The 56892-nt window shown below is 61.4% G+C and carries 57 protein-coding genes (1 of these 57 only partly in view); 16 read left to right on the forward strand and 41 right to left on the reverse strand.

What is annotated here, in order from left to right; all coding sequences use genetic code 11:
• Positions 1-178: 178 nt before the first annotated feature.
• Positions 179-2800 carry a TonB-dependent siderophore receptor gene (locus B7Y43_RS15545; protein WP_374132587.1) on the reverse strand — a complete coding sequence of 874 codons (2622 nt, stop codon included), beginning with the start codon at positions 2798-2800 and terminating at the stop codon, positions 179-181.
• Between the two features lie 314 nt (positions 2801-3114).
• Here B7Y43_RS15545 and rplU point away from each other — a divergent pair, with 314 nt between their 5' ends.
• From rplU to B7Y43_RS15560, 3 genes are all read left to right on the forward strand, one after another.
• Positions 3115-3483: a bL21 family ribosomal protein gene (gene rplU / locus B7Y43_RS15550; RefSeq protein ID WP_374132588.1), complete on the forward strand. Its 369-nt coding sequence runs from the start codon at positions 3115-3117 to the stop codon at positions 3481-3483.
• 26 nt (positions 3484-3509) lie between these two features.
• Positions 3510-3785, forward strand: coding sequence for a bL27 family ribosomal protein (rpmA, locus tag B7Y43_RS15555; RefSeq protein WP_374132589.1), 276 nt, complete (start codon positions 3510-3512; stop codon positions 3783-3785).
• Positions 3786-3961: 176 nt separating this feature from the next.
• A complete protein-coding gene (locus tag B7Y43_RS15560; RefSeq protein ID WP_374132590.1) occupies positions 3962-4510 on the forward strand; it encodes a GNAT family N-acetyltransferase in 549 nt (182 codons plus the stop codon).
• A gap of 65 nt (positions 4511-4575) precedes the next feature.
• Here the strand turns inward: B7Y43_RS15560 and B7Y43_RS15565 are convergent, their stop codons facing one another.
• On the reverse strand, positions 4576-5445 hold the full coding sequence (locus B7Y43_RS15565; RefSeq protein ID WP_374132591.1) for a metal-dependent hydrolase: 870 nt from the start codon (positions 5443-5445) through the stop codon (positions 4576-4578).
• 69 nt (positions 5446-5514) lie between these two features.
• On the opposite strand from B7Y43_RS15565, the gene B7Y43_RS15570 reads away from it, so the two are divergent.
• Positions 5515-6114, forward strand: coding sequence for a TetR/AcrR family transcriptional regulator (locus tag B7Y43_RS15570; protein WP_374132592.1), 600 nt, complete (start codon positions 5515-5517; stop codon positions 6112-6114).
• Positions 6115-6304: 190 nt separating this feature from the next.
• Here the strand turns inward: B7Y43_RS15570 and B7Y43_RS15575 are convergent, their stop codons facing one another.
• The 6 genes from B7Y43_RS15575 to B7Y43_RS15600 form a co-directional block, all read right to left on the reverse strand.
• Positions 6305-6730, reverse strand: a complete 426-nt coding sequence (locus tag B7Y43_RS15575; protein ID WP_374132593.1) for a hypothetical protein — start codon at positions 6728-6730, stop codon at positions 6305-6307.
• A 7-nt stretch (positions 6731-6737) separates the two neighbouring features.
• A complete protein-coding gene (locus tag B7Y43_RS15580) occupies positions 6738-7400 on the reverse strand; it encodes a hypothetical protein (protein ID WP_374132594.1) in 663 nt (220 codons plus the stop codon).
• Positions 7401-7542: 142 nt separating this feature from the next.
• Positions 7543-8019 carry a hypothetical protein gene (locus tag B7Y43_RS15585; RefSeq protein WP_374132595.1) on the reverse strand — a complete coding sequence of 159 codons (477 nt, stop codon included), beginning with the start codon at positions 8017-8019 and terminating at the stop codon, positions 7543-7545.
• A gap of 141 nt (positions 8020-8160) precedes the next feature.
• Positions 8161-8640, reverse strand: a complete 480-nt coding sequence (locus tag B7Y43_RS15590) for a hypothetical protein (RefSeq protein ID WP_374132596.1) — start codon at positions 8638-8640, stop codon at positions 8161-8163.
• Entirely contained in the window at positions 8637-9056 is a 420-nt protein-coding gene (locus B7Y43_RS15595; protein WP_374132597.1) for a hypothetical protein, read from the reverse strand. The genes B7Y43_RS15590 and B7Y43_RS15595 overlap by 4 nt, the downstream gene beginning before the upstream one ends.
• A gap of 30 nt (positions 9057-9086) precedes the next feature.
• Positions 9087-9302 (reverse strand): hypothetical protein, encoded by a 216-nt coding sequence (locus B7Y43_RS15600; RefSeq protein WP_374132598.1) that lies wholly within the window; start codon positions 9300-9302, stop codon positions 9087-9089.
• Positions 9303-9469: 167 nt separating this feature from the next.
• Here B7Y43_RS15600 and obgE point away from each other — a divergent pair, with 167 nt between their 5' ends.
• The 8 genes from obgE (at position 9470) to lptG (ending at position 17270) form a co-directional block, all read left to right on the forward strand.
• The gene (gene obgE / locus B7Y43_RS15605; protein ID WP_374132599.1) at positions 9470-10513 is read left to right on the forward strand and encodes a GTPase Obg; all 1044 of its coding nucleotides are present in this window, start codon (positions 9470-9472) and stop codon (positions 10511-10513) included.
• Between the two features lie 46 nt (positions 10514-10559).
• Entirely contained in the window at positions 10560-11123 is a 564-nt protein-coding gene (locus B7Y43_RS15610) for a Uma2 family endonuclease (RefSeq protein ID WP_374132600.1), read from the forward strand.
• Positions 11124-11177: 54 nt separating this feature from the next.
• Entirely contained in the window at positions 11178-12296 is a 1119-nt protein-coding gene (gene proB / locus B7Y43_RS15615) for a glutamate 5-kinase (protein ID WP_374132601.1), read from the forward strand.
• The gene (locus tag B7Y43_RS15620) at positions 12293-13198 is read left to right on the forward strand and encodes an SDR family oxidoreductase (protein WP_374132602.1); all 906 of its coding nucleotides are present in this window, start codon (positions 12293-12295) and stop codon (positions 13196-13198) included. Before proB ends, B7Y43_RS15620 begins: the two co-directional genes overlap by 4 nt.
• Before the next feature lie 65 nt (positions 13199-13263).
• Complete coding sequence (locus tag B7Y43_RS15625; protein WP_374132603.1) at positions 13264-13506, forward strand: acyl carrier protein; 243 nt, start codon at positions 13264-13266, stop codon at positions 13504-13506.
• A 4-nt stretch (positions 13507-13510) separates the two neighbouring features.
• On the forward strand, positions 13511-14779 hold the full coding sequence (locus B7Y43_RS15630) for an aminotransferase class I/II-fold pyridoxal phosphate-dependent enzyme (RefSeq protein WP_374132604.1): 1269 nt from the start codon (positions 13511-13513) through the stop codon (positions 14777-14779).
• Positions 14780-15000: 221 nt separating this feature from the next.
• Positions 15001-16176: an LptF/LptG family permease gene (locus B7Y43_RS15635; protein ID WP_374132605.1), complete on the forward strand. Its 1176-nt coding sequence runs from the start codon at positions 15001-15003 to the stop codon at positions 16174-16176.
• Complete coding sequence (gene lptG / locus B7Y43_RS15640; protein ID WP_374132606.1) at positions 16176-17270, forward strand: LPS export ABC transporter permease LptG; 1095 nt, start codon at positions 16176-16178, stop codon at positions 17268-17270. Before B7Y43_RS15635 ends, lptG begins: the two co-directional genes overlap by 1 nt.
• Positions 17271-17273: 3 nt before the next feature.
• Here the strand turns inward: lptG and B7Y43_RS15645 are convergent, their stop codons facing one another.
• Positions 17274-18383 carry a fatty acid desaturase gene (locus tag B7Y43_RS15645; protein WP_374132607.1) on the reverse strand — a complete coding sequence of 370 codons (1110 nt, stop codon included), beginning with the start codon at positions 18381-18383 and terminating at the stop codon, positions 17274-17276.
• A 125-nt stretch (positions 18384-18508) separates the two neighbouring features.
• Between B7Y43_RS15645 and B7Y43_RS15650 the strand changes: the two genes are divergently transcribed.
• On the forward strand, positions 18509-19666 hold the full coding sequence (locus B7Y43_RS15650) for an N-acetyltransferase (protein WP_374132608.1): 1158 nt from the start codon (positions 18509-18511) through the stop codon (positions 19664-19666).
• A gap of 57 nt (positions 19667-19723) precedes the next feature.
• Here B7Y43_RS15650 and B7Y43_RS15655 read toward each other — a convergent pair whose 3' ends face one another.
• The 8 genes from B7Y43_RS15655 to B7Y43_RS15690 all read right to left on the reverse strand — a co-directional run bounded on the left by B7Y43_RS15655 (position 19724) and on the right by B7Y43_RS15690 (position 28309).
• Entirely contained in the window at positions 19724-20023 is a 300-nt protein-coding gene (locus B7Y43_RS15655) for a hypothetical protein (RefSeq protein ID WP_374132609.1), read from the reverse strand.
• A 251-nt stretch (positions 20024-20274) separates the two neighbouring features.
• The gene (gene xth / locus B7Y43_RS15660; RefSeq protein WP_374132610.1) at positions 20275-21051 is read right to left on the reverse strand and encodes an exodeoxyribonuclease III; all 777 of its coding nucleotides are present in this window, start codon (positions 21049-21051) and stop codon (positions 20275-20277) included.
• Between the two features lie 22 nt (positions 21052-21073).
• The gene (gene erpA / locus B7Y43_RS15665; RefSeq protein WP_374132611.1) at positions 21074-21421 is read right to left on the reverse strand and encodes an iron-sulfur cluster assembly accessory protein; all 348 of its coding nucleotides are present in this window, start codon (positions 21419-21421) and stop codon (positions 21074-21076) included.
• A gap of 71 nt (positions 21422-21492) precedes the next feature.
• On the reverse strand, positions 21493-22680 hold the full coding sequence (locus B7Y43_RS15670; protein WP_374132612.1) for a M23 family metallopeptidase: 1188 nt from the start codon (positions 22678-22680) through the stop codon (positions 21493-21495).
• 281 nt (positions 22681-22961) lie between these two features.
• A complete protein-coding gene (locus B7Y43_RS15675; protein ID WP_374132613.1) occupies positions 22962-23435 on the reverse strand; it encodes a peroxiredoxin in 474 nt (157 codons plus the stop codon).
• A complete protein-coding gene (locus B7Y43_RS15680; protein WP_374132614.1) occupies positions 23416-26160 on the reverse strand; it encodes a glutamine-synthetase adenylyltransferase in 2745 nt (914 codons plus the stop codon). The genes B7Y43_RS15675 and B7Y43_RS15680 overlap by 20 nt, the downstream gene beginning before the upstream one ends.
• 398 nt (positions 26161-26558) lie before the next feature.
• The gene (locus tag B7Y43_RS15685; protein WP_374132615.1) at positions 26559-27206 is read right to left on the reverse strand and encodes a sigma-70 family RNA polymerase sigma factor; all 648 of its coding nucleotides are present in this window, start codon (positions 27204-27206) and stop codon (positions 26559-26561) included.
• 299 nt (positions 27207-27505) lie between these two features.
• Positions 27506-28309, reverse strand: coding sequence for a response regulator (locus B7Y43_RS15690; protein WP_374132616.1), 804 nt, complete (start codon positions 28307-28309; stop codon positions 27506-27508).
• 233 nt (positions 28310-28542) lie between these two features.
• On the opposite strand from B7Y43_RS15690, the gene B7Y43_RS15695 reads away from it, so the two are divergent.
• Both B7Y43_RS15695 and B7Y43_RS15700 read left to right on the forward strand, forming a co-directional pair.
• A complete protein-coding gene (locus tag B7Y43_RS15695) occupies positions 28543-28707 on the forward strand; it encodes a NepR family anti-sigma factor (RefSeq protein ID WP_374132617.1) in 165 nt (54 codons plus the stop codon).
• Between the two features lie 42 nt (positions 28708-28749).
• A complete protein-coding gene (locus B7Y43_RS15700) occupies positions 28750-30333 on the forward strand; it encodes a sensor histidine kinase (protein WP_374132618.1) in 1584 nt (527 codons plus the stop codon).
• 364 nt (positions 30334-30697) lie between these two features.
• On the opposite strand, the gene tatC is transcribed toward B7Y43_RS15700, so the two are convergent.
• From tatC to argS, 10 genes are all read right to left on the reverse strand, one after another.
• The gene (gene tatC / locus B7Y43_RS15705) at positions 30698-31471 is read right to left on the reverse strand and encodes a twin-arginine translocase subunit TatC (protein WP_374132619.1); all 774 of its coding nucleotides are present in this window, start codon (positions 31469-31471) and stop codon (positions 30698-30700) included.
• A complete protein-coding gene (gene tatB / locus B7Y43_RS15710; protein WP_374132620.1) occupies positions 31468-31878 on the reverse strand; it encodes a Sec-independent protein translocase protein TatB in 411 nt (136 codons plus the stop codon). The genes tatC and tatB overlap by 4 nt, the downstream gene beginning before the upstream one ends.
• Before the next feature lie 46 nt (positions 31879-31924).
• Entirely contained in the window at positions 31925-32164 is a 240-nt protein-coding gene (locus B7Y43_RS15715; protein WP_374132621.1) for a Sec-independent protein translocase subunit TatA, read from the reverse strand.
• A 29-nt stretch (positions 32165-32193) separates the two neighbouring features.
• Positions 32194-32769, reverse strand: coding sequence for an SMC-Scp complex subunit ScpB (gene scpB / locus B7Y43_RS15720; protein ID WP_374132622.1), 576 nt, complete (start codon positions 32767-32769; stop codon positions 32194-32196).
• Positions 32766-33539, reverse strand: a complete 774-nt coding sequence (locus B7Y43_RS15725) for a ScpA family protein (RefSeq protein ID WP_374132623.1) — start codon at positions 33537-33539, stop codon at positions 32766-32768. The genes scpB and B7Y43_RS15725 overlap by 4 nt, the downstream gene beginning before the upstream one ends.
• A gap of 120 nt (positions 33540-33659) precedes the next feature.
• A complete protein-coding gene (locus tag B7Y43_RS15730) occupies positions 33660-33956 on the reverse strand; it encodes a hypothetical protein (protein ID WP_374132624.1) in 297 nt (98 codons plus the stop codon).
• Positions 33957-34079: 123 nt separating this feature from the next.
• Positions 34080-34946 carry a hypothetical protein gene (locus B7Y43_RS15735; RefSeq protein ID WP_374132625.1) on the reverse strand — a complete coding sequence of 289 codons (867 nt, stop codon included), beginning with the start codon at positions 34944-34946 and terminating at the stop codon, positions 34080-34082.
• 83 nt (positions 34947-35029) lie between these two features.
• The gene (locus B7Y43_RS15740; RefSeq protein ID WP_374132626.1) at positions 35030-36037 is read right to left on the reverse strand and encodes a glycoside hydrolase family 3 N-terminal domain-containing protein; all 1008 of its coding nucleotides are present in this window, start codon (positions 36035-36037) and stop codon (positions 35030-35032) included.
• A gap of 16 nt (positions 36038-36053) precedes the next feature.
• Positions 36054-36782, reverse strand: a complete 729-nt coding sequence (locus tag B7Y43_RS15745) for an SPOR domain-containing protein (protein WP_374132627.1) — start codon at positions 36780-36782, stop codon at positions 36054-36056.
• Positions 36782-38509: an arginine--tRNA ligase gene (gene argS, locus B7Y43_RS15750; protein ID WP_374132628.1), complete on the reverse strand. Its 1728-nt coding sequence runs from the start codon at positions 38507-38509 to the stop codon at positions 36782-36784. Before argS ends, B7Y43_RS15745 begins: the two co-directional genes overlap by 1 nt.
• A gap of 267 nt (positions 38510-38776) precedes the next feature.
• Between argS and B7Y43_RS15755 the strand changes: the two genes are divergently transcribed.
• Complete coding sequence (locus tag B7Y43_RS15755; RefSeq protein WP_374132629.1) at positions 38777-40021, forward strand: glutamate carboxypeptidase; 1245 nt, start codon at positions 38777-38779, stop codon at positions 40019-40021.
• A 1-nt stretch (position 40022) separates the two neighbouring features.
• On the opposite strand, the gene B7Y43_RS15760 is transcribed toward B7Y43_RS15755, so the two are convergent.
• From B7Y43_RS15760 to B7Y43_RS15825, 14 genes are all read right to left on the reverse strand, one after another.
• A complete protein-coding gene (locus B7Y43_RS15760; RefSeq protein WP_374132630.1) occupies positions 40023-41201 on the reverse strand; it encodes a deoxyguanosinetriphosphate triphosphohydrolase in 1179 nt (392 codons plus the stop codon).
• The gene (locus B7Y43_RS15765; RefSeq protein WP_374132631.1) at positions 41198-43213 is read right to left on the reverse strand and encodes an SPOR domain-containing protein; all 2016 of its coding nucleotides are present in this window, start codon (positions 43211-43213) and stop codon (positions 41198-41200) included. Before B7Y43_RS15765 ends, B7Y43_RS15760 begins: the two co-directional genes overlap by 4 nt.
• A gap of 102 nt (positions 43214-43315) precedes the next feature.
• On the reverse strand, positions 43316-44776 hold the full coding sequence (gene ftsZ, locus B7Y43_RS15770) for a cell division protein FtsZ (protein WP_374132632.1): 1461 nt from the start codon (positions 44774-44776) through the stop codon (positions 43316-43318).
• 113 nt (positions 44777-44889) lie between these two features.
• The gene (gene ftsA / locus B7Y43_RS15775) at positions 44890-46152 is read right to left on the reverse strand and encodes a cell division protein FtsA (protein WP_374132633.1); all 1263 of its coding nucleotides are present in this window, start codon (positions 46150-46152) and stop codon (positions 44890-44892) included.
• Positions 46153-46156: 4 nt separating this feature from the next.
• Entirely contained in the window at positions 46157-47104 is a 948-nt protein-coding gene (locus B7Y43_RS15780) for a cell division protein FtsQ/DivIB (protein WP_374132634.1), read from the reverse strand.
• The gene (locus B7Y43_RS15785; protein WP_374132635.1) at positions 47101-48021 is read right to left on the reverse strand and encodes a D-alanine--D-alanine ligase; all 921 of its coding nucleotides are present in this window, start codon (positions 48019-48021) and stop codon (positions 47101-47103) included. Before B7Y43_RS15785 ends, B7Y43_RS15780 begins: the two co-directional genes overlap by 4 nt.
• Positions 48022-48163: 142 nt before the next feature.
• Positions 48164-49048, reverse strand: a complete 885-nt coding sequence (murB, locus tag B7Y43_RS15790; protein WP_374132667.1) for a UDP-N-acetylmuramate dehydrogenase — start codon at positions 49046-49048, stop codon at positions 48164-48166.
• 14 nt (positions 49049-49062) lie between these two features.
• The gene (murC, locus tag B7Y43_RS15795; RefSeq protein ID WP_374132636.1) at positions 49063-50481 is read right to left on the reverse strand and encodes a UDP-N-acetylmuramate--L-alanine ligase; all 1419 of its coding nucleotides are present in this window, start codon (positions 50479-50481) and stop codon (positions 49063-49065) included.
• Positions 50482-50505: 24 nt separating this feature from the next.
• Complete coding sequence (murG, locus tag B7Y43_RS15800) at positions 50506-51666, reverse strand: UDP-N-acetylglucosamine--N-acetylmuramyl-(pentapeptide) pyrophosphoryl-undecaprenol N-acetylglucosamine transferase (protein ID WP_374132637.1); 1161 nt, start codon at positions 51664-51666, stop codon at positions 50506-50508.
• Positions 51663-52901 carry an FtsW/RodA/SpoVE family cell cycle protein gene (locus tag B7Y43_RS15805; protein ID WP_374132638.1) on the reverse strand — a complete coding sequence of 413 codons (1239 nt, stop codon included), beginning with the start codon at positions 52899-52901 and terminating at the stop codon, positions 51663-51665. Before B7Y43_RS15805 ends, murG begins: the two co-directional genes overlap by 4 nt.
• Positions 52898-54283 (reverse strand): UDP-N-acetylmuramoyl-L-alanine--D-glutamate ligase, encoded by a 1386-nt coding sequence (gene murD / locus B7Y43_RS15810; RefSeq protein WP_374132639.1) that lies wholly within the window; start codon positions 54281-54283, stop codon positions 52898-52900. Before murD ends, B7Y43_RS15805 begins: the two co-directional genes overlap by 4 nt.
• Positions 54280-55350 (reverse strand): phospho-N-acetylmuramoyl-pentapeptide-transferase, encoded by a 1071-nt coding sequence (mraY, locus tag B7Y43_RS15815; protein ID WP_374132640.1) that lies wholly within the window; start codon positions 55348-55350, stop codon positions 54280-54282. Before mraY ends, murD begins: the two co-directional genes overlap by 4 nt.
• The gene (gene murF, locus B7Y43_RS15820; protein WP_374132641.1) at positions 55350-56732 is read right to left on the reverse strand and encodes a UDP-N-acetylmuramoyl-tripeptide--D-alanyl-D-alanine ligase; all 1383 of its coding nucleotides are present in this window, start codon (positions 56730-56732) and stop codon (positions 55350-55352) included. Before murF ends, mraY begins: the two co-directional genes overlap by 1 nt.
• On the reverse strand, positions 56729-56892 hold the final stretch of the coding sequence (locus B7Y43_RS15825; protein WP_374132642.1) for a UDP-N-acetylmuramoyl-L-alanyl-D-glutamate--2,6-diaminopimelate ligase. The gene runs 1252 nt beyond the window's last position; the window shows 164 of its 1416 coding nt (coding positions 1253-1416); its start codon lies off the right edge, out of view; it ends in the stop codon at positions 56729-56731. The genes murF and B7Y43_RS15825 overlap by 4 nt, the downstream gene beginning before the upstream one ends.

Raw genomic sequence — 56892 nt, forward strand, 5'->3', positions numbered from 1 at the left:
GGGTTAACCCCCAACCCGGTTGCCATCACGCCCACGCAAGGGCATCAACAGGGCCTCCGGCTCTACTCATAGGTGGAGGATCGTCGGGGCTCAGACCACATGCCACCGCACGACCAAAAAAAGCGCAAAAAAAGGGGGCCTTTCAGCCCCCTTTTTCAGTGGTTCATACCATTGGTGCTTAGAAGCTGGCAGAAATGCGTCCGTACAGGAAACGCCCGTTGAACCCGAACGGTGACAGGTTTGAATAGGGCAGAAAGAAGCCATTGACGCCGAACACGCCGCCAGCGGGCACGCGATCCGGATAGGTGTCGAACACGTTATCGGCGCCCACCGCGAGTTCGATGCCCTGATAAATCTTGGCGCGCACTTCAACGTCGCTCACCCATTTCGGCGACAGGGTGAAATCGGCTGGTCCTGCGCCCTGCGCGACGGCGAGGTTGGTTGAGGTACCAGCGACAAAGACCGAACCAAAGCGATTGGTGCGGAACGTGGCCGAGAAGCGATCAAGGCTCCAGTCCACCGACAGGTTCAGCTTGTCTTGTGGCTGACCGTCGGTGAGGCGGAACGATTCTTGGCGACCAAACAGAGTGAGGCCCGGCAACGAAGGCAGGACTGCCCTGCGCGTGATGGTGGTTTCATTATAGTTATACCCGGCGGTCAAACGGAAATCGCCCAGCCCGAATTCCGGGACCCTATAGGTGGCGACGATATCGACGCCCTGGGTTTTGGTATTGACGCCGTTGACGAAAAAGCGCGCCGACGTCACGTTATTGATGCCAGCTGCAGTCAGGATGCCAACCACCGCGGCACCCTGAAGATTCTCGGTCAGCACCACGCGATCACGGATGCGGATATTGTAATAATCGGCGGTGAGCGAAAACCCGTCGAACGGGCTAATGGCAATACCACCACCAAAGTTGGTCGCCTTTTCGGCCTGAAGCTGGCGGGAACCAAGCGCGCGGGCAACGGGATCGGAAACAGGGAAAGTACCGATCTCAATCAGCGTACCGTTGACGTTGTTGGTGGATGTGGTTTCGAAGAACTGCTGCGCAAGGCTTGGCGCGCGGAAACCGGTCGAGACCGATCCGCGGATCGCATAGCCGGGCAGGAATTCCCAACGACCGGCGATCTTGCCGTTTACCGTGCTGCCAAAATCAGAATAGCGTTCGTAGCGGCCGGCAACCTGCACCGTCAGCGTCTTGGTGATGCTGGTGTCGATTTCGCCATAGAAAGCAAAGCTGTTACGCGACACATCAACGGCATTATTCGGGCGGAAACCCGGAAACACCTGCGCGCCACCAGCACCGTTGAACGGTGCGGCGGAGAATGGACCGTTGATGAAGCTCGCTGTTTCGCCGGGGCGAATTTTGAAGTTTTCGTCACGGAATTCGCCGCCCACTGCGATGCCGAAGCTTTCGACAAAGCCGACGTCGAACCGCTTGCTAAGATCGAGGTTGACCACCGTTTGTCCAGCGGCGAGGCCACCCGCATCGAACACCCGCGGGCTGTTAATCCCGCCCAACGAAACGTTGAAGCTGTTCGACACCACGTAATCGAGCTGGTTAGATCCATAGACGACCGAAAGATCGGCCAAAATCCCGCTGCCAATGTCACCCTTCAGCCCGATTGCCCCAGCCACATCTTCAATCTCAGAATTGATCAGTGGCAAGAAACCATTGGCATAAAAAGGAACGAAGGTGGTTGTCGATGCGGCGAAATCGCGGTTGCGGGCGTCATTAGGCCGACGGAAAAAGCCAGCGCCGTTGCCATCGCGAATGCCGTAGCTACCAAAAGCATAAAGCTCGATACCAGGCATCACATCATAGCCAGCATTGACGAAGAAGTTGAAATCTTCGACCTGGCCATCGCCATAACGGTGGTTGAACCGGTTGATGGTCAGCTCGCGCGGGTCGCCGATTGTGGGATACTGGCGACGCGGATCGGCAGCCGATCGGTTGGTCGGGTCGCGATCTCGAAACTGGCCCGATAACACCACATAGCCGCTATCACCGACCGGCAGACCCACGCGTGCGGCCAGCGTCACAGTATTACCGTCGCCAATCGACTTGTTCCTGCCGGTATCCGTCAGCGCCAGCAGGTCATTGGTGCCGCCGCCTGCTGTAGTGACCACCGGCAGGCCGTTCGCCCCGGTCAAAACGCCTGTCACGTCAGGGACGCCGGCCAGCGTTGTGCTATAGCGGCCATAGGTAACGAGCGTCTGAACGCCCGGCTTTTTGTTCAGCTGAATGTTGATGACGCCAGCGATCGCGTCCGATCCATATTGCGAGGATGCGCCATCGCGTAGCACTTCAATGCGTTCAATTGCGACGGCGGGAATTTGGTTGAGATCGACAGCAGATGAACCGCGCCCGACCGACCCGTTGAGGTTCAGCAAAGCTGCTGTGTGGCGACGCTTGCCGTTAATCAGCACCAGCGTCTGGTCAGGCGCCAGGCCACGCAGCGTTGCGGGGCGCAGCGAATCGGTGCCATCGGTCAGCGATGGCTGAGGGAAGTTGAACGAGGGGACAAGCTGGCTGAGCAATTTGTTGGTTTCCGTCGCGCCACCACGGGTGAGCTGTTCAGCGGCAATGACGTCGATTGGCACGGTGCTGTCCGCTGCGGTGCGCCCCGCAAAACGGCTGCCGGTGACGATGATCGCCGGATCAGTGGAGGAATCGTCCGTGGCTTCTTCCTCTGCCGCCGCAGCAGCTTGGGCGGTCTGGGCATAAGCGGGCGCGGCAAACGTTATCGCAAGCGCCGACGCCGTGAAGGCCAGGCGGGTAAACATCTTGATGCGCATTTTATTCCCCTTGAAAAGAACATCCCGGTGGGCATTGGTTCCTAAAAAATAACATAACCCAGCGCTCTGACGTAACAATAGTGCGCGAACCAGAGTCTCGCGATTGTCATCGTGCTGTTGCTGCAGAGCAACAATCTGATCGCCCCTGAATGGCCAGTGCCTTTTGGAGGCATGTCGCTGTCATCCGGGTGCTCATTCTATGGCAAAGGCCCGCGTAGCGTAGTTGACAGGAAGCGCAGCTTGGCATAGTTCGCCCCTCTTTCCGCGCCGGTTCGTCCGAGCGTGGGGTGATCTATTGGAAAGTGATTTTAGCCATGTTCGCAGTCGTGCGCACGGGCGGCAAGCAATACCGCGTTGCCGCTGGAGACAAGATTGTCGTCGAAAAGCTCGACGGTGAAGCCGGAGCGTCCATCACGCTTGGTGACGTCCTGCTCGCGGGCGAAGGCGCCGAGCTGAAGTCGGTCGAGGGCCTGACGGTTGCCGCCGAGATCATCGCACAGGCGAAGGGCGAGAAGGTCATCGTCTTCAAGAAGCGTCGCCGCCACAATTATCGCCGTCGCAACGGCCATCGCCAGCAGCACACGATCCTGAAGATCCTGAGCATCGGTGCCGTCGAAGCAAAGAAGCCCGCCAAGGCCAAGAAGGCAGCGCCCGAAGGCGACGCCCAGAGCGCCGAAGCGTAAGACTGAAAATCTGAGGAAGACAGACAATGGCACATAAGAAAGCAGGCGGCTCTTCGCGTAACGGTCGCGATTCGGCAGGCCGTCGCCTTGGCGTGAAGAAGTTCGGCGGGCAGGAAGTCGTCCCCGGCAACATCCTCGTGCGTCAGCGCGGGACGAAGTTCTACCCGGGCCGCAATGTCGGCATCGGCAAGGATCACACCCTGTTCGCGCTCGTTGAGGGCCGCGTGGAATTCCACGCGGGCAAACTCGGCCGAACCTTCTGCTCGGTAGCACCAGCAGAGATGGCGATTGCCGCCGAATAACATCGGGTAACCAGCCGGGTTGCCCACCAGGGTGATCCGGGGTTCCTTCACAGGAACCAACCAAACAAGGGAGGCGGGTCACCCCGGCTCCCTTTTTTCTTGCTCCCTCAACAGCTTTGTCGCGAATACGTCATGGGGGCGTGCGAGCGGCAAGCCGACCGACGAGGAGAGTAAGCATGTTCGCTCGGACTCAAAGACTGACGCTGCGCCCCGGCTGGCCCGAGGATGCCCCTGCGCTGACGAACGCAATCGCGCACGAAGCGGTAGCGTTCAAGCTCGCGCGCCTGCCATGGCCCTATACGGTCGATCACGCGGCGGACTGGCTTTCGCAAACATCCCGCCCGGGCGAGGTCAGCCGCGTCATTCTGGCGCATGAGGGCGGTCATGTGCGGTTGGTCGGCGGAATCGGCATTCATCCCGACGGCGACGCGCATGAAATCGGCTATTGGCTAACCCCCGATGCCTGGGGTCGCGGCTATGGCACTGAGGCCGGCCACGCGATGCTGGGTATTGCGCGGCACGCGATGGGGCTGAAGCGGCTGACATCGGGCCATTTCATCGACAATCCCGGGTCCGGGCGTGTGCTCGCCAAGCTCGGCTTTCGCAACACGGGCGTGGTGATGCGGCATTGTCTGGCGCTCGGCATCGACAAGCCCTGCGCGACGCTGGAACTCGACCTGTCGGACGCGGGATCGTGTGAAGACCCGGAGCGCATGGCGGCGTGACATAAAAAAACCGTCCGGGCGGGGCCATGCCCTGCCCGGACGGACAAACAGCAACGCCTGAGGGGTCAGGCTGCCGCTAATTCTCTTTCCGCACGCGGCAGTACCGCCGCCTCGTAATCGCTCTCAGCGAGTGCGATCAGCTTGCGGTCGTCATGGTTCCACGGGTGGAAGCCGGGGAGGAAGAACGAAAACCACGCCCCCATCACCTTGCGGCCCATGCCGGGGGTGCCGAACACATACCAGGCAAGCTTCGCCCAGACGACCGGCCCGGACAGCCCGTCCTGCCGGAGAAGTTCCAGCATGCCCTTGCGACGGCCCTCAAAAAATTTGAAGGTCGTCAGCAACATCACGATTGCCTTAACGCGCCACCGCGTGAAGCGTGGCCAGTCGCGCGTGGCATGCAGCCAGGTGTCATAAGCGACGCCCTTATGCTCGATCTCTTCCGCCGCATGCCAGCGCCACAGCGCGGCAGGCTGTTGCTCACCGCCTGCCAGATGCGCCGGCGTCGCGATCAGCTCGTGCGCGATGATCGCGGTGAAATGCTCCAGCGCCATTGTCGCGGCCAGATTGGCGATGGCCGGCCGCCCTTTGGTCAGCGCCAACGCCTCATCGACATGCTGTTCGAGCAACGTCACGTCATAGCCCTGATCAGTGACGTGGCGATTGAAGGCGACATGTTCGCGAGTGTGGACGACTTCCTGCTTGATGAAGGCGTTGATTTCCGCCGTCAGCTTGGGCGAGGTGCCGTCGCGAAACTGGCGGACGCTATCGATGAAATAGCCCTCCCCCTTGGGGAAGGTGACCGACAGCGCGTTGAAAAAAGCGGTGGCATAGGGATCATTGTTCAACCACCAGCGCCCCATTTTCTGGCCACGGCCAAAGCGCAGATCGCGCGGCGTGATCGTCAAATCAGCAGGACTGGTTGCTTTCGCCACAAAAACCTCCGAACAGAATGATTCAGCAATAGTTGCTTACATCACTGTCAGTAGGTCGTACTTACACTCGTGTCAATAGTCCGTCGTCGCCTCTCCCCCGAAGAATCGCGCGATAATGCGCTTGAAGCGGCGCGCGCGCTGCTGCTCGAAGCCGGGCCGCAAGCGGTGACGCTGAAGGCCGTCGCCGCGCGGATCGGGCGAACCCATGCCAATCTCCTCCATCATTTCGGCTCGGCAGCCGGGCTGCAAAAGGCGCTGATCGCGGCGATGGCCGAATCGATCGTCGGCACGATCGCCGCCGCCGTCATGCGCGCCCGCACCGGCGATCATGATCCGCGCGAGGTTGTAGACCTGACCTTTGACGCCTTTGGCAAGGATGGCGCGGGGGCGCTGGCCAGCTGGATGATCCTGTCAGGCAATGTCGATGCGCTCGATCCGATCCTGGAAGCGATTCACGGCCTGGTCGATCAGCTGGCCGAGGACAAGGACATGCACGGCCCTGCCCTGCACGAAGAAACATTGTCGCTGGTGCTGATGGCGCTGGGCGATGCACTGCTCGGCGGCCCAATGGCAAGCGCACTTGGCCTGCCACGCGGCAGCGCGCGGGAACTAGCGGTGCGGCAGCTAACGGCGTCACGGCTTGCGGCGGGGCTGCCTGTCAAGACGTGACGGAGAAGGCGCTGGTGGCCACTTTTTGCCGTACATATCGCTTCGGGGCTGAGCGAGCTGGGCGATGCACTACGCGGGGGGCGAATGGCGAACGCGCTGGGCGTGCCGTGCATCGCCGCGCGGGCGCTGGCGTTGCGACAGCAGGCGGTGCGACACCTAGCGGCTGCACAACTTAAAATTGCGGGAGCGGTTACTTAAATGACTTTAAAACGGGATTTATAATGGGATTGTCCGATATGAAACGCAACTTCCATTTCCCTGATTCAAGGCCAAGGTCAATCACGACAGGCACTGTTTTATATGAAACGACTGAAAATATTCTCACGCCGATTGATCTATTTTTTATAGGGTAACTACATCTGGTTATTGCTGCGCCGCTTATTTCACGATCTTTTATGTAATTCTTAATTTTAGAAATACTTTTTTCGTCGATCCTTTTTTTGTCTATTGATATTGATATTCTGTTAATTCTGCGATCCTTGTCATATAACACATGCATTTCGACATCATCGCCATTGCATTTGGCTTTGATGATTTCCTGACTAGGAATTGCCGGTCTTTCATCGACGATATAGGCGACCGAACCCTCTTGAATTTGAAGATATATATACATCATTCCAGTCTCACGACTGTGGTTGGCAATTTCTTGTCGTGATCTGCGGGGGTAAAAGTTCACCCCGACGCATGTTGGGCGCCTTCAATGATTGGAAACTGGCCTTGTCCGCATAGTTGAATTCCCGCACGGCGCCGACCGAATCGACAATAAAGAGAGATACTGAGGCAGGAACACCTCGTTCAGTTACCACGCGCTCAGCTTCCGTCCAATCATCGACGCTTGGATATCGACCTTCAAGGTCCAGCGTTGGATCAAAGCCGTATGTGGGGTGATTATGAACCCACCCAACGACATTTGACGTTTCAGCCCCAGTAGGAAGAAACAGGACAGACTTGCCTTTATCGCCTAACGAAACCAAATTGTCCTTGTAAAGAGATACTCGACCGCTCTGCTGCCTAACAATCCCAGCACCGAATTCAACAGGCGGCAGCGAATTGCCGCCCGGGCCCAAATATCTCAGTTCATCTGCAACCGTCCTTGCCAACCCCGCTGCACTATCACAGTCAACCGCAAGCGGCGCAGTAATCAGAGGCGACGGCTCCCCGCCCCCACCTTCACCGGCCGGAAATAGCATAGGCGAATCAGAAAAATCCGCACGCTGCTCAAGCGGATAGGCCCAGAAAGCGCCATCGGAACGCCGAATCGCAGTAACGACAATATCATCGACCACGAGCGAGCTCCTCAACCAGAGATTCTCTAAGTCGATACTGCCAAAAAAATCTGATTAATCAATATATTACGGCTATGTCACCAGCGCGAAATCTGCCCCAAGGTACTGCGCGCGGGAATTAGCGGTGCGGCAGCTAACGGCGTCACGGCTTGCGGCGGGGCTGCCGGTCAAGACGTGACGGCGAAGGCGCGCGTGGCCAATCATCGGCGCGAATATCGGTGATCGGCTGGATAAATTGTGCCGTGAGCGCGCCGTTCTTGCGCAAAAGCCAAATCGGTACGCGGCTATATTGGCCGACTTCATACGTAAAGAAGTCAATGCTGACGCTCAATGGCGCGCTCCGAATGAAGCAATCGTTGACCCGCATACCGACAACCGGCAACGTCTTGAGCTTGTCGATGATCGCTGATTTGCTGGCATCAAGTAGGTAGAACTTTCCAACACGGATGCTGATGTTGGTTACATTACTGTGTTGATCATATTTAGTTGAAACGACCATTTCATCGCGATCACATTTTGCGCGTATGATCTGCGCGGCCGACGGTGTTGCCCTATCGTCAAAAACGATTGTTACGTCTTTGTGGGGCTGAACGGTGTCCACCTGATCAATGAATATCATAATTTACACCAATGCTGATGGCGTTGGGCGACACGCTCCACGACAGCCCTATGGCCAACGCGCTCGGGCAGCTAAATGACATGGCGGGTAAACCGGCCGTTCGGCAGCTGTTGATATCCCGCTGGGCGGCTGATTTTCCGGTCAAGGTTTAGGGGCAGACTTCCACCAGGGTTTATCGACTTCGATGTCAGCTCGAGGTTGCGCAAACTTAACAATAATCTCACCATTCTCTCGTTGAAACCACATCCGCTGCACACCGAAACTTTTCGGATCCTCATCATTTCCGAAAGTAAAAATATCGATGTTCACACTCAGCGGAGCGCCCCTTAGGAAGCAGTTATTAATCTTCACCCCGGACACTGAATGATTCTTCAACCGTTCAATGATTTCTATCTTTGCACCAGCACTCAGACGCAAATTATCTGAATAAATCATAAAATCGGAAATTCTACTTAACCAACCATAAGCAATATCAATTCTCATTCCGATTTCAGAATTTCGACAGTTAGATTGTACTATTTCAGATCGATTAGGCGCCCGCCGGTCGTCCAAGATGACATAACTATATTTTTCTCGATCCTGATTTTGGTGTACAGGTTCGCCTATGAAAAAGCTGATCATTGCTTTGCCATGCAGTCGCTGGTTGTTATTTGACCAGGTAGGTTATCACCCCTAACAAATCCTGCTTCTTGAAATGGGCCGTATAGTTGCTTGTCGCTATACTTAAATTCTCTCACTATACCGCGTGAGTCGGCCAAAAAGAGAGAATAGGCCGCAGCCGATGCACCTTGAGCAACCGCCAAATCAGCACTAGCCCAATCTTTTCTTGATGGATACCTCCCAACCAAATCTTTATTTTGTTCCCCATAACTAGGATGGTTGTGAATCAAACCCACTATACGAGACCTATCTGACGCATTTGATGGTCGTCGAGCAATAGAAAATTCATCGCTGTCATAGGTAAAGAGCTGATCCAAATAAAGCTCAAATCTGTCGCCTACTTTGATGATGTTTCCGGCATACGCCACCGCCGGCATAGTGTTGCCGTCAGCGCTATAGCTAACCAATTATTGTTGAACACGCTTGGCCAGCCGGGCTGCTGTGGAGCAACTTATGACCAACGGCACGCTTCGTTCGACAAAGGTCTCTCCGCCCTCGCCTTCGCCTACTGGCAGCAGCATGGGAGAATCAAAAAGCCCCGGCCCTTCAGACGAAAGTTCACGAACGAAAAACGCGCCCGTACTTCTGTTCAAATATCCTGTCACGACGATATCCGGATCCATGCGAAAGGCTCCTTTAGGGGGGATGCCACCACAGCATGGTACTAGAAAATAAGCACTTTTTTAACCCGAACTTGGATATTTGTTGCAAATGGTGATCGGTTGGCCGGTCGTTCGACCACTACCGCCCCCACACTGGATAAAATGCTGCTTTGCGCTAGAGGTGCGCGATGCATTTTCTCGATCAAGCCAAGATTTTCGTCCGTTCGGGCGCCGGTGGCCCCGGCGCTGTATCGTTTCGCCGTGAAAAGTTCATCGAATATGGCGGCCCCAATGGCGGCAATGGCGGCAAGGGCGGCGACATCATCTTTGAAGCCGTCGCTGGCCTGAACACGCTGATCGACTTTCGCTACACCCAGCATTTCCGTGCGCCGCGCGGCAAGGGTGGCGCCGGACAGAACCGCACCGGGGCGGGCGGCGACGACCTGATCATCCGCGTACCCGTCGGCACCCAGGTGCTGAGCGAGGACCGCGACCATGTGCTGGCGGACTTTACCGTGCCGGGCCAGCGCACGGTGTTCATGCGCGGCGGCGATGGCGGGCGCGGCAATGCCAGCTACAAGACCAGCACCAACCGCACCCCGCGCCAGCATGGCACCGGTTGGCCGGGCGATGAGGGCTGGGTCTGGCTGCGGCTGAAGCTGCTCGCCGATGCCGGGCTCGTCGGGCTGCCCAATGCAGGCAAATCGACCTTCATCAACGCGACCACCAATGCCAATGCCAAGGTCGGCGATTACCCTTTCACCACGACGCGGCCGCAATTGGGCGTCGTCAGCCACCGCAATCGCGAGTTCGTCCTCGCGGATATCCCCGGCCTGATCGAGGGCGCAGCCGACGGCGCGGGCATTGGCGACCGCTTCCTGGGGCATATCGAGCGCTGCAAGGTGCTGCTTCACCTTGTGGATGCCACTGAGGATAACCCTGTGGATAACTACAGGATCGTTCGGGCAGAACTTGACGCTTATGGCGCCGGGCTGATCGACAAGCCCGAGGTGATCGGCCTCAACAAGATCGACGCGCTCCCTGCTGCCGAGGTGAAGAAGCTCGCCACCAAGCTGAAGCGGGCGAGCAAGGCCGAGGTGATGCTGCTGTCGGGCGCTGGCGGCGAGGGCATTGAGGCGGTGCTCGACCGGCTGGTTGAGGCGATTGGCCCGCTCGAAGCGGCCCCCACCGCAGGCGACGCCGAAGAGGTAGCGGAGTGGTCGCCGATCTGAGAGCGCCCATCCTTTCGTCGCCCGCGCCGATATGGTAACAGACGGCATGCGACACGATCCAGCCTATCGACCGATCACGGCTGATGAATTTCTTGCGATCGATTTTGGGACCGACAAGAAATTTGAGCTGGAAAACGGGGTCATCTATATGATGACTGGTGGGACCGAGCCGCATGCCTGGGTTCAGCTCAACATTCTCGCGTGGCTCAAGACGAAATTGCGCGGCACTGGCTGTCGGCCCTATGGCAGCGACATGGGGCTGCGGGTCGGCGAACGCGACATACGATATCCCGATGTCGCGATTTATTGCGCCCAGCCCCCGCGCGAAGAGCTGCGCAACGCCAAAGCATTAGCTGATCCAACCGTCGTCATCGAAATCCTGTCGCCGAGTACGACCAGCTTTGATCAGGGCACCAAGCTGGAGGACTATAAGACGATTGCCAGCGTGCGGACGATCGCCTTTGTCGATCCAGTCAACGAGCTGTGCCGGACGCTTGAACGGACCGGCAGCACGGCCTGGTCGGACCAGATGTTCTCGGGCGAGCGCGGGATCGATATCCCTTCGCTCAATATCGTCATTCCCCATGATGAAATATTCGCGCACGACTGACCTTTAATGCCCAGCCATTGGCGTAACCCTGGACCGGCGCTAACGCAGGCAGCGATGACTGCCTTTTCCCCCACCACCTGCCCGCGCCTGATCGTCAAGGTGGGTTCGTCGCTGCTCGTCACGCCTTCGGGCGACGTACGGCGCGATTGGCTGGCGACGCTTGCGGCCGATATCGCGGCGCGGACCAAGGCTGGGCAGCAGATCGCCGTTGTTTCCTCGGGCGCCATTGCGCTGGGCGCGCGGCGGCTGAAGCTCCCGAAAGGGGGCCGCGCCAGTCTGGAGGACGCGCAGGCCGCCGCGGCCACCGGGCAGATCGCGCTCAGCCAAATCTGGGCTGAGCTGCTGGGTGCAGAGGGCCTGACCGCCGCACAAATGCTGGTGACGCTCGACGACCTTGAGGACAGAAGGCGCTATCTGAACGCCTCAGCAACGCTTGGGCGGCTATTGTCGCTGGGCGTCGTGCCTGTGATTAACGAGAATGATTCAGTCGCGACCGAAGAAATCCGGTTTGGCGATAACGACCGGCTTGCCGCGCGGATCGCGCAGGCGGCAGCGGCGCAGGGCGTGATCCTGTTGTCTGATGTGGCTGGCTTGTTCGAAGCCAACCCCCTCACCCACCCTGACGCGTGCCTGATCGAGCGGGTCGAGCGCATTGATGCGCGGATCGAAGCGATGGCGAGCGGCGACTCCGCTTCCGGCATGGGATCGGGCGGCATGGCCTCAAAGATCGCCGCCGCGCGAATTGCAACCGGCGCGGGCGTGACGCTGGCGATCGCATCGGGGCATGTCGACCATCCCCTCGCCGCCTTTGACACGAGCGGACGTGGCACGGTCTTCATCGCCGAACGCAGCGCGACGGCGCGCAAGGCCTGGCTGGCGGGCGGGCTGACTGCAAAGGGCGAGATCAGTGTCGATGCCGGTGCAATCGCCGCGCTGAAATCCGGCAAGAGCCTGCTCGCAGCAGGCGCTACTATAGTCACGGGCACCTTCATGCGCGGTGACCTGGTTGCAATCACCGCCCCCGATGGCCGCGTCGTCGCGCGCGGCCTTAGCGAATATGATGCCGCCGACGCTGCCAGCCTATGTGGCAAGCGCAGCGAGGATCACGCCGCCATCCTGGGCCATGAACCGCGCGGGGCACTGGTTCACCGCAACCATATGGCGCTGTTATGATCATCGCGCTGACCGGCGGCACTGGCTTTGTCGGTAAGCGGCTGATCGCGCTCGCGACGGCGGCCGGGCATCAAGTCCGCGCGCTTGCCCGCAGACCGCAAGCCGACCAGGATGGCGTGACCTGGATCGCCGGCGCGCTCGACACGCCGGACGCGCTGGCGCAGCTTATGGTCGGGGCCGATGCAGTGCTTCACGTCGCTGGCATTGTCAGCGCGCCCGATCGCGCGGGCTTCGCGGCCGGCAATATCACAGGCACCCAAGCGATGATCGACGCTGCGGTCAGCGCTGGGATCGTCCGTTTCATCCACGTCTCGTCGCTTGCCGCGCGCGAGCCCGCGCTCTCCAACTATGGCTGGTCAAAGGCCGAAAGCGAACGCCTGATCGAGAACGCGCCGCTGGACTGGACGATCGTCCGCCCGCCCGCCGTATATGGCCCAGGCGATCTTGAAATGCTCGACACCTTCCGGATCGCCAAAATGGGGATCGCGCTGATGCCACCGCCGGGCAAGATGGCGGTGATCCATGTCGATGATCTCGCCCGGCTGCTGCTGGCCCTCGCCGCAAAGGATATCGGCCAGCTGATCATCGAACCCGATGACGGTACCCCCGGTGGCTGGGCGCATGCCGATTTCCTTGGCCGGGCGATCGGCGAAGCGATTGGCCAGCGCGTGCTGCCCCTAGCGTTGCCGCGCGCCTTGCTGGCGATTGCAGCGCGGCTCGATGGGCTGTTTCGTGGATCGGGCGCGAAGCTGACGCCTGACCGGGTCGGCTATATGTGCCATCCTGATTGGACAGTTGACCCGGCCAAACGACCGCCACCTTCGCTGTGGTCGCCGCAAATCGCAACCCGTGACGGGCTTGCAGCAACGGCTGCATGGTATCGTGCGCAAGGGCTGCTATAGATTCGTCAGAATACCGCCGCATTTGCCTGCCACGGGCAGCCATTATCCAAACTGCAAGGACCGACATGAGCGACCGCACCGCCGTCTACGACACCGTTACCGCTCTGATCGAGCCGTTCAACAAGAAGGGTGTCGCGCTGAGCGATGCGACAACCTTTCAGGGCGATCTCGAATGGGACAGCCTGACCGTGATGGATTTTGTGGCCGCGATCGAGGATGATTTCGACATCATCATTACGATGAATATGCAGGCGGAAATCGAAACCGTCGGCCAGCTGGTCGATGCCGTGATGAAGCTGAAGGGTTGATACGATGAGCGATGCCGTTGCCGCCGCCGATGCCTTGCCGATTGATCCGGTACCGGTCGCCCCCGAACGCGATCTCTTTACCAAATTCGATCCGCTGATCGCTGAAAAACAGGCACTGCTCGATAACGGCGTCCGCGACCCCTTCGGGATCGTGATGGATGAGGTAAAATCGCCGACCGTTGCGATGATCAAGGGCAAGGAAACGATCCTGCTCGGCACCTATAATTATATGGGCATGACCTTCGACCCCGATGTGATCCAGGCCGGCAAGGATGCGCTGGATCAGTTCGGATCGGGCACCAATGGCAGCCGTATGCTCAACGGCACGTTCCGCGACCATATCGACGCCGAAGACGCGCTGAAGGAATTTTACGACGCGTCGTCAGCGATGGTGTTTTCAACGGGCTATCAGGCCAATCTCGGCATTATTTCGACGCTTGCCGCCAAGGGCGAGTATATCATCCTTGATGCTGACAGCCATGCGTCAATCTATGACGGCTGCGCGCTGGGCAATGCAGAGGTCGTCCGCTTCCGCCATAACTCGGTCGAGGATCTCGACAAGCGCCTGGGTCGCCTGCCCAAGGAACCCGGCAAGCTGGTGGTGTTGGAGGGCGTCTATTCGATGCTCGGCGACATCGCGCCCTTGAAGGAAATGGTCGCAGTCGCGCGCAAGCATGGGGCGATGGTGCTGGTCGACGAAGCGCACTCGATGGGCTTTTTCGGCGCGCACGGGCGCGGCGTGTACGAAGATCAGGGCCTTGATCTGGGCACTGATGTCGATTTCATCATCGGTACCTTCTCCAAATCGGTCGGCACCGTCGGCGGCTTTTGTGTGTCCAACCATCCAAAGTTCGAAGCGATGCGGATGGTCTGCCGCCCGTACATCTTCACCGCCAGCCTGCCGCCCTCGGTGGTCGCCACGGCCGCCACGTCGATCCGCAAGCTGATGCACGCGCATAACAAGCGCCAGCATCTGTGGGAAAATGCCCGCACACTGCATAATGGCTTGACCGCAATGGGGTTCAAGCTGGGCACCGAAACGCCGCAGTCAGCGATCATTGCGATCATCCTGGAGGATCAGGTGCAAGCGGTGATGATGTGGCAGGCGCTGCTCGAAAACGGGCTTTATGTGAACATGGCGCGGCCACCAGCGACGCCAGCGGGCACCTTCCTGCTGCGCTGCTCGCTGTGTGCGGAGCACACGGCAGGGCAGGTCACGCAGATATTGGGCCTGTTTGAAGCGGCAGGACGCGGCGTCGGCACGATCGCCTGATGCTCGGCTATCGAGCGTCGCGCTGTCTGCCGGGCCGGTGCGCAATCGTATCAAGGTGATCATCGAAGCGGCTATGGCAAATCGTGTGCGCCATACATCGTCATGATTTGGCTGCTGACGGCGACGGAAATGCGCGATATAGCCGCGACGATCGGGATGGTCGCACCATCCCCAATCGCGTTTAGGTCGCCCAGCTTTTGTTAACGTCACTCGATCGCTACATGGCTCGTCTAATCGCGGTGCCGCTGCTCGCCAATCTCGTCATCGCGCTGATGTTGCTGGTGATCGATCGGATGCGCACGCTGTTCGCTTTTGTCGCGACAGAGGGCGGGCCGGTCAGCGTCGTCTGGGAAATGCTCGCCAATCTGGTCCCCGAATATCTCGGGCTTGGGATTCCTATCGGGCTGTTGCTCGGGGTGCTGCTCGCCTTTCGTCGGCTGGCGATCAGTTCGGAACTGGATGTGCTGCGCGCCGTGGGCATCAGCTATACCCGGCTGCTCAAGGTGCCCTATATGATCACCTTTGCCCTGGCGCTCCTGAACCTGGCTATTGTCGGCTATGTGCAGCCTTATGCGCGCTATGCCTATGAAGGGTTAAGCTTTGAATTGCGGACCGGCGCGCTCGGCGCGTCGATCAAGGTGGGCGAATTCACCACCTTTCCCAAGGGCGCAACAGTGCGGATCGAGCGCAGCGAAGATCAGGGCCGCAAGCTTTCCGGCATTTTTGTCCATGCCGATACGGCCAGGGGCGGCTGGACGGCGGTTACCGCAGCGAGCGGCCAGTTTTTGGCCACCGACAATCCTGACGAGATTATCTTCCGGCTGACCAACGGTACGCTGATCAATAATGAACCGGGCTTTTCCGCACCTGGCGTGCTGAGTTTCACGTCGCATGACTTGCCGATTCCGCTCCCCAAATCCGAAAGCTTCCGTACCCGTGGTGGTCGGAACGTGGAACTGACATTGCCCGAACTGGCCCGGATCGGGCGCGATCCCGGCAGCCCGTTGATGCTGCGCGAAACGAGCCGTTCCGCTTTCCATTTCCGCTTGGTGGAAGTGGCGACGATGTTCCTGTTGCCGCTGCTCGCCCTGGCTTTAGGCGTGCCGCCGAAACGATCGTCATCGGCGCTGGGGGTGTTTATCGCGATCGTGATGATCGTGACCTATCACAAGGTGAACGAATATGCGGAATCGGTTGGCGGGCTGGGCCTGATCGATCCTTTCATTGCTCTTTGGGTTCCGTTTGTCGTGTTCGCGGCGCTGGTGTTCTGGATGTATTATCAGATCGCTTTTGTGCCCGGCGGCCAGCCGATCAGCGCGCTTGAACGCACCGCGTCGTCGCTCGCCAAGGCGATCAGCCAGCGGATGCCCGGCATGCGCAAGCAGAAGGATGCCTGATGCAGGCGAAATTCTTCCCCTCGCGCACCGTGGCACTCTATATGGCGCGCCTGTTCGTCGTGCGCACCTTTGCGATCCTGGCCGCGCTGGTCATCGTGCTTCAGACGCTCGATTTGCTAAGTGAGAGCGGTCGGATTCTGGCCGTCCCCAGCAATGGCAATGCCGAAATTCTGCGTTATGTCGGCTTTCGGACACCGCAGATTATTGGCCTTTTTCTGCCGTTTTCCGTGCTGCTCAGCACGATCCTGACGCTCAGCATGCTCAACCAGAACAGCGAAGTCATCGCGCTAAAGGCATCGGGGTTATCGGCGCATCAGGTGCTGGCGCCGCTGATCCTGACCGGCTTCGTCATCGCCATCATTTCGTTTGCCTTTAACGATCGCGTCGTCTCGCGCGCGACCGCGACCCTCAATCGATGGCAAAAAGTGGAATATGCCGCCTTGCCCATCGATCGCGGTGACCGGACGAATGTATGGGTGCGCGACGGCGACGACCTGATCAATGTCCGCTCGGCCCGGGGCAAGGGCAATGCCGTGACGCTTAGCGATGTGACGCTCTATGATCGTCAGGAGGGCAATTTGATCGGCGTCATCCGCGCGGCCAAGGGCGGTCGCATTGTCGGCGGCTGGCAAATCGATAACGCGATCCGCTTCGACGTTGCCACCGGCACATCGCGCAAGCTGGGCAACATTATCGTCGCTCGCGGGGTGCGGCCGGACCAGTTCACCCTGACGACCGTCGATCCCAATGGCCTATCTTTTGGCGCGCTGTGGAACGCGATCAACGATCTGCGCGATGCCGGCAGGCCGACCAAGGCGCTGGAGGGATCGCTCTGGCACAAGATTTCCGGGCCGCTATCGGCCGTGCTGATGCCGTTGCTTGGGGCCGTAGCCGCCTTTGGCATTGCGCGATCGGGCAAGCTCTTCATCCGCGCCGTGATCGCCATGGCGCTGGGCTTTGCCTATTTCGTGTCGGAAAACTTCGCGATCACGATGGGCGACCTTGGTGCCTATCCGCCGCTATTGGCGGCCTGGGCGCCCTTTATTTTGTTCCTGCTGATCGGCGAACTGGTTCTGGTCCGGTCCGAGGAATAGGGCTCAGGCAGCCGGGCGGGCGCGCATCGTGCTGATGACGATCTTGCGGACCAGCCCCGGCAAGCCAGGATAATTGGCGCGGTGATAGGGCGAATTGGCATCCAGCGCGCCCGCCAGGCGACGATGTGCCTCGCCAAGCGCGTGATAGGGCAGGCTGGGCAGCAAATGGTGGAGTGCGTGATAGCGCAGACCGACCGGTGCCCATAAAGCTGGCAGCAACGCTGGCGGCGGCACGTTCACGCTGTCGAGATACTGCGCCGTTACCGTCATCGCTTCCCCTTCATTTTCCCAAAGATGCGCGACCAGCGTGCGCACCTGGTTGAGAACGGCAACGCCTGAGGCGATCGCCATGAAGATCAGAAACCCGCGCAAGGGCACGATGCCTGCGGCAACGCTGCCCAGCAGGGCGATCGCAAACACGCTGCACCCGGCGGCCTGCCAGCGCCATTGGCGCAACAATGCGCCCTCTGGCGCGCGGCGTTCAAAAGCCGGGTTGATCGACAGGGCCGACAGTCGCCCAATCACAATTGTGCGGATCTTCGGCGAGATCGCGGCAAGCGGGCTCAGCACGGCAAAGCGGAACAGCAGCGCCACCGGTGCCACCAACGAAGCCATGATGAACAATGGCAAAGACCATGGCTTCATCAACGCAAGCGGCAGATATTCGGGATCTTCAGCAGTGCCATAGCGCGTGCGAGCATGGTGAAGCGTGTGCACCCCTTCATAAGTGAAGGACGGCACCATCAGCGGCAAGCCAATCAGCAGATTCCAGCCAAAGCGGAACCAGGGCACGGCACTGTGCTTGATATGTGTCAGTTCATGGATGAAGCTGCCGGCGCGGTACAAGGCCAGCACTGCGACGACACCCGCCAACACTGCCCAGCCGGGCGACGCGAGCAGGATGGCGGCGGCCAGCGCCGCATAGCCAATGCCCGCGGACAGCAGCAAATCGGTCCAATAAATGATCGGCTTGGGCGGATTCAGATCGCGCGTTAGCTCAACAGCGGCGCGTAGCATCGCCATATCATCGGCGATCCGGTCGCGCGGCGCGGCGGCTACGCGCGAGGTGGTCAGGTCAGCGTCGCGCTGGTCAAGGGAAATGGTGGAGGTCATGATGTCGGCCATTGCCCAAAGATAGTGGCAGCATGGTGGCGAAACCAGAGGGGGGGCGCGGCATCGCTTGACACTGGCGCGCGAACAACGGACTGCACGCGCTTCGTCGCAAGAGAGGCCCTATCGTGGCAAGCCAACCCCTCGCCGTCCGCCCTGTCAGCACCCCGGCCGATCGCAAGGCGTTTATCAACGTCGCCTATCTGCTCAACCGTGATGACCCGAACTGGGTGGCCCCGCTCCGCAGCGAAGTTGCCGGCACAATCGATCCTAAGAAAAATGCCTGGTTCAGCCATGCCCATGGCCAGTTGTTCATCGCCACGCGCGGCGGCGAACCGGTCGGCAGGATCTCAGCGCATGTTGATACGCTGGCGCTGGAAATGCCAGCCGAAAAGGGTTTCGGCCCCGGCACGGGTTTTTGGGGGATGTTCGACGCGGCCGATGCCAACACCGCCAAGGCGCTGATCAACACCGCTGAGGATTGGCTCCGCAACCAAGGCATGATCCGCGCGATCGGCCCAGTCAGCCTGTCGATCTGGGAAGAACCCGGCCTGCTAATCAAAGGCCATGATCATCCGCCGACCGTGATGATGGGCCATCACCCGACCAAATATCAGGGCTGGATCGAAGCAGCAGGCTATCTGCCCATCAAACAGCTAATGACCTATGAACTTGATATTTCTGTTGAGTTTCCGCCCATCGTCAACCGGATCATAGCATCGGGTGAAAAGAATCCGCGCATCCGCATCCGCCCCGTCGACAAGAAGAACTTTGAGGCAGAGGCTGAATTGATCCTCGCCATTCTCAACGATGCATGGTCGGACAATTGGGGCTTTATTCCGCTGACGCAGCCGGAAATCGCCGATGTCGGCAAGAAGCTGAAGCCAATCGTCTTCGAAGATCTCATCCAGATCGCCGAACTGGACGGCGAACCGGTTGCCTTCATGATCACCCTTCCCGATTTGAACGAGGCGATCGCCCCGCTCAACGGATCGCTTTTCCCCTTTGGCTGGGCCAAGCTGTTATTGTGGCTGCGCAAGCCACAGGTGCGCACGATGCGCGTCCCGCTAATGGGGGTCGTCAAGCGGCTGCAATCGTCGCGCATGGCCAGCCAGCTGGCCTTTATGATGATCGAATATATCCGCCGCGCGTCGGTGAAGAATTACGGGGCAAGCCGCGGGGAGATCGGCTGGATCCTTGATGACAATCAGGGCATGCGATCGATCGCCGAAACGATCAACAGCCACGTCAACCGCATCTACCAACTCTACGCCCGGCAGCTTTAGGCAAAACGGCATGACCGGGCGACGGCATGGCCATCGCCCGGCGACCTGATCAAGCGATCAATCCTTGCTGGGATGATCGACATCCACGCCCATCTCGGCCCATTCTGCGCGCGTCCGGCAGAACCGGCGGGGGATGCGCGACCCGGTAATTTCAGTGGAGGCACAATAACGACGCGTGTTGGCAGCTGGATTAGCTGCAGGCGGCGTCGGTGCCGGTGCGGGATCAGCGAGTGACGGTTGGGCAGGATCGGGCTGAGGGCCTGCCGCCATTGCCGGCGATGCGGCCAATGCGGCAGCAAGCAAGCCACCAGCCAATACGGGACCAAAAGCTTTCGAGAGCGAAGAACGAACGAGCATAAAAACCTCCAGGGAACCAACACGGCGTTCATCTGCGCCGCCCCCAAGCCTCTGCATCGTTCGTGCCAACATTAATAATTGTTTAATATCAGTTAGTTAATATATTGCGTATTATCGTATTACATCACTAGATCACTGAAGAATGGTGAATAATACCAGATGTTGGCAAAGATCGACATTTAGCCCGCCTGGCCAGCGCCTCAGCCCGGCCGATCACGCCACACCAGGATGCGCACCGCCGCGCGCCCTCCTCAGTTCGGCTGCAGCGTGACCCAGGTCGGCGCGTGATCGCTGGCCTTTTCGCGGCCACGATAGGCCTTGTCGACCCCGGCATCGATCAGCCAGTCAGCCGCTTGCGGACTGAGCAACAAATGATCGATCCTAAAGCCCGCATCGCGCTGCCAGGCACCGGCCTGGTAGTCCCAAAAAGTCCACACGCCACCCCGCGGATGGCGGGTGCGTAACGCGTCTGTCCAGCCCTGGGCGACCAGCGCGCGAAACCCGGCGCGGCTTTCCGGCTGCATCAGCGCATCGCTTGCCATGGCGGGCACCGAATAGGTGTCATCGTCATTAGGGATGACATTATAGTCCCCCGCCAGCACAACCGGCCGCTCCGCCGCCAGCAAGGCCAGCGCACGCGCACGCAGTCGATCGATCCAGCGCAGCTTGTAATCGAATTTGGGGCCCGGCTGGGGATTGCCATTGGGCAAGTAGATCGACGCGACAATCAGCCCAGCGACATCAACCTCAAGATAGCGGCTGTGATCATCCTCTGTTTCGCCCGCCAGCCCGCGCTGCCGTTCGACTGGATCGACGCCCTTGGCAAGCACGGCCACGCCATTAAAAGCCTTTTGCCCATGCCAGACGGCCCCATAGCCGGCCGCACGGATATCCGCTTCCGGAAAGGTCTCGTCGCTCGACTTGAGTTCTTGCAGGCAAACGATATCGGGCGCCTGTTCGGTCAGATACTCGATCAGCCGTGGCAGCCGCGCCTTGATGCCATTGACGTTATAAGTGACGATTTTCATCAGATCGGCTGATCAGCGGCGATCAGATCGCGAAGCTGGAACCGCAGCCACATCCTGATGCGGCCTGGGGGTTTTCCACGCGAAACGCCGTGCCGCCCAGCGTCTCGACAAAATCAACCGAACAGCCGCGGACCAGATCAAGGCTGACCGAATCGACAACGAGCTTAACGCCATCGCGTTCAGCAACGCTGTCATCGCCCTCAACGCCGTCCGCGAGGCCAAATTTATACTGGAAGCCCGAACAGCCACCGCCATCGACGGACAGCCGCAATATCGCCGGCTTGCCCTGTTTGGCCGCAATCGCCGCAACGCGCGCGGCGGCCGAATCGGTGATGGTTACGGCTGAAGCGCCGCTCTGCTGGTCAGTCATCGTCATCCTACGCAGATAAGCGCTTGGCGGCACCACGGCAACCGGCCAGCGACGCCTTTGTAAGCGACGGCTTATTCAGCGACTTTTGGTCCACCAATGGCAGGCTTTGCCGTCAACGCCCGATCCTGCACCGACCGCAGGAAATCGGCTGACTGCATGAACGGCATCGGATTCACCGCCTGGCCATCGATCCGCACTTCATAATGAAGATGGCTGCCCGTCGAGCGACCCGTTGACCCCATCAGCGCGATCAACTGGCCACGCACCACGCGCGTGTTCGGCAGGACCAACAGCTTCGACAAATGGCCATAGCGTGTGGCGATGCCGCGACCATGATCGACTTCGACCATATTGCCATACCCACCGGAACGCTCCGAACGCGAAACAATGCCGTCAGCGGTCGCATAAACCGGCGTGCCAACCGCGCCTGGAATATCTACCCCGGCATGCATCGCCGCCACACCCCGGAAGGGATCGCTGCGTACGCCATAATTGCTGGTGAAGCTAACGCGCGTGACCGGTTGCGCCGATGGGATCGCGATCACGCCGCGCTCAAGCGAATCAAGCTTCTTCCAGGTCATGAACAGCGACCGGAACTGCTTATCCGCTTCGACATCGGCGACTTCGGCGCCTGCTTCAACAGGCTCAAACGGACCGCCCATTGATACATTGCGCTGCAGGAAGCGTTCGGGCGCAATACCCAGTCGGCGGACCTGGTTGGCGGCAAGGTTGTAGCGCGCCTCGGCCAGTGCACGGGCCTTTACAGCCATCGCCAGTTGCCGCTCCTCAACCCGCTTGAACGGGGCGATAACATCGGCAGCGACGGCTGCTGTCTTGGCATCAATCGTCGGCGTGGTGAGCGCCAGTTTGGTGCCCTTTTTGCCTTCCAACACGGCGACGATCAGCGCCTGGCGCTGCTCAACACGGGCGGCATGAACTTCGGCGGCATATTTCACGGCGGCCAGATTGGCCTGCATCTTGACCAGCTTGGTTTGCAGCTGAGCCATTTTCACTTCGGGTGATGCCGGTGTTTGAAGCACGCCGCTGATCTGCACTGCAGTAATCGCGGCATGGGCAACGCCATAAGCGGAAAAGCAAAGGGTAACCCCCGCTACCCCTGCCAATGCCGCCTGCGTATTCCCACCAATGCTGAACCGGCGCAGATCGCGTCCGTCGTGAAAAATGAAGTCACGCGTTTTAAATTGGCTCCGGACCTGCGCAATGCGGTCCGCAATCGAAATCGTCGTCTTCTTGACCATGAATCCCCGGCGATCTGATTGCCGGTGCCATCATCATGACACCCGCGTATCGCGCTCACGGCCCCTCCGCAGCGTCGATGCCCGGTCTTCGCAACCAAGACCGGTATCAGCAATAGCTGGCGGTCCGTGTTGGGTTGGAACGAAGGCGACTCACGGCGAAACGTTAAAAGCGCGCCGAATTATGGATCAATTCGGGATTTCACGCGTTTGAACCTGCGATGGCCCTATGCCCGAATCACCCCTGTTCGCGCGATTCGGTGAAAATTCGGTGAAAAAACCGCTCAACCCAGCGCGCGGACGGCCTCAAGCACATCGACCGCATGGCCAGGCACCTTCACTCGCCGCCAACTGCGCACCAGATTGCCCTGCGCATCGAACAGGAAGGTCGACCGGTCGATCCCCATATAGGTTTTGCCGTACATGCTCTTTTGCACCCACACGCCAAAAGCCTCCATAGCGGCATCGTCCTCATCGGTCGCGAGCGGGACGGTAAGATCATATTTATCGATGAATTTCTGATGCTTGATCGGGGGATCTTTAGACACGCCGAGAACAGCGGTGCTGAGCGAGCCGAATTCCTTCAGATGCTGGCTGAAATCCTGCGCTTCGCGCGTGCAGCCCGATGTATCGTCCTTGGGATAGAAATACAGCACGAAGGGCGCACCGACATAGCTCCGCAAATTGACCTTGCCGCCGCTTGATGTGGTCAGCTCGATATCCGGGATCTTGTCCCCTTCAACCAACGCCATGATCATCTTCCCCTATGCTTGGATGGTGCGATTCCCAATGCTGCATGCTCAGTCGAGTCCAGCTGGCGCGCACCTCCTGCCGCGTCGCTTCGAGCAGCGCAACCACCTCATCCCAATCCTGCAGCGCGAGTGCCCGAACGATCAACGTTCTCGTTGCTGGGCCGGGCGGTTGCATATCGGGCGCGACCAGCCGGATTGTCACCAGCAATCGGGTCAAAAAATCATGCGCGGCCCGCAGCGCGCGCGGCACCAGGCCAGCACCGGCAAGCTGGTCGATCGCGGTGCCAAGGTCCGATGAAAACCCAATCCGGTGGCTGAGCTGGGTGAGGTGCACCGCAAATTCCAGGTCGACAAGGCCCCCCGGCAACAGCTTCGCATCGAGCGGACCGACCGGCGGTTTGTGCATCGCCATATCACGCCGCATCGTCACGGCGTCAGCCACAAGATCCCGATCGGGTCGGGCACCACCCAGCACTGCAGCGACGATGTCATCAACCTCTGCGCGCCCTGCCAGCGATCCAAAAATCGCCCGGGCACGGGTCAGCGCCATATGTTCCCAGGTCCAGGCGCTTTCCTGCTGATAGCGCGCAAACCCGATCGTAGACACGACCAGCGGCCCCTGATCACCCGATGGCCGCAGCCGGGTATCAATCTCATAAAGCGGCCCAGCGGCGGTCGGCACCGACAGCGCAGCACTCACACGTTGTGCAAGCCGATTATAATAAAGCACTGCACTTAAGGGTTTTTTGCCATCAGATTCGGCGCGATAATCGCCGGTGAACAGATAGATGAGATCGAGATCAGAGGCATGAGTCAGCAACCCGCCACCCATGCGACCAAGCGCCATGATCACCAGTTCACTGTCGGGCACGCGGCCATGCGCAATCGCAAATTCGTCAATTGTTGCCCGCACGATGACGTCGATCGCTGCTTCGGCAACGCGCGCATAGCCGGCCGCAACGGCCAGCGGATCGCTGACCCCGGCCACAATCTGCGCGCCCAGGGCAAAGCGCTTTTCGCCAACCACGCGCCGGGCATAATCAAGCAACGCCTGATAATCCGTGCCCTCGCGCGGCGCGATCTGGGCGATCAAGGTCGGCACGTCGCCGACGGGATCCAGCGCGGTTGAATCGATCAGCCCATCCAACAGTTCCGGACGCCGGCCAAGCGCCTCGGCAAGCGGCGGCGCATGGCTTAGAATCGCACCCAACAGGCGCGTGAGCGCTGGTTGCGCCTCTAACAGCCGGAAGAAATTGATCGCGCTCGATAGCCGCGCCAGGATATGGTCGAGCCGGATGATCGCGCCTGCTGGATCGGGCGCTTGTCCCAGTCCATCGACGAGCCCAGGCAGCACCGCTTCTAACGCCTGACGCGCCGGCCCGCTGCGCAGCGCCGGATAGGCGCCCGCCCGCCAACTTTCGATGCGTTCGCGCGCCACCGGTGCGGCCACGTCGTCAAAGCCGGCCGTGATCAGCGCCGCCAGCAACCGCGATGAATCGCCCGGTAGTGCATCGCCCGAATCGGGTTCGATGCCGTCATAGATCACCCCAACCCGCTCGACATGCGGCTGGAGCAGCGCCAACAACGCCTGCTGATCGGGCAAACCGTGCAGCTTCGCGAACGACTCAAGCGCGGATCCGGTTGGCAGGTGGTGCGTCTGGCGATCATCGACCATTTGCGCGCGGTGCTCGATCGTGCGGAGCAGCGTATAGGCAGCGCTCAGCGTCTCTGCCTCGCTCGCTGCAATCCAGCCGCCATCCGCAAGCCGGTCAAGTGCATCGCGGGTTGCGGCAGCGCGCACCGCCGGATTGCGGCCGCCATGGATCATCTGATGAATCTGCGCGAAAAATTCGACCTCGCGGATGCCGCCCCTGCCCCGCTTCAGATCATAACCTGGGCCGAATTCCTGCCCCTGCGCGTGATGATCGCGGATCCGCCGCGAAATTCCCCGAATCTCGCCGATTGCGCCGAAATCCAATGCGCGCCGCCAGACAAAGGGCTGAACGGTTTCAAGAAATCGCTGCCCCATCACCACATCACCCGCCGCCGCCCGCGCCCGGATAAACGCCGCACGCTCCCAGGGCAGCGCCTGCGATTCATAATAAGCAATGGCCGGTTCCACGCCGAGCACGATCGGCGTGATTTCCGGCGAGGGTCGCAGCCGCAAGTCGACCCGCAACACATACCCATCAGCATCGCGTGTTTGCAGCAGTTCGATCACGCGCCGTCCGATGCGAACGGCGGCGTCGTCGGGGATTTCACGCGGTCGGCACGGCAAACTGGCGGGATCGAACAACAGGATGGGATCAATATCAGACGAATAATTCAGCTCATGACTGCCCTGTTTGCCGAGTGCGATGGCGGCAAAGCCAATCGCCGGTGCCCCTGGCGTCCGTTCCTCGATCGCGGCGCGAATGGCGGCATCAAGCGCATAATCGGCAAAGTCGGAAAGCGCGCGCGTCACCGCCGTCAAATCATAGTGCCCGGCCAGATCGCCGATCGCGACCAGCAAGGCCAGGCGCCGCCGTTCGATCCGCAACCGCTGGCCAACCGGCATCGCGTCATCGGCAATTCGGATCGACAAGGGGCCAGGTAGCCCCCCGCCGACGATGCAATCGACCAGCGCCTGCTCACGATCGATCAGCTGGGCCAGGAAGGGCGCATGCGAATGGGCACGCGCAATCGCCTCGCGAAGACCCCGGCTATCGGACGGTGAGGCTGTGATATTCATGCAACGCCCGCCAATTTCGGCTGCCGGCAATGGCCGTCAGCGGCAACAATATGCCCGCTAAGCCGTTATACCAGGCATGTCGATCCATTCGCCCCATGGAAGCGAACCGCTCCCGCACTCCCCGTTTGCTGTCGAAGCGCCGCGTCCGCAGGACGATATCGGCCTTGCCCTGGGCAGCGCCTTTCCCAGCACCGGGTCGGTACCAGCCGACATGATGGCGATGCTCGCTAAACTCGATTGCGTCGGAAAAGGCCGCTCAGGCTCCGGCTAGGCCGTACTATTGTTGTCGATTGTATGTCGGCAGCTCACCACGCTCCCCTGCGCTTTCGCTATACAGCCCACTCCACCGGATACGGCATTCGCGTTCATCCTAGGGTGCAAACCGCTCTCGCCAGTAGTCAGCCAAGTCGGTCTCTGCTCAATTCATCGACATCGTTCATGATCGTTTCCAGCACGGTACGCCCTGGCGGATTGCTGTGCGTGCGGCGCGAGGGGAGCGAGCCATCGGTCAGCAATGTTTCAAGCGCCACGCGCCCGCGCGCCACCCGGCTCTTGATCGTGCCCACCGCAACGCCACAAATCTCTGCTGCTTCTTCATATGCAAACCCGCCCGCGCCGACCAGAATCAATGCTTCGCGCTGCGGCTGGGGCAAGTGCAGCAGCGCGCGCTGCATATCGCCGAGCTCAACCTGCTTGTCCTGCGCAGCGGGTGCGGCCAAAATCCGGTCCGCAACCAGATCGTCCCACTCACCGCGAAAGCGCGATCGGCGCATTTGCGACAGGTAGAGATTGCGCAGGATGATAAACGTCCAGGCACGCATGTTCGTGCCCGCCTGAAAGCGAGATCGCGCGGCCCAAGCCTTGAGCAACGTTTCCTGGACCAGATCATCAGCAAGATCCCGGCTTCCGGAAACCGATCGGCCAAATGCGCGAAGATGCGGGATCACTTGGGCAAGCTGCGCCTTGAATTCGGCATCGGGCAGCGCAATCCGTTCTTCCGGCGGTGGCGGAGGCGCATCAGCGTCAAGCTCCTGGCGAGCGGTCATGCGATTCCGTCCCCGTGCGCAAAAGGACAGCGCCCGGCCGCCTGGCCACAGCAAAAACAATCGGGAAGGCAATGAAAATTGCACATCCGCATTGGCGACGTTCCCCTCAACATGCCGGGCTCAACGCATGAACAGCGCAGCGAAAACAAGGATGATCAACACCAGCGAAACGCCCAGCACGATGCGCACCCCCTGGGGCGATGCACCTCTGCTTGCCGCCTGCTCGCTGATGTGAATCGGTTCTTGGTGATCATCCATACCGCTTCAACACACGAAACCCGTTTTGGGTCCGTATCGTTTTATTCGGCAGGCAAGGTCGCTTCATCAAAGAACAAAGCCTGGGCAATCGCCGCCTTGACGGTGGAACGCTGGAAAGGCTTGGTGATCAGGAATGTCGGCTCGGGCCGCTCGCCGGTCAGCAGCCGTTCGGGGAAGGCGGTGATAAAAATCACCGGGACCGCAAACTGCGCCAAAATATCTTTGACGGCATCGATGCCAGAGCTGTCATCCGCCAGCTGAATATCGGCAAGCACAAGCCCCGGCCGATCTTCCATCGCCAGGGCCACCGCCTCGTCCCGCGTTACCGCCACCCCGGTCACATCATGCCCCAGATCGCGCACGATCGTCTCAATATCCATGGCGATGATCGGCTCATCTTCGATAATCAGCACCCGCGCCCGCGTCTGCTTTTCGATCTCGCTAAGGGCATCGCCGACCAGCGACTCAAGCGTCGCTGAATCAGTACCGATCAGAAAGGCGGCATCTTCGGGGGTGAATCCCTCCATCGCCGTCAGCAGCAGCGCCTGACGCGACAACGGCGTCATCCGGGCCATGCGGGCGCGGGCAATGCTTTCGGGATCGCTGCCGGAAACAGCAACGGCTTCCTCGCGGCCCGCCACATTGGCTGATGACCAAATCGCCTGAAATGTCCGATACAGCGCAAGACGCGGATCGATATCCCGCGGAAATTCTTCTGGGGCCGCGACAATCGCCTCAAGCGTGGCGCGGACATAGTGATCGCCGTGCGACTGGCTGCCGCTCAAGGCGCGCCCATAACGGCGCAGAAACGGGAGATGCGGAGCAAGCTGTTGTCCAAGCGACATAATTGGCGAAATCTCCCTGCGTGACTGCTCCCCCTATGTGCTGGCGGCAGCCCCTTGTTACAATCGTCGGCACGGCTAAGACAAAATAGATTTGTAATTTCGCACCGCAGGCGGAACAATCGAGCGGCTATTTGGTTTCATGTCTCTGTGGCGATTACACAGAATTTACGGGCAGGCTGCCAACACAGCTATCCGCCTGCCCAATAACATGAAGATTTTTTAGGGGTTTTTCGTTGGTTTCTGATCATGAGACGTCGAAGAATGCACCTCCCCAGCGCGCCACCAAATCGCGCGGCGGTGACCAGGAGATGGGCGAGGCATTACGCTCTGTGTATCAGCAGACGATCGACGAGCAGATTCCGCCGGAGATGCTCGATCTGCTGGGTAAGCTCGAATAGCGCCAGGGAATGGATTCCCTAGCCAGCGCCGACGGGCCCAGAATGCGGCGATGGATGGTGTGGCTGACGCAGTTGCCCACGGGCGCCAAGCTTTTCCTGATCCTTAGCGCTGCGCTTCTCCCGCTGGCGCTGATCGCGTTGTTCGCGGCACGCCAGACCAGTGAAATCGCGAATGCCCAATTGGAGTCGCGCACCCGTGCGGCCGCGAATGAGGGCGCGCACGCGCTCGAAATCGAACTCGCCGGCGATATGACTGCCCTGCGGGTGGCGCTCAACGCGCTTGATCAGGATGGCGAGGACGTCCCCAGCTGCGCCCGCGCCCAGGGGATTTTTGCTGAACAACTCGCCAAGGGAGCGCGCTTCACCATCGTCGCCAATGACGGGCGGGTGCTGTGCGGCACCACGGCGCAAATTGCTCTTCCCATCACCATTCCCGATCGCCCCGGTTTGATCGCTGCGGCGATTGGTCCTGACACCGGGCTCTTGCTGGCCATGGGCGCGCCGAGCGGCATGTTGAGCGCCAAGGCGGTGTTCCCCATTACGATGTTGGCACAGATCGCCCGCCCAGCCGGTTTCATGCCGCCCTATGCAGCGGCGCTGATCCACGAGCGACAACGGCTGCAACTGCAGCCACTCCCCGAATTGACGCCGCTCGACCGCACCGAATCGGCCTCCCGCCCACTGAGTATCAGCGGGCTGACCTTCGAAATCACCCTGCGCAGCGCGCCGATTACGTCGGCGATGGTTGTGGCGATGCTGCTGCCGGTGATGATGTGGGCGGCGGCGGCGGGTATTGGCTGGTTTGTGGTCGATCGGCTGCTAATCAGGCCGTTGCGGCAACTGCGGACGCTGGTCGCGGACTATCAGCCGGGCGAGGTGCTCGATATCGGCCTGGCGCGATCAATGCCGGCGCAGGAGATCCGCGATCTTGGCGAGACGTTTCGCACGATTACCGACACCGTCGCCGCCCATGAAGCCGATTTGGCCCAAGGGTTAGTCCGCCAGACCAAATTGACTCGCGAAGTGCACCATCGCGTTAAAAACAACCTGCAAGTCATCTCCAGCCTAATCAATTTCCACGCCCGTGGGGCCAAATCTGCCGAAGCGACCGCAGCCTATGCCTCCATCCAGCGTCGCGTAGACGCGCTGGCGGTGGTCCATCGCAATCATTTTGCGGAGATGGAAGAAACGCGCGGCGTCAGCTTGCGGTCAGTGATTGGCGATCTTGCCTCCAATATCCGCGCCACCGCGCCAGAAAGCACCGGCCTGTCGATTCTGCTCGATCTCGACAGCTATCTAAGCACGCAGGACGTCGCGACCGCGGTTGCGTTTCTGCTCACCGAAATCATCGAACTGGCCATGATGGCCCATCATGATCCAGCACTCAGAATTTCGCTGAAGCCCGCGACCGATACGGTAGAAACCGGATCGACCGTGGGCAGTGCCCGGGCGCTGCTGCGGATCAGCTCGCCCGCGTTGGTCGATACGCCAAAGCTGCAAACCGAATTATCAGAACGCTATGGCCGCGTCATCGAAGGTCTGTCGCGCCAGCTCCGGTCCCGGCTCCACCACGATCCCCTGGTCGGTGCCTATGAGATCCCGATCGCGATCACAGGCCTGGATTAGCGCGGCGTGGGCTACAGCAACGTGCGTTAAATCTGCACCACCTCCGTTCGGCCTGAGCGAAGTCGAAGGCCAAGCGGTGCGCCCTGTGCTTCGACTTCGCTCAGCACGAATAAACGCACGCTGCTCTAACAAAACTGGAACCCCTTGGCTTGCAGGCGCAATACAAAGCCAGCCACACCTAAAAATCTTTGCAGAACGGGAACCGACAATGGCGTTCGTCGTTTATAGATTCGGATAGTGAAACAAGCCCCCCCGCTCTCGCTATCCAATAACTGGACCCGGACGCGCCCCCTCCCCCCCCCCGGTGGCACGTCCGGGTCTTAATTTTTTAAGCGAAAGCGAAAGACGCTAGCGCCGCTACCCGTCACTCGACGGGGTCAGCCGCAGGCTTGCGCCGCTTTTCGGTGATCCAGATACCGATGATCGCAACCTCATACAGGATGACCAACGGAATCGCGAGCAACAGCTGCGATCCGATATCGGGCGGGGTGAGCACTGCTGCGACCCCGAACGCTGCGACAATTGCATAGCGCCGTGCCGCGATCAGCTGTTTGCGCGTCACGATCCCGGCGCGCTCAAGCAGCATCAGCAGGATTGGCAACAGGAAGGATAGGCCGAAACCGAACAGAAACTGCATAATGAACGACAGATAATTGTCGATCGCCGGTAACGCCTCGCGCTCTACCCCACCGATACTGCCCTGGAAGCCAAGGAGAAAATGCAGCGCCATCGGCACGGCGATATAATAGGCCATCGCCGCGCCAAGCGTGAACAGCACCGGCGTCGCGAACAAAAACGGCAACAGCGCCCGCTTTTCCTTGGTGTACAGCCCCGGCGCGACAAACTGCCATAGCTGGTTGGCGATAATCGGAAACGAAACCATCGTGGCCGCGAAAAACGCCACCTTGATCTGCACAAAAAACGCTTCGAACAATTGGGTATAGATCACCCGGTGCTGCCCGGCCTTGAGCAAGGGCTGGAGCAGAAAGCCAAAAATCGGCTCTGAAAAATAGAAACAGACGCCAAAGGCAATCGCCACTGCGATGGCGCAATAAATCAGCCGACGACGCAATTCGATGAGATGATCGAGCAGCGGCGCGCGCGACTGATCAATCTCGTCAAGCACTTCAGCGTTCATGGCGTTGCGCTCGGTGGTGTCGCGGCAGCCAGAGGCACGCCCTCTGCGGCAGCAATCTCTTCATCGGTCAGCGCGGGCGGCGCGGGGTGATGCAGCACTGGCTGTTCAGTCATTGCAGGTTCGCCCTCCCCGTCGAGCATGACGCTCGACAGCGTGGGTTGATCGGGGACGGCGGGATATTCGCGCATGATCCGCGCATTCTCGGCTGCCCAGCGCTCTTCCATTTCCTTGAGCTCGGCTTCGCGGACCATCGTATCAAAGCCCGCGCGGAACTGCCCCATTACACCGCGCGCCTTGCCCACCCATTGGCCGACAAAGCGCATCGCCTTGGGCAAATCCTTGGGGCCGATCACCACCAGCGCAACAAGCGCCAGCAGCATCAGCTCGGACGGGTCAACGTTAAACATCAATCAGATCCGGCAACGAAATGGCAGCGATCATGCAAACGCCGGATCAGCGGTCGTCGCGCGCACGTTCAGGCGCTGGATCAAGCACGACATCGGCATCGCGCTTGGCATCAATCCGGCTCGGTGCAGCCTTAGTGGCCGCTTCATCTTCCTCGGCCATGCCCTTTTTGAAATTCTTGATGCCCTTGGCCACATCGCCCATCATGTTCGAGAAGCGACCGCCCCCGAGCACCAAGATAGCGATCACACCGAACACCAGCCAATGCATCAGGCTGAAACTACCCATTACGCGTCTCCTTCAGGATAGTTGCCTATCTAGGCTTCTTCCTCGCCATTTGCCACCTCATGCTGATCAAATGCCAAATCAACTGGATCGAGCAATCCAGCCGCGCGCAAATCCTCAATCCCGGGCAGGTCACGGCGGCTTGCCAGCCCGAAATGGGCGAGAAATTCTGGGGTGGTTGCATAAGTGAGTGGGCGGCCCGGCACTTCCCGTCGCCCGGCTGGCCGCGCCCAGCCCGCCTCCATCAGCACGTCGATCGTCCCCTTGGAGATTTGCACGCCTCGGATTGCTTCAATTTCGGCACGCGTGACGGGTTCATGATAGGCAATGATCGCGAGCGTTTCGATCGCAGCCCGGCTCAGGCGGCGCGGTTCCTCCCGGTCGCGACGGAGCAGATGCGCCATGTCGGGCGCGGTTTCGAAATGCCAGCGATCGCCGCGCCGAACCAAGCCGATGCCGCGCCCGGCATAATCCGCCTCAATCTCGGCCAGGGCAGCGCGGACATCGCCCTCACCGGCATGGGCGCGCAACTGGTCGATCGTCATCGGCGCTTCTGCGGCGAATAACACCGCTTCAATCGCGCGGACGAAATCGTCGGGCGGATTCATGCCGGTCGCCGCAGATAGAGCGGGGCAAAGGCGGATTTCTGGCGCAGCTCGACCCGCCCCTGCCGGGCAAGCTCCAGTGAGGCGAGGAAACTCGACGCCAGCGCCGATTTACGAAACGCCCCGTCCGCCTGGGGCGGCAGAAATGCCTCGATCGTCGTCCATTCAATCTGTTCGCCTAGCAACCGCGCGACGCGCTCCAGCGCGGCTTCAAGCGTCATCACCGGGCGATTGGCGACAATGTGCATCACCGGGCGCGTGCGCGCGCTGACCCGGCCATAAGCCGCGATCAGATCATAGATTTCGGCCTGCCACCGCGCCTTGCGCACCGTCTGCAAGCCTTCGGGCGCGCCCCGCCGGAAGACATCGCGCCCCAGCCGGTCGCGCGCCATCAGCCGCGCGCCGCTTTCACGCATCGCGTTCAGCCGCTCCAGCCGCAATTGCAGCCGCAGCGCCAGTTCCTCGGGCGATGGCTCCACCTCCGGATCGCGCGGCAACAGCAGCGCCGATTTCAGATAAGCAAGCCATGCCGCCATCACCAAATAATCGGCCGCCAGCTCAAGCTTCAGCGATCGCGCAGCATCGACATAAGCGAGATATTGATCGACCAAGGCGAGGATCGACAGCGCTCGCAAATCCACCTTCTGGTTGCGCGCGAGCGCCAGCAACAGATCCAGCGGCCCTTCCCAGCCATCGATATCAACCGTCAGGACATCAGGCGGCGATGGCGGCGTCGCTTGGTCGGGATCAGCAGGGATTGGCGGCGTGGACATCCGGTATTCTGGGGCTCTTCTGCGCATCCGGGCGAGGACCGTCCGGCGTGGAGCCTCTGGGTTAGGACCAATCACCGCATCTCGACAAGCACCAAGCGCGGGCGAAGTCCGTCCACCGCGTCAGATCGGCGAGCGCGCCGCCCGATCACCCGCCAGCGTTCTGGCCGATGGCAAGGCGACCGACGTGCCGAAGATCAGCATCATCAATCCGCCAAATATTTTGTCGCCCTCAACGACACCGGTGATGCTCGCCAGCATCAGCACTAGCCCGGCCAACGTCATCGCGACCGATCCGATGCGGAAGCTGCGCTTGCCACCCGATTGGCGCGCCAGCATCGCGCCGCCCAAAATGCCTACCAAGCCTATCGCTGCCAACAGGCCAACTGCAATTGTGATCAATGACCCAAAAGTCATCATGAACTCCCATCGTGCAAGGACATGCCTTCCTTACATGATGTCATGTACACCTTACTTGCCGAGATGTCAATTCAGGTCTGGATTCGGCCCATCCGCACACAGGCTGCTGATCGGTTCGATGCCTCAGCGCTTAGCGAAGAAGCGCGCCAAAAGGCCGGTTTTGGCGGGCTGCACGTCCTCTTCGACCGCCGTCGCCAGCTTGCGCCGCAGCTCGACCACCGAAAAACCTGCAGATCCGCTTGCGCCATACTCCGCCACCGCAACCGGCTGTAAGATTGGCATCGGGGCAATCGCATCATCAGCCCACCCAAAATCCACCGGCGCGACAAGCGGCCGATCGGGGACGATCACCGATTCCAGATCAGGCCCGCAATTCGTTGCGCCGACCAGAACAACCACCGAGTGATCAAGCCCCATCCGCGCCATTTCGCGGTGCACCAGCTGGTGGAATTGAACCGCGCGCCACCAATCCGCCAGGAACAGCGCATTACTTGCCTGCGAGCCGGGCTCGGGCGGATCATCGCGCGCCCTTTCCTCTTCGATCATGCCGTGGAGCAGGGCCATCCCCTCCACGCTCAACAGGGCTGCGCCGATTGCCTCGCCAGACCCTGGTCGAAAGCCGCCGTCTTGGATCGCCGCGACGATCTCGCTTTGCGATGCAGTCGAAAGCGGGAAATCGTCATCCCGGTGGCCCGTGATTTGGACACGGGGCTCGCCGGTTATCGGATCAAGGCCAGCAGTCATACTGATGCGGATCGCCGAAAGATCAGCCCAATGCGGTGCGCCCAGACTGGTGTTCAATTCTTCCCAGCCGTTTAGTCGAAGCACCTCAAGCGGCATGGTGCCGCATACGTCCCACAATTCGGGTGATATCGCCGCAATATCCCGGCTCAGCCGCTCCGCTGCCGCTTCGGCTTGCCCCTGGCGGACCAGATCAGCAATGGCATGACCATAGCCCTGTTGCCCTTCCGGGCCAAAAACGTCATCCATCGCCCGCATGGCCTCGCCGTTCGCTAATCAATCAGCAGCGAGTATATCTGCGCGATCGTAAAAATTTTGCTTACCGATCAATGTCACGCCACCGCCAATAGCGCATCCCGCTTGGCGATTAGCGCGGCCACATCGCCTTCGGGCGCCTGGCCAGCAATTGTTGCCATCGCCCGATCAAGCCGATCGCGGGAAATTTGCGGCATATCGCTGATCAGGTTGGCGATCTCCGTCATCTCGTCCATCCGCCCCCAACAATCGAGGACGATGTCGCAACCGGCAGCAAGTGCCCCCACCGCCTTTTCGCCTGCGGTGCCCGCAAGTGCCTTCATGTCGATGTCGTCGGTCATCAACAGCCCGTCAAAGCCGATCCGTCCGCGGATGATGTCGTTGACGATGATCGGCGACAGTGTTGCCGGGCGGGCCGCGTCCCATGCCTCAAACACGATATGCGATGTCATCCCCATCGGCGCATCGCTAAGCGCGCGAAACGGCTCCAGATCGATTTCGAGCGCCGCGTCGCTCGCGGTGACCGTCGGCAAATGATAATGGGTGTCGACAATCGCCCGGCCATGGCCCGGCATATGCTTCATCACGCCAACCACGCCGCCCCGGCGCAGTCCTTCAATGATCGCACGCCCCATCGCCGCGACCCGCATGGGTTCACTGCCCAGCGCGCGGGTGGCGATCGCTGGGGTGGTATCAGGCTGGCAGACATCGAGCAGCGGCAAGCAATCGACATTGATGCCGACTTCGGCAAGCATCAGCGCAATCGCCTGCGCATTGGTGCGCGCCGCCTCGATCGCTGACATCGGCGCAGTCTCATAGAGCGCATCAAAGGCGGGACCAGCCGGAAAGGCAGGCCATTCGGGCGGCCCCATCCGGGCGACCCGGCCGCCTTCCTGATCAATCAGGATCGGCACATCATCGCGACCCGACAGCGCACGCAATTCGCTGGTCAGCGCCAGCAGCTGCGGCCTGGTCGCGACGTTGCGCTTGAACAGGATATAGCCCGCCGGATCGGCATCGCGAAAAAAGGCGCGCTCATCGGCGGTGAGGGAGAGCCCGGAGAGCCCGTAAATGACTGGTTTCATGCCCGCTCAGGCTAGCCTAGTTGCGGGCGACGAAACAAGCCTCCCCCGCAATCCGCAGCTTGGCGCAAAGTTCATTCGCCTGGGTCGCGCTGCCGGCATTGACGCGCAACCGGTAGACCGTCTTGCTGCCAACCTTTGCCCGCTGCACCGATTTGCCGAGCGGGGCGAGATAGCTGAACCTTTTGCTGGCCTTGGTCCAGGCGGCGTTGGCCGATGCATCATCCGGGAAGGAACCGAGCTGGACCACGGCACCCCCCGCTGCGACCGGCGGCGATTCTACCGCCTTGGGCATGGCCCCTGGCGCCGGCGCCTTTAGCGTTCCGGCTGACGGCGGCACCATGGCTGGCCCCGCCGTGGCAGTGGGTTTGGCGGGAGTAGTCGATGCCTTTGGCATCGGCGCTTCGGGCACGGCTTTCAGATCGATCGAGGCATTACCGTCGCTTTTGCCTTCGCTGGTTGCAAAGGCGGTGTCGCCCTCCCCTTCAACCTTCATGCCGCCGGGTGAATCGGGCTTTACCTTATAGTTGCCCTCAGCCGCTGCAATCAGCTCGCCAGTTCCTTTGACGAGATTGCTGTGCTGATACCAGTAAATGCCATAGATTGCCGCCGCGATCAGCCCCAGGCCGATCAGCACGAACAAGCCAATCCGCACGATTGACGGGCTATCCCGATAGTCTTCGTCAACGGTTTCCAGCCAGGGCAGCCGGTCTTCGTCGCGAATGTCATAATCGCCAGCGGTCGCCATCAATTCATCTCCTGAACCGCCTCGACACCCATGATGCCCAGGCCGCTACGAATAATCTGTCCTATCGCATCAGCGAGGAAAAGTCGCGCACAGCTAAGCACAGCATTATCTACAATTAGGAAACGCCGATCGGGGCGATCATTGCCGACATTCCATGTCGCATGAAAAAGCGCTGCCAGATCATAGAGATAAAAGGCGATCCGGTGCGGCTCGCGCGCCGCCGCCGCTGTCTCGACGATCCGGGGGAATTGTGCGGCGAGCTTCACCAGCACCAGCTCTTCTGTATCAAGTTGGGACAGATCGGCCGTCCCACACACGATTCCCGCCTCTGCGGCCCGCCGATGCAGCGACGCGATTCGGGCATGGGCGTACTGGACATAAAAAACCGGATTGTCTTTCGATGCCTCCACCACCTTGGCGAAATCAAAGTCCATCTGCGCATCTGACTTGCGCGTCAGCATGGTGAAACGGACGACATCTTTGCCGACTTCGTCCACGACATCAGCGAGCGTGACGAAATTGCCGGAGCGCTTTGACATTTTGACCGGTTCACCCGCGCGCAGCAGCCGCACCATCTGCACCAGCCGGACGTCGAATTTCTTCTCGCCATTGGTCAGCGCTTGCACCGCCGCGACGATCCGCTTGACCGTGCCGGCATGGTCCGCCCCCCAAATGTCGATCATCTCATCGGCGGCTTGCGATTTTTGGTAATGATAGGCGAGATCGGCCCCGAAATAGGTCCATTGCCCAGTCGATTTGCGGATCGGCCGGTCCTGATCGTCGCCAAATTGCGTCGACCGGAATAGCGGCAGCACGACTGGCTCCCAATCCTCAGGCGTTTCACCTTTCGGCGCTTCTAGGACGCCATCATAGATCAGGCCGCGCGACCGGAGCTCAGCCTCGGCCGCCTCGGGCTTTCCAGCCGCCTGCAATTCAGCCTCGGATGAAAACAGGTCGTGATGAATGCCAAGCTTGGCGAGATCGGCCCTGATCAGCACCAGCATTGCCGCCACCGCCTGTTTACGGAACAGCACCAGCCAGTCGCTCTCGGGCGCACCGACATACCGGTCGCCAAATTCCTGCGCCAATGCCTGGCCGATCGGGATCAGATAATCGCCAGGGTAGAATCCTTCCGGAATCTCGCCAATGTCTTCCCCCAGCGCCTCGCGGTAGCGCAGATGGGCTGACCGCGCGAGCGTATCGACCTGGCCACCAGCATCGTTGACATAATATTCGCGGATCACCTTATGCCCGGAAAATTCGAGCAAGCTGGCCAGCGCATCGCCTACCACCGCGCCCCGGCAATGCCCCATATGCATGGGCCCTGTCGGGTTGGCGGAGACATATTCGACATTGACCACAGATTTGCTTGCCGGTGTCGTGCGGCCATAGCCATCGCCCTGATCAATGATCGCGGCCAGTTCGCTGCGCCAGGTGGCATCGGTCAGCGTCATGTTGATGAAGCCAGGACCGGCAACGGCAACGCTCCCCACCTCGGGCAGCGCACGCAACTGCTCGGCGATCTTGTCGGCGAGCGCACGCGGGTTGGTGGCCGCCGGCTTGGCGAGCACCATCGCCGCATTGGTCGCCAGGTCGCCGTGGCTGGCGTCGCGCGGCGGCTCCACCGTCACGTTTCGCCGCTCCAGCCCACCCGGCAAGTCACCAGAGGCGACCAGTGCATCAAGGGCGGCATCGATATGCGCGGCAAACCGGTGGTAAAGCGTCATTGAGTGTTCCAATGCTTGGTAGGATGGCCCCGTTAGCGGATCGCGGCGTGCGGAGCAAAGGGGCTGGACTTGACACGCAAGCGCCATGCCGCGTCACTGCGGGGCGTTGTTCTCGTCAATCTTCCCGTCACCCCGGACTTGTTCCGGGGCCCACCGTGGTCAATAAACCGCAAGCGTTGCGTGGTCACCACGGTAAGCCCCGGAACAAGTCCGGGGTGACGAAGAAATTGGTGCCTTAATCAACGCGCAAACACCGGAGACTGTCGCATGCGCCTTCGCCACGCCGCCCTCATCGCTTCGCTGTTGGCCTCGACGCCTGTCCTCGCCGCCTCAACCGGCAAGAATAGCCCCGTCTGGAAGGCAGCGGCGGCGGCCCGTGCCGATCAGCTCGCGATGCTCGAAAAGCTGGTCAACATCGATTCCGGCACCGGCGACAAGGTCAGCGGGCAAAAGGCATCCGAATTCGTCGCCGAACAATTGCGCGCGCTGGGCATGACGGTGGAACTCGTGCCCGCTGAGCTCCCCACCCTGCCCGATAATGTCGTCGCCACGCTGAAGGGGACCGGCAAAGGCCGCATCCTGATGATCGCACATACCGATACGGTGTTCGGTCCTGACACCGTGGCCACGCGCCCCTTCCGCACCGACGCCACCCGCGCCTATGGCCCCGGCGTGTCGGACGAAAAGGGCGGCGTGATCGAAGGGATTTTCGCGATCCGCCTGCTGCGCGAGCTGAAATTCAGTGACTTCGCCCAGATCACTTTCCTGATCGAAACCTCGGAGGAAGGCGGGTCGCAGGGCACGCGCGGGCTGATTTCCCGGTTGCTGAACAATGCCGATGCCGAGCTAAACCTGGAACCCGGTGATGCACCGGACCGGCTGACCGTGTGGCGCAAGGGCAGCAATGCCTTCACCATTTCAGTCAAGGGCCGTCCCGCCCATGCCGGCGTCGCCCCGCAGGACGGGCGCAATGCCGCGCTTGAGCTGGTCCATCAGATCCAGCTCGCGGATTCCCTTCCCAAGACCGGCGACGGTGTCACCGCCAATCTGACGCTGATGAAAGCCGGTTCGCGCTACAACATCATCCCGGAAGACGCAGAAGCCATCTTTAATGTGCGCATCCGCACCAAGGCGCAGGGGGACGAGATCGACGCTCAGTTCCGCCGCAATGCGCAAACGATTGCCGTCCCCGATACCGCTGTCTCCGTCAGCCGCCGGGTCAGCTTTCCGCCGCTGCCCGACAATGGCGCCACGGATGATCTCGCCGATCGCGCCGAACGCATTTACGCGGCGGCGGGGTTAAAGATCACCCGTGGTGGCAATGGCGGTGCGTCAGAATCCGCACTTGCCCATGAAGCAGGCGTTGCCGCGCTCGACGGGCTTGGCCCAGTCGGCGGCGGGTTCCATTCCGAGCTGGAATTTCTGGAACTCAGCTCGCTCCCTCCGCGCCTCTATCTGCTCACGAGCCTGATCATGGACCTGGGCCGCAATCCACCGGCACGCGCGCAATAAGCTAAAACCCCTCGGGCAGATCGATTGGCCCGACAATTTCACGGTAGCGGCCAATCGCATATCGGTCGGTCATCCCCGCGATGAAGTCGGCGATGTGGCGGCTGCGCTGTGGCTCATCCGCGGGCAAGCGGGCCGCCCAGCCATCAGGCATCCGGGTGGGATCAGCGCGGTAGGCCGCGAAGAGTCCGCCGACAATGCCCTCGGCAATCGTTGCTGCCGCCAGCTGGCGGGGATGGTGATAGAGCTGCGCATACATGAAGCGCTTCAGCACGCGCTCCTCTTCGCGCATCGCGTCAGAAAAGCCGACCAGACAGCGGCCAGCCCCGCGCACATCATCGACTGAACCAACCCCGGCACCGGCAATCCGCGCCCGTGTCTCGGCAATCAAATCGGCGACCATCTCACCAATCTGGGTACGGATCAGCTCGCCGATCAGTCGGGTTGGCGGCACATCGGGAAAGCGATCGCGCACATCGCGCCAGATGCGGGCAACGATTGGCACATCCAGCAGCTGATCGAGCGTCAGCAGGCCTGCGCGCAAGCCATCGTCGATATCGTGATTGTCATAAGCGATATCGTCCGCAATCGCCGCCACCTGCGCCTCAAGCGACGGCCACCGCGTCAAATCCAGCGGCAATGCAGCATCCGCCTCCGCCAGCGCCCAACCGGGCGCGGTCACCGGGCCGTTATGCTTGGCCAGCCCCTCCAGCATTTCCCAGCTCAGGTTCAGCCCAGTCCAGCGCGGATAGGGGGCCTCGATCGTCATCAGCGCGCGCAGCGTGTGGCCGTTATGGTCAAAGCCGCCCTGCCCCGCCAGCGCCGTGGTCAGCGCCGCCTCACCGGCATGACCAAAGGGCGGATGGCCAATATCATGCGCCAGGCACAGAGCCTCAGTCAGATCCTCGTTCAGCCCCAGTGCCCGCGCAATTGTTCGCCCGATTTGGGCAACTTCCAGGCTATGCGTCAGCCTGACGCGGAAATGATCGCCATCGGGGGCCATGAACACCTGGGTCTTGTGGCGCAGGCGACGAAAACTAATCGAATGGATAATCCGGTCGCGGTCACGCTGAAACACGTCGCGCGGGCCCCGAGGAAGGTGGGGCACGGTCGCGTTTTGTTCTTCGTGGAGCCGACCTTTGCTGCGCGCCGGGTGGGAAGCCCAGGGCGCATGCACGCTCATTTGGCGGGTAGCTTGTCGATCTTCTGCCCAGCTTCGCTGGCGAAGACAAAACCCGTCAGCCCGGATTTGGCGATCTGATTGACAAAGCCCTGCGCCTCATCGTCGCTCTTGAAGGGGCCGGCCAGCAGGCGATTGGTGAAGCGCAGCGGCGTCGTATAAGCACCCCGCGCCTTGAACGCCGCCGGCGCTTTGTCGCGCAGTTTTGCCCATTCACGCGGCAAATCGCGCACGCTGGAGCCCCCGGCCACCTGTACCCAAATCCGTGCCGGATTAGCCTTTGCCACTTTGGCCTTGGCCGCTTTTTCGTCGGCCGCTTTCTTGTCGGCGAGCTTCTTTTCTGCGGCGGCCTTTTCGGCGGCGGCCTTCTTCTCGGCTGCCTTTTTGTCAAGAAGAGTCGGCTTGCTGGCAACTGCAACCGCGGTCGGCGCTTCGGCAGCGTCCGCCTCTGCGGGCTTGGCAACCACCGGCCCAACGCCGAGTTCAGACGCAGGCACGCCAATGGTAGCAATGATCCGGGCCAGGATCGATTCCTCGCTCGCAATCGGCTTTGGTCGCGCCGCTTCCGGGGCTGGCACAGGCGCGGCAATGATCGGCGGCGCCTGCACAGCCACGGTGTCCACGGGCGTCTGTGGGGCAGCGGCTGGTGGTGGCGAAACGGGCGTCGGCACCGGCGTTGGAACGGATGCCGCGACTTCCTTGACTACTGGCGGCGGCGCAACCCGCTCAAGTGTCGCCAGTTGGACCGGTGGCGCAGCGACACGCGGCGAGGCTTCAACAGGCACAGGCGGTAACGGCCTTGCCTCTGTGGTAGCAACCGCCACAGGAACCTCGCGCACCGGCACGATCACCGGTGGGATTGACCGCGGCGGTGGCGGCGTCACCAGCGTTGGGACCGGTGTAGCGTCCAGCGCCCGCGCTGACCGGCTTGCCAGCACGACGGGGGACTCAGCCGCTTGCGCCGACACCTGCGGCACATTCACCTGCGCAACAGTTGGCGCTACCGATGGAGGCGTTGGACTCGCTCTTGGTATTGGCGACACCATCGCCACGCGCGGCGGCGGCGGCAATTGCGGGATAGGCGGCGGCGGCGGTGCAACGGTCGCGACCGCAACCGGCTCACCACGCCCCCGTCGGCGGTCGCGCTTTAACGTCGCCCGATCGCGCACCGGCACCGCCTGCGCAGCGACCTGCACTGGCGGCGCTTCATAGGGCAAGGGCGGCAATACCGGAATCAACCGCGCATCGGCAATCCGCTCAGGCGTCGCCCGCACCTCGCCAAAATGGACAGCAAAGGCGCGGTCGGCGGCGCTCAGGGTCGGCAATATCCGAAAAAACGGCAGCAAGCCGCTCGCCATTTCGCCCGGCAACATGCTGGTGGCAATCCGTTCCGCCCCCGGTACATCGCCCGTCATCGCCAACACAAAGGCGCGGACCCGCCAGGCGGCGCGATCGCTCCGCCGCAACAGCGCGTCGATCTGCTCAAGTGCCAGATCGCGCTTCCCCGAAATCCCCAGTGACAGCGCATATCGGCGCTGCGTTTCATCATCATTCCGGCGCTTGAGCGCGCGACGATAGGTGCGTTGCGCGCGTTCCTGTTCGCCGATCAGATCAAAAGCGAGCGCCCGTTCGGCACCGATGGATTCGAGATCATAGCCAAGCGCCTCTGCCTCAGCGAACAGGCCCAGCGCCTCGCCGGGGCGGCCAAGCTGCACCAGGGTGCGCGCCTTGCCCGATTTGATCTCCCCATTATTGGGGCTGATCCGCTCCGCGCGCTGGAAAAAAGCCGCCGCGGCATCGATATCGCCAAGCTTCAGCGTCAACTCGCCAGCATTGATCAATGCCCGCAAATCAAAGGGATTGCTCCCCAAAATCCGCATTTCCGCCGCCAGCGCATCGGCATCGGGGGTTGGCCCCGGCATCATCTGCAATTGCCCGGCCATTGCGGGCGCAATGCTCCACAGCACCGGCGCAGCCAGCAAGACAGCGGCAAAGGGGAGCATCCGCGCGTTCATCAGATCTCCGCTAGAACCGAGCAGGCGTGATCGGGCAATGTCCCCGATCAGCACAAACGCCAGAACGAGGCGTGCCGGCGGTGAACCGGCACGCCGCGTGCGTTACTGATTATTCTGGCGGTGCAGGAAGCGAGGGATATCAACCGGGTCCTTACCCAGGGGATCGTCATCGCGCCCGGCACCCCGGGTGACGTTGGACATCCGTTCGAACAACGTGCCGCCGATCTTGCCGCGCGGCGGCGCTTCTGGCGCGGGCGGCGGCGTTCCAGCAACGGGTTCTGGCGCTGGCTCGGCTGCATCGGCGGCGCCCGGCGACAACCACCGCACGCCTTCGCCCTCGGCAACCGGCTCGTCGCCAAAGCTCGGCATGCTCGGCACAGCGGCGTCGGCACCCAGCACGAGTTCGTCATCGACTGATTCAGCGACGGGTGCCGCGTCCGCCATGGTTTCATCGGCAGCCGGATCGAACGCAACCGGCACGGGCGCGCTGACCGGCTCGCTCACTGGCATGGGTTCGGCGGCAACAGGGGCTTCGCTGCGGCGCGGCGTTGCAAAGCTGAAGGCGCGCGAAGGTTCAGGGGCGGCCTGTGGACGCGCCTCGGCTTCGATGCCGGTCGCGACAACCGAAACGCGGATCTTGCCATCGAGATCGGAGTTAAACGCCGATCCCCAGATGATGTTCGCTTCTGGATCGACCAGTTCCCGGATATGATTGGCGGCTTCGTCGACTTCGAGCAGGCGCATGTCCTCGCCACCCGTGATCGAGATGATGACGCCCTTGGCCCCCTGCATCGACACCCCGTCGAGCAGCGGATTAGCGATCGCCTTCTGCGCCGCCACAATGGCGCGATCGTCGCCTTCGGCTTCGCCGGTGCCCATCATCGCCTTGCCCATTTCCTGCATCACCGAACGGACGTCGGCGAAATCCAGGTTGATCAGGCCGGGCATCACCATCAAATCGGTGATGCCGCGCACACCCTGCTGCAACACTTCATCAGCCATTTCAAAGGCTTCTTTGAAGGTCGTATTGGCGTTGGCGATCAGGAACAAATTCTGGTTGGGGATGACGATCAGCGTATCGACATATTTCTGCAGTTCTTCGATGCCCGCTTCAGCCGCCTTGGCGCGGCGGTTGCCCTCGAACGCGAAAGGTTTGGTCACCACGCCGACGGTAAGGATACCAAGATCCCGCGCTGCCTTGGCGATAACCGGCGCAGCGCCAGTGCCCGTGCCGCCGCCCATGCCGGCGGCGATGAAGCACATATGCGCGCCTTCCAGCATCTTGGTGATCGACTCAATCGTCTCTTCCGCTGCTGCGCGGCCGATTTCCGGCCGTGAACCAGCGCCAAGTCCCTGGGTGATCTTGGCACCAAGCTGCACACGCTGCGGCGCGGTCGATTGCTTCAGCGCCTGCGCATCGGTGTTGGCGACGAGGAAATCGACGCCCTGCACATTTGCCCGCATCATGTTGGTGATGGCATTGCCGCCAGCGCCGCCGACCCCGATAACCGCAATGCGCGGGGTCAACTCATCAACGTCGGGTGGAAGGAATTCGATGCTCATCGCCCTGTCTCCGTGGCGGCCCGGCGACACCGGACCCCTTATTTATCTCCGCCGTTCTGCACCAAGCAAACCGGCGACTCTAGCCCCTATCACGATGTTGCTGTCGTAATTCTTTAATAATTTGCCTTGAACGTCTGAATCAGCCGCCCAAACAGGGCAAATCCCTTGGGCCGAACCACCATTTGATGCGCTGCTGATACTGATCGCAGATCGACCGGGTTTGACGCTGCATAATGGGCCAACCCCGCCAGCGTTGCAAAAGCCGGGCCGCTATGCGCCTCTGGCAGTGCCGTCAGCCCGCGTGGCCGTCCAACCCGCACCGACCGCCCAAGGGCTGCCTGCGCATAATCGGCAATGCCCTTCAATTCCGCGCCACCGCCGGTCAACACCACCTGGCGGCCCACAGGCCCTTCAAAGCCAAGCTCGGTCAGCGCCTTTTGCACTTCGCTCATCAGATGATCGAGCCGCTGGCGGATCACCGCGATCAGCTGCGCCCGGGTAATCCGCGCGCCGTCGCTATTGTCATCCTCGGCGGAGATCGGCGCGACGTCGATCATGTCATGATTGTCGCGCGGCGACGCGTTGGCCGAACCATAAAAACACTTCATCCGCTCGGCCTGAGTCCGTCGCGTGCCAAAGGCGCTGGCGATATCGTCGGTGATGTCCGCCGCCCCGATCGGGATCGAGGTGAGCCCCACCAGCATGCCCCCGGCGAACAGCGAGACATTGGTGATGCCTGCCCCCATTTCGACAAGCGCCACGCCAAGTTCGCGCTCTTCATCGGACAAACAGGCCATGCCCGTCGCCACCGGCGAGGCGATGATCGATTTCACCTCAAGATGCGCCGATCGGACGCAGAGATCGAGGTTGCGGACCGGCGATCCGTCCGCTGCCACCACATGAATGTGGACGCCCAGCCGATCAGCATGAAGGCCAAGCGGCTTCTTCACCCCCGTCAGCCCGTCAAGCGTATAGAGCGTCGGCTGTGCGTGCAGCACCATGCGTCCTGCCGGATCGATTGAATCGCGCCCCGCCGCCAGCAGCTCATCGATATCGCCCTGCTCGATCCGGTGGCCGCCCAATTCAACCTCGACCGAGGCGACATCGGACACCAGACTGCCCGCCGAAAAGCTCACCCAGACATTCTCGATGTTGAGGCCGGCAATCCGCTCGGCCTGCTCGACGGCTTCCCGCACCGCTGCCTCGGTCGCGGCCATATCGGCGATATAGCCACGCTTGACGCCGCGGCTTTCGCGCTGGCCGGTGCCAAGCACCACCAATTCGCCGCCTTCGGCTTTTTGCGCGATCATCGCCGAGACCTTGGACGATCCGATATCGAGCGCGGTGATCAACCCTTCGGGAGCCGTTTTCGCCATGATCTTATCCTTGTCTACCGCTGGCGATTGCCATGCGCGTAATCGGGAGGGGCGCATCCGCCTGGGTCGCGGTCGTGTCGGTAATCGCGCGCTGAGCCTGCTGGCCGGGCCTGCGCACCACCAGCCGGGTCGGATCGCGCATGTCGAAGCGCAGCCAGCCTTTGCCGAGCAACGCCCGCGCACCATCAAGTTCCGCGAATTTGACCAGCGCCTTGGCCGGCTCCTCTTCGGGCAACACCAGTGTCTCGCCGGTTTCGAACACCAGGTTCCAGCGGCGGTTGCCGACCCAGGTCGCTGCCTTGACCAAAGGTCGCAGCGCGGGTGCCGCGTCCAGCAGCGCGCGGTAAGATGGGGCCTGCCAATTCGCCCCCTCGCCAATCACGCGCGGCAATTCGGGCAGTTCCTCGGCTGAAATCTGCTGCAGCGGCTCGCCATTGGCGTCGATCAGCGTCAACTGCCCCTTATCCTGCCACACCGCTGCTGGTTCGCGTTCGATGATATGGACGACCAGCTTGTCGGGCAGCCGCCGCGAAACCTGGGCATCGGCGACCCAGCCATATTTGAGCAGCTTGGCCCGCACCGCCGCCAGATCGACCAGTGGCATCGCCCGCGATTGCTGATCGAGCGCGACGGCATAGACCGCCATCGGGTTCATCCGCTTGACGCCCGTCACCTCGATCCCGCGCACGCGAAAACCGGCGCGGCCAATCTCTTCAGCAACCGCGACGCCTGCCGCCTGCGGCACGCCGAACAGGGTCGCCACGCCCAGCGCGGATGCGCCGATCACGGTCATGATCGCCACGGTCGTGATCCGCTGCAGCGTCTGCTGGCTGATCGGCAACAGCGCGATCAGCCGATCGATCGACGATGGTTTGTGGACCTTGGGCGCGCGGCGTTTGGGCTGCACGGCGCGGCGCTGGGGTGCCGGACCAGGGCGGATGGATTTATTCACAACGCTGCCTCCACGATACGCTGGACGAATTGGGCATAGCTCATCCCCCGGTGGCGCGCCTGTTCCGGTGCCAGGCTCAAGGGCGTCATGCCCGGCTGGGTGTTGACCTCCAGCAGGAACAAACCTTCTGCGCCCTGGCTGTCGTCCCAGCGAAAATCAGATCGCGAACAGCCCTTGCAGCCAAGCAACCGGTGCGCTTCCAGTGCGATTGACATACAGGCGGCGGTGATCTCGTCGGGAATGGCGGCGGGATAGACATGCTCGGTCATGCCATCGGTATATTTGGCGTCGTAATCATAAAAGCCGCTCTTGGGCTTCAGCTCGGTCACGCCCAGCGCCTCTTGCCCCAGCACTGCCGTCGTCAGCTCGCGGCCGCGGACAAAGGGTTCGGCCAGCAGCTCATCGAATTCCTGCCACGGACCCTTGCTGCCCGGCGCAATCGGGTTGCCATAATTGCCCTCATCCGTGACGATCGCGACGCCCACGGACGACCCTTCATTGACAGGCTTGAGCACATAAGGCCGCGGCAGTGGATCGCCCGAAAAGAGCGTCTCGGTCTTGACGATCCGCCCGCCCGGCATCGGGATTCCGTGCGGCACCAGCAGCAGCTTGGTAAGTTGCTTGTCAATCGCGATCACGGAGGTGGCGAGGCCCGAATGGGTGTATTTCAGCCCCATCAGATCGAGCATGCCCTGCACCGATCCATCCTCGCCCGGCGTACCGTGCAGCGCGTTGAAGACGACATCGGGCGCAGCCTCGGCTAGCCGCGCGGCGACATCGCGGCCCATATCGATCCGCGTCACCCGGTGGCCATTCGCTTCCAGCGCCTCGGCGACGTTCGCCCCCGTGACCAGCGACACTTCGCGCTCAGCGGACCAGCCGCCCATCAGCACGGCGATGTGGAGGGGGACGCTCATGCAATCCTCCCCTGCAAGGGGAGGGGGACCGGCCACCGGCCGGTGGAGGGGGCTGGCCGGCAGCACAGCGCCTGAGGAAGCCCCCCTCCGTCACGCTTCGCGTGCCACCTCCCCGTTCCGGGGAGGATGTAGTGAAGGGCGGTCATACTGCGTTCCCCACCCGCTGGATTTCCCATTCCAACGTTACCCCCGAATGTGCCTTCACCCGTGCAATCACTTCGTCCCCCAACGCTTCAATATCGGCACTTGTCGCAGCCCCCAGGTTGAGCAGGAAATTGCAGTGCTTTTCGCTGACCTGTGCATCACCGATCCGCAGTCCCCGGCAACCGGCGGCATCGATCAGCGCCCAGGCCTTGTGCCCGTCGGGATTCTTAAAGGTCGATCCGCCAGTTTTAGACCGCAGCGGCTGCGATTCCTCGCGCGCAGCGGCGATGCGGTCCATTTCGGCTTGGATCGCGGCCGGATCGCCGGGCGTGCCAGCGAAGGTCGCGTCGACCACGATCGCGCCCTCAGGCAACATCGAATGGCGATAGCTATAGCCCAGCGCCTCGGCAGGCAGCGTCGCGACCTTGCCATCTCGCAGCACGACCGTGCAGGCGATAAGGACGTCCTTGGTCTCGCGCCCATAAGCCCCGCCGTTCATCCGCACGAACCCGCCGACGGTACCCGGAATGCTGCGCAGAAACTCTAACCCCGCAATCCCTGCATCACGCGCCGTCGAAGAAACAAGAATGCCCGACGTACCGCCGCCACAAGTCAGCATCGTTTTGTCGCTCTGTGTGCGCGCAAAGCTGAACGCTTTGCCCAGCCGCACCACCACACCGCGCCAGCCGCCATCGCGCACGATCAGATTGGATCCCAGCCCCAGCGGCATGACGGGCGTGGCGGGATCAAGGTTGGCGAGAAAATCGCTCAGATCCTGCACGTCCTTCGGCTCGAACAGCCAATCCGCCGATCCGCCCGACTTGAACCACACAAGCGGTGCCAGTGGTGATTGTGGAGAAAGCTTGCCGCGCACGGATGGCATATCCACCACCGCGATCACGACCGCACCGCCACAATCGCATCGGCCAGCCCAGCCGCCCATTTGGTGATGTCGCCCGCGCCCAGACAGATCACCATATCGCCCGGCTGGATCGTCTCCGCCAGCGTCGCTGCCAGCGCCGCCGCATCAGCCACTACCGCCGCCGACCGATGCCCGCGCGTCTTCAGCCCTGTGACCAGCGCTTCGGCATCGACGCCCTCGATCGGCGCTTCGCCCGCCGCGTAAACCGGCGACACCAGCACCACATCGGCATCATTAAACGCCTGCTGAAATTCCTCCATCAGATTGCCAAGCCGCGAATAGCGATGCGGCTGCACCACCGCGATCACGCGGTTGGTCGCGCCTTCGCGCGCCGCCGACAGCACGGCGCGGATCTCAACCGGATGATGGCCATAATCGTCGATGATGGTAACGGCACCACCCTCCAGCGCCACTTCACCCACCTTGGTGAAGCGCCGTTTGACGCCGCCGAACTTCGCGAAACCCTGCTGGATTGTCGCATCGTCAATGCCAAGCTCAAGCGCCACGCCGATCGCAGCAAGCGCGTTCTGGACATTGTGGCGGCCCGGCATCGGCATTTCGATCCCTTCGATCGATCGCTGGCTGCCATCACGGTGCCGGATGATCGCCTCAAACCGATTGCCACCGGGGATTGGCGTCACGTTCACGCCGCGCACATCAGCCTGCGCCGAAAAACCATAGGTCACGACGCGCCGGTCGCGCACCCGCGGGATGATCCCCTGCACTTCCGGATGATCGAGGCACAGCAACGCCGCGCCGTAAAAGGGCACATTTTCGACGAATTCGACATAGGCGTCCTTCGCCTTGTCGAAGCTGCCATAATGATCGAGATGCTCGGGATCGATATTGGTGACGACCGCAATCGTGCCGTCGAGCCGCAGGAAACTGCCGTCGCTCTCATCGGCTTCAACGACCATCCAGTCGCTCGCGCCAAGCCGCGCGTTGGAGCCATAGCTGTTGATGATCCCGCCATTGATCACGGTCGGGTCAACGCCGCCGGCATCAAGCAACGCCGCGATCATGCTCGTCGTTGTCGTTTTGCCATGCGTGCCCGCCACCGCGACGGTCGATTTCAGCCGCATCAATTCAGCGAGCATTTCCGCGCGGCGCACCACCGGGATGCGCCGTTCATAGGCCGCTTCAACCTCTGGATTGTCGCGCTTGATCGCGGTCGATGTGACGATCACCGCTGCATCGCCAAGATTATCGGCGTGCTGGCCGATATGGACGACGATCCCTTTGCCCCGCAGCCCGGCGATCACATAGCCCTCGGCGACGTCCGACCCTTGTACCTTATAGCCCAGATTGTGCATCACCTCGGCAATGCCAGACATGCCGATCCCGCCAATGCCGACAAAATGGATCGTGCCGATATCGGTTGCCACGCCCCTCATGCGCGCAAGTCCTGGCGCAAATGATCAAGCATAAGCCGCCTTGTCACCGAATTTGATCGGGCGATTAAGCCCCACCATGATGTCGCTTTTGGGCGCATCAAGGCTTTCGACCAGATCGGCCAGATCGCGCGCGGCATCGGGACGACCGCAGCTGCGCGCGCGACCAGCTGCATTTTGCAGCGCCGCCGGATCAAGCCCCAATTTCTGCATCTGCTTGGCGAGTTCGATCGGCGTGAATTGCCGCTGATCGATCGTCCGCGCGCCCCCTGCCTTGGTCATTTCGCGGGCATTGGCGGTTTGATGATCATCGGTCGCGCTCGGCAACGGCACCAGGATAGCGGGCCGACCCGCAGTCGTCAGTTCGGCCAATGTCGACGCACCAGCGCGCGCGATCACCAGATGCGCCCAGGCAAGCTGTTCAGGCAGATCGGGCAGATATGTCGCCAGTTCGGCGGCAATCGACAGTTCGGCATATTTGGCGCGGACCTGATCAATATCCTCAACCCGCGCCTGATGCGTCACCTGCAAGCGACGACGAAAGCTGATCGGCAACAGCGCAAGGCCATCGGGTACCACCTGGCTCAAAATACTCGCCCCCTGGCTGCCACCCGTCACCAGCACCCGAAAAATGCCGTCCTCCTCAAGCAGGGGATAGGGCCGGGTGCGCAGCGACAGCACCGAATCGCGCACCGGATTACCGACCAGATGGGTCTTGCCGCGCCAGCTATCCTTCAGCCGCTCGACATCGGGATAGGACGTGGCGATCGCCGCAACCCGGCCACCGACCAGGCGGTTGACACGGCCAAGCACCGCATTCTGCTCATGCACCGCCGTCGGCACGCCCAGCGCAAAGGCACCCAGCAACGCCGGATAGGCGGGATAGCCACCAAAGCCGATCACCGCCGCCGGGCGCTGTTTGCGGAATAAGCGCTTGGTCATGCTGCGACCGCGCAACATGTTCACCCCCGCCCGCGCCCAACCGATCGGTCCACCGGCCAACCGGCTGGCCGGCAGGATGTGCGTTTCGATCCCGTCGAACAGGCCGGGGAATCGCACCCCGCGCTCGTCACTGATCAGCGCGACCGAATGGCCCCGCCGGATCAGCTCGGCCGCCAGCGCGGCGGCGGGCACCATATGGCCACCGGTGCCGCCGGCAGCGAGAACGAAATGGCGTGCTTTGCTCATTGGCCGCTCCACCGGACGATATAAGGAGATCGCGTGAGGAATGGATTGCGCCGCGTAAAGGCAAGCAGCAAGCCCATTGCGACCGACAGCGCAATCATTGACGATCCGCCATAGCTGATAAACGGCAGCGTCATCCCCTTGGACGGCGCAATCCCGGTGTTGACCGCCATGCTGACCAGCGCCTGCGCGCCAAATTGGGTGGCGAGGCCAGCAGCGGCAAGCATGCGGAACGGGTCAGGCTCGTCGAGCAGTTTCACGAACACGCGCACCACGATCGCCAGAAACAGCAGGGCGATCACGCCACAAGCGATCAACCCGAATTCCTCGCCGATCACGGAAAAGATATAGTCGGTGTGCGCCTCAGGCAGCCGGAATTTCATCGCCCCGCCCCCCGGCCCGGTGCCCGTCACGCCACCAGCAGTCAGCGTCGCATAGGCCATGTCGGTTTGGTAATGGTCGATCGCCCCGCCATCGCTGCCGCGTGACAGGAAAGCGTCGATCCGAATTCGCGCGGTATCATAAAACATATATGCAGCGATAAGACCAACCGGCGCCGCCGCAACCAGACTGCCCATCACCTTCAACGGCGTACCGGCGATCATCAGCAAGGCCAGCCAGATCACGCCAAAAATAATCGTCTGGCCCAGATCGGGCTGCATCATCAACAGCCCGCCGACCAGTGCCGTCATCGCCGCCGTGATCGGCACCACCGGCAGATCGGCTTCTTTCGCCTTCAGCGACAACAGCCAGGCCATGCTAACGATGAAAAAGGGCTTGAGGAATTCGGATGGCTGGAATTCGGAAATGCCCAGCCCGATCCAGCGCCGCGCACCATTATGCTCCACGCCGATCAGTGGCACGGCGGCGAGCAGGCAAAGGAAAACCGCCCCGCCGATCAGCGCCATCCGCCGCGCAACCGGCACGGGCAGCATTGACACGACAAACATCACCGGCAGCGACACGCCCACCCACATCACTTGCCGCCAGAAATAATAGAGCGGCTGGATATGCGTCTTGTCGCCGGAATAGCGCAACGCCGAAGCCGGGCTGGCCGCCGCCACCGCCAACAGGCCAATGGCAATCAGCAACAGCGCCAGCAGCAACAGCACGCGGTCAATATCCCAAAACCACATGCCAATCGGGCTGCGATCCCCGCGCCCCCCGCGCGGCTTGACCCGCGCCCACAGCGCTTGGCGACGGTCCGCCCGCATCGACTCTGCCGTGATGTCGGTCATGCCAGCGCCTCCACAGCAGCGCGAAAGGCATCGCCCCGCGCTTCGAAATCACGAAATTGATCGAATGAAGCGCAGGCCGGCGAAAGCAACACCGTCTCACCCGATTGCGCTTTACTGGCCGCCATCATGACCGCCCGATCCAGCGTCTCGCAATATGACACGGGCACAAGCCCGTCCAATAGCTCGTAAAATTGCTGGCCCGCCTCGCCGATTGTGTAGGCCGCACGGATATGCGGAAATCCTGGGCGACAGGCATCGAGCGAAGGCGATTTGGCGCGCCCGCCCAAAATCCAGTGAATCCCGTCAAACGCCGACAGCGCAGGGGCCGCACTTTCAGCATTGGTCGCCTTGCTGTCGTTGACGAAGCGGACGCCGTTCCTGGTCGCGACGGTCTCCATTCGATGCGCAAGGCCAGTGAAGCTCTCCAGCCCCTTGTCGATCGCCGCCTGGGGTACGCCCAGCGCCTCGCAGGCATTGATCGCCGCCAGTGCATTTTGGGCATTATGCGGGCCCTGCAGGCTCGGCCAGCGCGATTGGTCCATGCAAAATCCGGAAGCGATCTTGGTGAGATGCTCGCCGCGCGCCGACAGGCTACGCGCAATCGCGGCAGAGGGCGCGTCGAAGATCGAAATGATCGCCGCATACGTGGGCGACTGCATCGCGAACAGCCGTGCCTTGGCGGCGGCATAAGCGTCAAACCCGTCATACCGATCAAGATGATCGGGGCTGATGTTGAGCAGCACCGCGACATCGCAATCGAGGGTGAAGGTCAGATCGATCTGATAGCTCGACAGTTCCAGCACATAGACACCGCCTGCTGGCAGCGGCTCCTGCGCGAGGATCGGCAAGCCGATATTGCCGCCCATCAGGGTTGGCACGCCAGCGGTCTGCAGGATGTGGTGGATAAGCGCGGTCGTTGTCGACTTGCCGTTGGTGCCGGTGATGCCAACCACCTTATGCGGCGGCAGCGCAGCGCGCGCCTGCGCGAACAGTTCGATATCGCCGATGATAGGGACACCCGCCGCACGCGCCTTCGCGGCGATCGGGTGGCGGTTGATCGGCACACCGGGGGAGACGATGAGGCCGTCGAAACCGGTCAGATCGATGGTCTCTGGATCGGCAAAAGTCAAAAGCCCCTCCCCTTCAGGGGAGGGGTTGGGGTGGGGGCTCTCAACTGGCGCAGCGCTCGGGGACAGCCCCCACCCCCAACCCCTCCCCTGAAGGGGAGGGGCTTGAAGAAGAGCCAAACGCCGCCCCTCATCGCTATCCCACGCGATCACCTCCGCCCCGCTCGCCACCAGCGCGCGCACCGTCGCCGCGCCCGAGCGCGCGAGCCCCAGCACCGCAAAGCGTTTGCCGCGCCAGAGGTCGCTAGTGATCACCGCAATTTCAACGTCGATAGCCCGGCGAGCGCGAGCACGATCGCAATGATCCAGAACCGGATCACCACGGTCGATTCCGCCCAGCCAAGCTGTTCGAAATGGTGGTGGATCGGCGCCATGCGAAACACGCGCTTGCCCGTGCGCTTATAGAAAAACACCTGGATGATCACGCTCAGCGCCTCGACCACAAACAACCCGCCGATGATGCCCAGCACGATTTCGTGATGCGCGACGACCGAGATCGCGCCCAGCGCGCCGCCCAGCGCAAGACTACCGGTATCGCCCATAAACACGGCGGCGGGCGGCGCATTGAACCACAAAAACGCCAGCCCCGCGCCGACCATCGCCCCGCAGAAAATCGCCATGTCGCCCGCGCGCGCCACATGCGGGATGCCGAGATATTCAGCGAATTTCGCGTTACCGGCCAGATAGGCGATGATCACAAAGGCAACGGCGGCGATAATCACTGGCATCGTCGCCAGTCCATCCAGCCCATCGGTAAGGTTCACGGCATTGCCGAACGCAACGATCGTGAAAGCGGCAAAGGCGATGTAGAAATAGCCCAGATCGATCACGGACCCGCTATAAAACGGCAAATAGAGGTGCGTGCCATTCTGGCTGGTGATGATCCAGCTTGCCACACCAGCAATCGCGAATTCACCAATCAACCGCATCCGTCCCGAAATGCCTGCCGTGCTCGCCTTGCGGACTTTGTCATAGTCATCGAGGAAACCAATCGCACCAAAACCCAGCGTCACGAACAGGCAGGCCCAGACGAACGGGTTGGTCAAATCCATCCACAACAGGATCGAAATGACCATCGATGTCAGGATCATCAGCCCGCCCATCGTCGGCGTGCCGCGCTTGGCGAGGTGAGTCTGCGGGCCGTCTTCGCGGATCGGCTGCCCCTTTCCCTGGCGCACCCGCAACCAACCGATGAATTTCGGGCCAATGATCAGTCCGATGATCAACGCCGTCGCGACAGCCCCGCCACTCCGAAAGCTCAGATAGCGCACCAGATTCAGGATGCCGGGAAAGCCGAGTTGGGCTGCGATGAAATATAGCATTATGCTTTATTGCCCCCTAGCGCCGCGACGATCGCCGCCAGCCCAACGCTATTCGATCCCTTGATGAGTACCGCATCACCGCCCGACAGCATCGTTTTCAGATGCGCCAACGCGGCTGCAGCGTCCGGCACATGGACGAAATCCACCTGCCCCTCAAGCGCGATTGCGAGTGGCGCCATGTCCGCGCCGACCAAAATTGCGACACTGACGCCAGCCGCGATCACGGGCTCGGCGAGGCCGGCATGAAAGTCAGCGCTGGCCATCCCCAATTCGCCCATTTGGCCGAGCAACGCCACCCGCCGACGGACTGGTTCCTTGCCAAGAACGGCAAGCGTCGCCCGCATTGATGTCGGATTCGCATTATAGCTTTCGTCGATCACAAGCGCCGTTTCGCCACCACCGACATCAACCAGGAAGCGCGCGCCCCGCCCGGCCAGCCCGCCCAATTCGGCCAGCGCCAGCCCGGCCACGGCGACATCGCCCCCGGCCGCCTCAACCGCCGCCAGCACCGCCAGCGCGTTAGACACAAGGTGGCTACCGGGCTGACCAACCGTGAAGCTCAATTCGCGCGCCAATAATTGCGCGGTAACAAAGGTGCCGCCGGTTGGCGTGCGCATCGTTTCCAGCGCCCGCACATCGGCGCCGTCCCTGCTGCCAAACGTCACGATCCGCGCACTTTGTGCCTGCGCCGCCGCGATTAGTCGCGCGCGGTGGACATTATCGAACGGGATGATCGCCGTGCCGCCGGGCTCAAGCCCCTCGAATATCTCAGCCTTGGCGTCCGCAATCCCCGCCTCGTCCTTGAAAAATTCGATATGGACCGACGCCACCGTTGTGATGATCGCCACATGCGGGCGCACGAAGCGGGTCAGCGCTGAGAGTTCACCGGCATGGTTCATGCCCATTTCCAGCACCGCAAATCGGCACTCCGCCGGCATGCGTGCCAGGCTGAGCGGCACGCCAGTGTGGTTGTTATAGCTTTTCACCGAACGATGAACTTGCCCGGGCACACCACGGTCGAGCGCGGCGAACAAAGCCTCTTTAGTGCCCGTCTTGCCGACTGATCCGGTCACGCCGATGATCGTCGCCTGGGTCCGCGCCCGCGCCGCGATGCCGAGCGCCTCAAGCGCCGCCATCGTATCCCTGACCAGCACATGCGGATGCGCGACGGGCGTGCTGACGATCGCCCCGGCCGCACCCCGCGCAAAGGCCTGATCGAGATAAAGATGCCCGTCGGTCGCTTCGCCCTTCAGCGCGATGAACAGATCGCCGGGGCCCACTTCGCGCGAATCAAAGGTCACGCCATCGGCGGCAAAATCGGCAGAAGCCGTGCCCCCAGTCGCTGCGGCAATTGCGGCAGATGTCCAGAGCGGCCCGGTCACTGCGCGCACTCCCGGGCGACACTGACATCGTCGAACGGCAGCACCAAATCGCCGACAATCTGGCCCTGCTCATGACCCTTGCCGGCAATCAGCACGATATCGCCGTCGCGGGCATCGGCGATGGCCGCGGCGATGGCCTCGCGCCGTCCGGCAATATCGC

The organism is Sphingomonas sp. 28-62-20 (assembly GCF_002281505.1).

What these genes read in the sequence shown, in the direction of transcription:
- murG (WP_374132637.1), bottom strand. Translation starts at nt 51,666, where the DNA reads ATGAGCAAAGCACGCCATTTCGTTCTCGCTGCCGGCGGCACCGGTGGC.
- rpmA (WP_374132589.1), top strand. Translation starts at nt 3,510, where the DNA reads ATGGCACATAAGAAAGCAGGCGGCTCTTCGCGTAACGGTCGCGATTCG.
- ftsZ (WP_374132632.1), bottom strand. Translation starts at nt 44,776, where the DNA reads ATGAGCATCGAATTCCTTCCACCCGACGTTGATGAGTTGACCCCGCGC.
- B7Y43_RS15685 (WP_374132615.1), bottom strand. Translation starts at nt 27,206, where the DNA reads ATGACCGCTCGCCAGGAGCTTGACGCTGATGCGCCTCCGCCACCGCCG.
- murB (WP_374132667.1), bottom strand. Translation starts at nt 49,048, where the DNA reads ATGCCATCCGTGCGCGGCAAGCTTTCTCCACAATCACCACTGGCACCG.
- argS (WP_374132628.1), bottom strand. Translation starts at nt 38,509, where the DNA reads ATGACGCTTTACCACCGGTTTGCCGCGCATATCGATGCCGCCCTTGAT.
- B7Y43_RS15680 (WP_374132614.1), bottom strand. Translation starts at nt 26,160, where the DNA reads ATGAATATCACAGCCTCACCGTCCGATAGCCGGGGTCTTCGCGAGGCG.
- B7Y43_RS15755 (WP_374132629.1), top strand. Translation starts at nt 38,777, where the DNA reads ATGCGCCTTCGCCACGCCGCCCTCATCGCTTCGCTGTTGGCCTCGACG.
- B7Y43_RS15785 (WP_374132635.1), bottom strand. Translation starts at nt 48,021, where the DNA reads ATGAGCGTCCCCCTCCACATCGCCGTGCTGATGGGCGGCTGGTCCGCT.
- B7Y43_RS15590 (WP_374132596.1), bottom strand. Translation starts at nt 8,640, where the DNA reads ATGATCAGCTTTTTCATAGGCGAACCTGTACACCAAAATCAGGATCGA.
- B7Y43_RS15645 (WP_374132607.1), bottom strand. Translation starts at nt 18,383, where the DNA reads ATGACCTCCACCATTTCCCTTGACCAGCGCGACGCTGACCTGACCACC.
- B7Y43_RS15625 (WP_374132603.1), top strand. Translation starts at nt 13,264, where the DNA reads ATGAGCGACCGCACCGCCGTCTACGACACCGTTACCGCTCTGATCGAG.
- B7Y43_RS15575 (WP_374132593.1), bottom strand. Translation starts at nt 6,730, where the DNA reads ATGATGTATATATATCTTCAAATTCAAGAGGGTTCGGTCGCCTATATC.
- B7Y43_RS15670 (WP_374132612.1), bottom strand. Translation starts at nt 22,680, where the DNA reads ATGGTCAAGAAGACGACGATTTCGATTGCGGACCGCATTGCGCAGGTC.
- erpA (WP_374132611.1), bottom strand. Translation starts at nt 21,421, where the DNA reads ATGACTGACCAGCAGAGCGGCGCTTCAGCCGTAACCATCACCGATTCG.
- tatC (WP_374132619.1), bottom strand. Translation starts at nt 31,471, where the DNA reads ATGAACGCTGAAGTGCTTGACGAGATTGATCAGTCGCGCGCGCCGCTG.
- B7Y43_RS15545 (WP_374132587.1), bottom strand. Translation starts at nt 2,800, where the DNA reads ATGCGCATCAAGATGTTTACCCGCCTGGCCTTCACGGCGTCGGCGCTT.
- B7Y43_RS15735 (WP_374132625.1), bottom strand. Translation starts at nt 34,946, where the DNA reads ATGGATGACGTTTTTGGCCCGGAAGGGCAACAGGGCTATGGTCATGCC.
- B7Y43_RS15700 (WP_374132618.1), top strand. Translation starts at nt 28,750, where the DNA reads ATGCGGCGATGGATGGTGTGGCTGACGCAGTTGCCCACGGGCGCCAAG.
- murC (WP_374132636.1), bottom strand. Translation starts at nt 50,481, where the DNA reads ATGAGGGGCGTGGCAACCGATATCGGCACGATCCATTTTGTCGGCATT.
- B7Y43_RS15765 (WP_374132631.1), bottom strand. Translation starts at nt 43,213, where the DNA reads ATGAACGCGCGGATGCTCCCCTTTGCCGCTGTCTTGCTGGCTGCGCCG.
- B7Y43_RS15635 (WP_374132605.1), top strand. Translation starts at nt 15,001, where the DNA reads ATGGCTCGTCTAATCGCGGTGCCGCTGCTCGCCAATCTCGTCATCGCG.
- obgE (WP_374132599.1), top strand. Translation starts at nt 9,470, where the DNA reads ATGCATTTTCTCGATCAAGCCAAGATTTTCGTCCGTTCGGGCGCCGGT.
- B7Y43_RS15745 (WP_374132627.1), bottom strand. Translation starts at nt 36,782, where the DNA reads ATGGCGACCGCTGGCGATTATGACATTCGCGACGAAGACCGGCTGCCC.
- mraY (WP_374132640.1), bottom strand. Translation starts at nt 55,350, where the DNA reads ATGCTATATTTCATCGCAGCCCAACTCGGCTTTCCCGGCATCCTGAAT.
- B7Y43_RS15675 (WP_374132613.1), bottom strand. Translation starts at nt 23,435, where the DNA reads ATGATCATGGCGTTGGTTGAAGGGGACAAGATCCCGGATATCGAGCTG.
- B7Y43_RS15740 (WP_374132626.1), bottom strand. Translation starts at nt 36,037, where the DNA reads ATGAAACCAGTCATTTACGGGCTCTCCGGGCTCTCCCTCACCGCCGAT.
- B7Y43_RS15805 (WP_374132638.1), bottom strand. Translation starts at nt 52,901, where the DNA reads ATGACCGACATCACGGCAGAGTCGATGCGGGCGGACCGTCGCCAAGCG.
- B7Y43_RS15630 (WP_374132604.1), top strand. Translation starts at nt 13,511, where the DNA reads ATGAGCGATGCCGTTGCCGCCGCCGATGCCTTGCCGATTGATCCGGTA.
- B7Y43_RS15725 (WP_374132623.1), bottom strand. Translation starts at nt 33,539, where the DNA reads ATGTCCACGCCGCCAATCCCTGCTGATCCCGACCAAGCGACGCCGCCA.
- B7Y43_RS15655 (WP_374132609.1), bottom strand. Translation starts at nt 20,023, where the DNA reads ATGCTCGTTCGTTCTTCGCTCTCGAAAGCTTTTGGTCCCGTATTGGCT.
- tatB (WP_374132620.1), bottom strand. Translation starts at nt 31,878, where the DNA reads ATGTTTAACGTTGACCCGTCCGAGCTGATGCTGCTGGCGCTTGTTGCG.
- B7Y43_RS15595 (WP_374132597.1), bottom strand. Translation starts at nt 9,056, where the DNA reads ATGCCGGCGGTGGCGTATGCCGGAAACATCATCAAAGTAGGCGACAGA.
- lptG (WP_374132606.1), top strand. Translation starts at nt 16,176, where the DNA reads ATGCAGGCGAAATTCTTCCCCTCGCGCACCGTGGCACTCTATATGGCG.
- B7Y43_RS15600 (WP_374132598.1), bottom strand. Translation starts at nt 9,302, where the DNA reads ATGGATCCGGATATCGTCGTGACAGGATATTTGAACAGAAGTACGGGC.
- B7Y43_RS15730 (WP_374132624.1), bottom strand. Translation starts at nt 33,956, where the DNA reads ATGATGACTTTTGGGTCATTGATCACAATTGCAGTTGGCCTGTTGGCA.
- B7Y43_RS15715 (WP_374132621.1), bottom strand. Translation starts at nt 32,164, where the DNA reads ATGGGTAGTTTCAGCCTGATGCATTGGCTGGTGTTCGGTGTGATCGCT.
- B7Y43_RS15585 (WP_374132595.1), bottom strand. Translation starts at nt 8,019, where the DNA reads ATGATATTCATTGATCAGGTGGACACCGTTCAGCCCCACAAAGACGTA.
- B7Y43_RS15620 (WP_374132602.1), top strand. Translation starts at nt 12,293, where the DNA reads ATGATCATCGCGCTGACCGGCGGCACTGGCTTTGTCGGTAAGCGGCTG.
- scpB (WP_374132622.1), bottom strand. Translation starts at nt 32,769, where the DNA reads ATGAATCCGCCCGACGATTTCGTCCGCGCGATTGAAGCGGTGTTATTC.
- proB (WP_374132601.1), top strand. Translation starts at nt 11,178, where the DNA reads ATGACTGCCTTTTCCCCCACCACCTGCCCGCGCCTGATCGTCAAGGTG.
- xth (WP_374132610.1), bottom strand. Translation starts at nt 21,051, where the DNA reads ATGAAAATCGTCACTTATAACGTCAATGGCATCAAGGCGCGGCTGCCA.
- rplU (WP_374132588.1), top strand. Translation starts at nt 3,115, where the DNA reads ATGTTCGCAGTCGTGCGCACGGGCGGCAAGCAATACCGCGTTGCCGCT.
- ftsA (WP_374132633.1), bottom strand. Translation starts at nt 46,152, where the DNA reads ATGGCGAAAACGGCTCCCGAAGGGTTGATCACCGCGCTCGATATCGGA.
- B7Y43_RS15690 (WP_374132616.1), bottom strand. Translation starts at nt 28,309, where the DNA reads ATGTCGCTTGGACAACAGCTTGCTCCGCATCTCCCGTTTCTGCGCCGT.
- B7Y43_RS15610 (WP_374132600.1), top strand. Translation starts at nt 10,560, where the DNA reads ATGCGACACGATCCAGCCTATCGACCGATCACGGCTGATGAATTTCTT.
- B7Y43_RS15760 (WP_374132630.1), bottom strand. Translation starts at nt 41,201, where the DNA reads ATGAGCGTGCATGCGCCCTGGGCTTCCCACCCGGCGCGCAGCAAAGGT.
- B7Y43_RS15560 (WP_374132590.1), top strand. Translation starts at nt 3,962, where the DNA reads ATGTTCGCTCGGACTCAAAGACTGACGCTGCGCCCCGGCTGGCCCGAG.